General features: G+C 69.4%; 52 protein-coding genes and 1 pseudogene (1 of these 53 cut by a window edge). 32 read left to right on the top strand and 21 right to left on the bottom strand.

Going from position 1 to position 56002, the window contains the following annotated elements:
• On the bottom strand, positions 1 to 400 hold the 5' end (the start) of the coding sequence (locus ACIPC1_RS38735; protein WP_402526088.1) for a hypothetical protein. The gene continues 2204 nt to the left of window position 1, outside the view; 400 of the gene's 2604 nt are visible here — the first part of the coding sequence; it begins with the start codon at positions 398 to 400; its stop codon lies off the left edge, out of view.
• Positions 401 to 671: 271 nt separating this feature from the next.
• On the opposite strand from ACIPC1_RS38735, the gene ACIPC1_RS38730 reads away from it, so the two are divergent.
• The gene (locus ACIPC1_RS38730) at positions 672 to 2021 is read left to right on the top strand and encodes a glycosyltransferase family 4 protein (protein WP_402526086.1); all 1350 of its coding nucleotides are present in this window, start codon (positions 672 to 674) and stop codon (positions 2019 to 2021) included.
• Here the strand turns inward: ACIPC1_RS38730 and ACIPC1_RS38725 are convergent.
• From ACIPC1_RS38725 to ACIPC1_RS38710, 4 genes are all read right to left on the bottom strand, one after another.
• Positions 1937 to 4039 (bottom strand): glycogen debranching N-terminal domain-containing protein, encoded by a 2103-nt coding sequence (locus ACIPC1_RS38725; RefSeq protein ID WP_402526084.1) that lies wholly within the window; start codon positions 4037 to 4039, stop codon positions 1937 to 1939. The genes ACIPC1_RS38730 and ACIPC1_RS38725 overlap by 85 nt on opposite strands.
• A gap of 78 nt (positions 4040 to 4117) precedes the next feature.
• The gene (locus tag ACIPC1_RS38720; RefSeq protein ID WP_402526152.1) at positions 4118 to 4834 is read right to left on the bottom strand and encodes an ABC transporter permease; all 717 of its coding nucleotides are present in this window, start codon (positions 4832 to 4834) and stop codon (positions 4118 to 4120) included.
• Between the two features lie 56 nt (positions 4835 to 4890).
• The gene (locus ACIPC1_RS38715; protein ID WP_402526081.1) at positions 4891 to 5814 is read right to left on the bottom strand and encodes an ABC transporter ATP-binding protein; all 924 of its coding nucleotides are present in this window, start codon (positions 5812 to 5814) and stop codon (positions 4891 to 4893) included.
• A gap of 11 nt (positions 5815 to 5825) precedes the next feature.
• Positions 5826 to 6662, bottom strand: coding sequence for an aminoglycoside N(3)-acetyltransferase (locus ACIPC1_RS38710; RefSeq protein ID WP_402526078.1), 837 nt, complete (start codon positions 6660 to 6662; stop codon positions 5826 to 5828).
• Between the two features lie 160 nt (positions 6663 to 6822).
• On the opposite strand from ACIPC1_RS38710, the gene ACIPC1_RS38705 reads away from it, so the two are divergent.
• Genes ACIPC1_RS38705 through ACIPC1_RS38670 form a run of 8 tightly spaced genes read left to right on the top strand, consistent with a single transcriptional unit; the run spans position 6823 to position 13417 of the window.
• Positions 6823 to 7545 (top strand): helix-turn-helix transcriptional regulator, encoded by a 723-nt coding sequence (locus ACIPC1_RS38705; protein ID WP_402526075.1) that lies wholly within the window; start codon positions 6823 to 6825, stop codon positions 7543 to 7545.
• A complete protein-coding gene (gene sufB, locus ACIPC1_RS38700; protein WP_384389922.1) occupies positions 7542 to 8966 on the top strand; it encodes a Fe-S cluster assembly protein SufB in 1425 nt (474 codons plus the stop codon). Before ACIPC1_RS38705 ends, sufB begins: the two co-directional genes overlap by 4 nt.
• 58 nt (positions 8967 to 9024) lie before the next feature.
• Positions 9025 to 10206: a Fe-S cluster assembly protein SufD gene (gene sufD / locus ACIPC1_RS38695; RefSeq protein ID WP_402526072.1), complete on the top strand. Its 1182-nt coding sequence runs from the start codon at positions 9025 to 9027 to the stop codon at positions 10204 to 10206.
• Positions 10206 to 10547 carry a bifunctional 3-phenylpropionate/cinnamic acid dioxygenase ferredoxin subunit gene (locus tag ACIPC1_RS38690; protein ID WP_384389928.1) on the top strand — a complete coding sequence of 114 codons (342 nt, stop codon included), beginning with the start codon at positions 10206 to 10208 and terminating at the stop codon, positions 10545 to 10547. The genes sufD and ACIPC1_RS38690 overlap by 1 nt, the downstream gene beginning before the upstream one ends.
• Before the next feature lie 7 nt (positions 10548 to 10554).
• Positions 10555 to 11340: a Fe-S cluster assembly ATPase SufC gene (gene sufC / locus ACIPC1_RS38685; RefSeq protein WP_402526069.1), complete on the top strand. Its 786-nt coding sequence runs from the start codon at positions 10555 to 10557 to the stop codon at positions 11338 to 11340.
• Entirely contained in the window at positions 11337 to 12605 is a 1269-nt protein-coding gene (locus ACIPC1_RS38680; RefSeq protein WP_402526067.1) for a cysteine desulfurase, read from the top strand. Before sufC ends, ACIPC1_RS38680 begins: the two co-directional genes overlap by 4 nt.
• Positions 12606 to 12620: 15 nt before the next feature.
• Positions 12621 to 13088, top strand: a complete 468-nt coding sequence (gene sufU, locus ACIPC1_RS38675; protein WP_384389936.1) for a Fe-S cluster assembly sulfur transfer protein SufU — start codon at positions 12621 to 12623, stop codon at positions 13086 to 13088.
• Positions 13085 to 13417: a metal-sulfur cluster assembly factor gene (locus tag ACIPC1_RS38670; RefSeq protein ID WP_055610947.1), complete on the top strand. Its 333-nt coding sequence runs from the start codon at positions 13085 to 13087 to the stop codon at positions 13415 to 13417. The genes sufU and ACIPC1_RS38670 overlap by 4 nt, the downstream gene beginning before the upstream one ends.
• Before the next feature lie 127 nt (positions 13418 to 13544).
• Here the strand turns inward: ACIPC1_RS38670 and ACIPC1_RS38665 are convergent, their stop codons facing one another.
• On the bottom strand, positions 13545 to 14501 hold the full coding sequence (locus ACIPC1_RS38665) for an AbfB domain-containing protein (protein WP_402526063.1): 957 nt from the start codon (positions 14499 to 14501) through the stop codon (positions 13545 to 13547).
• 308 nt (positions 14502 to 14809) lie between these two features.
• Between ACIPC1_RS38665 and ACIPC1_RS38660 the strand changes: the two genes are divergently transcribed.
• The 4 genes from ACIPC1_RS38660 to dapD all read left to right on the top strand — a co-directional run bounded on the left by ACIPC1_RS38660 (position 14810) and on the right by dapD (position 17920).
• A complete protein-coding gene (locus tag ACIPC1_RS38660; RefSeq protein WP_402526061.1) occupies positions 14810 to 15796 on the top strand; it encodes a sulfotransferase family protein in 987 nt (328 codons plus the stop codon).
• A gap of 103 nt (positions 15797 to 15899) precedes the next feature.
• Entirely contained in the window at positions 15900 to 16220 is a 321-nt protein-coding gene (locus tag ACIPC1_RS38655) for a DMT family transporter (protein WP_385737570.1), read from the top strand.
• Positions 16220 to 16789 (top strand): TetR/AcrR family transcriptional regulator, encoded by a 570-nt coding sequence (locus tag ACIPC1_RS38650; RefSeq protein WP_402526059.1) that lies wholly within the window; start codon positions 16220 to 16222, stop codon positions 16787 to 16789. Before ACIPC1_RS38655 ends, ACIPC1_RS38650 begins: the two co-directional genes overlap by 1 nt.
• Positions 16790 to 16930: 141 nt before the next feature.
• Positions 16931 to 17920, top strand: a complete 990-nt coding sequence (gene dapD / locus ACIPC1_RS38645) for a 2,3,4,5-tetrahydropyridine-2,6-dicarboxylate N-succinyltransferase (protein ID WP_402526057.1) — start codon at positions 16931 to 16933, stop codon at positions 17918 to 17920.
• A gap of 59 nt (positions 17921 to 17979) precedes the next feature.
• On the opposite strand, the pseudogene ACIPC1_RS38640 reads toward dapD, so the two are convergent.
• Both ACIPC1_RS38640 and dapA read right to left on the bottom strand, forming a co-directional pair.
• Positions 17980 to 18482: pseudogene (locus ACIPC1_RS38640) on the bottom strand (hypothetical protein).
• A 49-nt stretch (positions 18483 to 18531) separates the two neighbouring features.
• Positions 18532 to 19437, bottom strand: coding sequence for a 4-hydroxy-tetrahydrodipicolinate synthase (dapA, locus tag ACIPC1_RS38635; protein ID WP_402526055.1), 906 nt, complete (start codon positions 19435 to 19437; stop codon positions 18532 to 18534).
• Between the two features lie 172 nt (positions 19438 to 19609).
• Here dapA and ACIPC1_RS38630 point away from each other — a divergent pair, with 172 nt between their 5' ends.
• From ACIPC1_RS38630 to ACIPC1_RS38615, 4 genes are all read left to right on the top strand, one after another.
• On the top strand, positions 19610 to 19744 hold the full coding sequence (locus tag ACIPC1_RS38630) for a hypothetical protein (protein WP_402526053.1): 135 nt from the start codon (positions 19610 to 19612) through the stop codon (positions 19742 to 19744).
• Positions 19741 to 20448, top strand: coding sequence for a hypothetical protein (locus ACIPC1_RS38625; protein WP_402526050.1), 708 nt, complete (start codon positions 19741 to 19743; stop codon positions 20446 to 20448). The genes ACIPC1_RS38630 and ACIPC1_RS38625 overlap by 4 nt, the downstream gene beginning before the upstream one ends.
• A gap of 131 nt (positions 20449 to 20579) precedes the next feature.
• Positions 20580 to 21203 (top strand): ArsR/SmtB family transcription factor, encoded by a 624-nt coding sequence (locus ACIPC1_RS38620; protein ID WP_402526048.1) that lies wholly within the window; start codon positions 20580 to 20582, stop codon positions 21201 to 21203.
• Positions 21204 to 21208: 5 nt separating this feature from the next.
• Positions 21209 to 21946: an SRPBCC domain-containing protein gene (locus ACIPC1_RS38615; protein WP_402526045.1), complete on the top strand. Its 738-nt coding sequence runs from the start codon at positions 21209 to 21211 to the stop codon at positions 21944 to 21946.
• Between the two features lie 62 nt (positions 21947 to 22008).
• Here ACIPC1_RS38615 and ACIPC1_RS38610 read toward each other — a convergent pair whose 3' ends face one another.
• Positions 22009 to 23832 carry an endonuclease/exonuclease/phosphatase family protein gene (locus tag ACIPC1_RS38610; RefSeq protein WP_402526042.1) on the bottom strand — a complete coding sequence of 608 codons (1824 nt, stop codon included), beginning with the start codon at positions 23830 to 23832 and terminating at the stop codon, positions 22009 to 22011.
• Between the two features lie 348 nt (positions 23833 to 24180).
• Between ACIPC1_RS38610 and ACIPC1_RS38605 the strand changes: the two genes are divergently transcribed.
• The 5 genes from ACIPC1_RS38605 to ACIPC1_RS38585 all read left to right on the top strand — a co-directional run bounded on the left by ACIPC1_RS38605 (position 24181) and on the right by ACIPC1_RS38585 (position 31153).
• On the top strand, positions 24181 to 25617 hold the full coding sequence (locus ACIPC1_RS38605) for a hypothetical protein (protein WP_402526040.1): 1437 nt from the start codon (positions 24181 to 24183) through the stop codon (positions 25615 to 25617).
• A gap of 176 nt (positions 25618 to 25793) precedes the next feature.
• Positions 25794 to 27239: an alkaline phosphatase PhoX gene (locus ACIPC1_RS38600; protein ID WP_402526038.1), complete on the top strand. Its 1446-nt coding sequence runs from the start codon at positions 25794 to 25796 to the stop codon at positions 27237 to 27239.
• Positions 27240 to 27719: 480 nt separating this feature from the next.
• A complete protein-coding gene (locus ACIPC1_RS38595) occupies positions 27720 to 29303 on the top strand; it encodes a TROVE domain-containing protein (protein ID WP_402526035.1) in 1584 nt (527 codons plus the stop codon).
• A gap of 80 nt (positions 29304 to 29383) precedes the next feature.
• Complete coding sequence (locus ACIPC1_RS38590; protein WP_402526033.1) at positions 29384 to 30052, top strand: GntR family transcriptional regulator; 669 nt, start codon at positions 29384 to 29386, stop codon at positions 30050 to 30052.
• An 84-nt stretch (positions 30053 to 30136) separates the two neighbouring features.
• Positions 30137 to 31153 carry a 1-aminocyclopropane-1-carboxylate deaminase gene (locus ACIPC1_RS38585; RefSeq protein WP_402526030.1) on the top strand — a complete coding sequence of 339 codons (1017 nt, stop codon included), beginning with the start codon at positions 30137 to 30139 and terminating at the stop codon, positions 31151 to 31153.
• A 31-nt stretch (positions 31154 to 31184) separates the two neighbouring features.
• On the opposite strand, the gene ACIPC1_RS38580 is transcribed toward ACIPC1_RS38585, so the two are convergent.
• Positions 31185 to 32669 carry an MFS transporter gene (locus tag ACIPC1_RS38580; protein ID WP_402526028.1) on the bottom strand — a complete coding sequence of 495 codons (1485 nt, stop codon included), beginning with the start codon at positions 32667 to 32669 and terminating at the stop codon, positions 31185 to 31187.
• 133 nt (positions 32670 to 32802) lie between these two features.
• On the opposite strand from ACIPC1_RS38580, the gene ACIPC1_RS38575 reads away from it, so the two are divergent.
• Entirely contained in the window at positions 32803 to 33369 is a 567-nt protein-coding gene (locus ACIPC1_RS38575; protein ID WP_402526025.1) for a TetR/AcrR family transcriptional regulator, read from the top strand.
• A 251-nt stretch (positions 33370 to 33620) separates the two neighbouring features.
• On the opposite strand, the gene ACIPC1_RS38570 is transcribed toward ACIPC1_RS38575, so the two are convergent.
• The 7 genes from ACIPC1_RS38570 to ACIPC1_RS38540 form a co-directional block, all read right to left on the bottom strand.
• Positions 33621 to 34793, bottom strand: coding sequence for a TerD family protein (locus ACIPC1_RS38570; RefSeq protein ID WP_402526150.1), 1173 nt, complete (start codon positions 34791 to 34793; stop codon positions 33621 to 33623).
• An 85-nt stretch (positions 34794 to 34878) separates the two neighbouring features.
• On the bottom strand, positions 34879 to 35868 hold the full coding sequence (locus ACIPC1_RS38565; protein ID WP_402526023.1) for a zinc-dependent alcohol dehydrogenase family protein: 990 nt from the start codon (positions 35866 to 35868) through the stop codon (positions 34879 to 34881).
• The gene (locus tag ACIPC1_RS38560) at positions 35865 to 36725 is read right to left on the bottom strand and encodes a carbohydrate ABC transporter permease (protein WP_402526021.1); all 861 of its coding nucleotides are present in this window, start codon (positions 36723 to 36725) and stop codon (positions 35865 to 35867) included. Before ACIPC1_RS38560 ends, ACIPC1_RS38565 begins: the two co-directional genes overlap by 4 nt.
• On the bottom strand, positions 36725 to 37663 hold the full coding sequence (locus ACIPC1_RS38555) for a carbohydrate ABC transporter permease (protein WP_402526019.1): 939 nt from the start codon (positions 37661 to 37663) through the stop codon (positions 36725 to 36727). Before ACIPC1_RS38555 ends, ACIPC1_RS38560 begins: the two co-directional genes overlap by 1 nt.
• Positions 37660 to 39030, bottom strand: a complete 1371-nt coding sequence (locus tag ACIPC1_RS38550; RefSeq protein WP_402526017.1) for an ABC transporter substrate-binding protein — start codon at positions 39028 to 39030, stop codon at positions 37660 to 37662. Before ACIPC1_RS38550 ends, ACIPC1_RS38555 begins: the two co-directional genes overlap by 4 nt.
• 125 nt (positions 39031 to 39155) lie before the next feature.
• On the bottom strand, positions 39156 to 39926 hold the full coding sequence (locus tag ACIPC1_RS38545; protein WP_402526015.1) for a DeoR/GlpR family DNA-binding transcription regulator: 771 nt from the start codon (positions 39924 to 39926) through the stop codon (positions 39156 to 39158).
• Positions 39927 to 40228: 302 nt separating this feature from the next.
• Positions 40229 to 41038, bottom strand: a complete 810-nt coding sequence (locus ACIPC1_RS38540; protein WP_402526013.1) for an NAD-dependent epimerase/dehydratase family protein — start codon at positions 41036 to 41038, stop codon at positions 40229 to 40231.
• A gap of 261 nt (positions 41039 to 41299) precedes the next feature.
• Between ACIPC1_RS38540 and ACIPC1_RS38535 the strand changes: the two genes are divergently transcribed.
• Complete coding sequence (locus tag ACIPC1_RS38535) at positions 41300 to 42244, top strand: 5-dehydro-4-deoxyglucarate dehydratase (protein ID WP_402526011.1); 945 nt, start codon at positions 41300 to 41302, stop codon at positions 42242 to 42244.
• A 31-nt stretch (positions 42245 to 42275) separates the two neighbouring features.
• On the top strand, positions 42276 to 43442 hold the full coding sequence (locus ACIPC1_RS38530) for a hypothetical protein (protein ID WP_402526009.1): 1167 nt from the start codon (positions 42276 to 42278) through the stop codon (positions 43440 to 43442).
• Between the two features lie 45 nt (positions 43443 to 43487).
• Here ACIPC1_RS38530 and ACIPC1_RS38525 read toward each other — a convergent pair whose 3' ends face one another.
• Both ACIPC1_RS38525 and ACIPC1_RS38520 read right to left on the bottom strand, forming a co-directional pair.
• The gene (locus tag ACIPC1_RS38525; protein WP_402526006.1) at positions 43488 to 44684 is read right to left on the bottom strand and encodes an MFS transporter; all 1197 of its coding nucleotides are present in this window, start codon (positions 44682 to 44684) and stop codon (positions 43488 to 43490) included.
• A 63-nt stretch (positions 44685 to 44747) separates the two neighbouring features.
• A complete protein-coding gene (locus ACIPC1_RS38520; protein WP_402526004.1) occupies positions 44748 to 45716 on the bottom strand; it encodes an NAD(P)-dependent alcohol dehydrogenase in 969 nt (322 codons plus the stop codon).
• 162 nt (positions 45717 to 45878) lie between these two features.
• On the opposite strand from ACIPC1_RS38520, the gene ACIPC1_RS38515 reads away from it, so the two are divergent.
• From ACIPC1_RS38515 to ACIPC1_RS38500, 4 genes are all read left to right on the top strand, one after another.
• On the top strand, positions 45879 to 46463 hold the full coding sequence (locus tag ACIPC1_RS38515) for a TIGR03086 family metal-binding protein (protein WP_402526002.1): 585 nt from the start codon (positions 45879 to 45881) through the stop codon (positions 46461 to 46463).
• A 107-nt stretch (positions 46464 to 46570) separates the two neighbouring features.
• Positions 46571 to 47323, top strand: coding sequence for an MBL fold metallo-hydrolase (locus tag ACIPC1_RS38510; RefSeq protein WP_402525999.1), 753 nt, complete (start codon positions 46571 to 46573; stop codon positions 47321 to 47323).
• A gap of 118 nt (positions 47324 to 47441) precedes the next feature.
• Positions 47442 to 48236 (top strand): HAD family acid phosphatase, encoded by a 795-nt coding sequence (locus ACIPC1_RS38505; RefSeq protein WP_402525997.1) that lies wholly within the window; start codon positions 47442 to 47444, stop codon positions 48234 to 48236.
• Positions 48237 to 48605: 369 nt separating this feature from the next.
• Positions 48606 to 50057: an NCS2 family permease gene (locus tag ACIPC1_RS38500; RefSeq protein ID WP_402525995.1), complete on the top strand. Its 1452-nt coding sequence runs from the start codon at positions 48606 to 48608 to the stop codon at positions 50055 to 50057.
• Between the two features lie 80 nt (positions 50058 to 50137).
• On the opposite strand, the gene ACIPC1_RS38495 is transcribed toward ACIPC1_RS38500, so the two are convergent.
• Both ACIPC1_RS38495 and ACIPC1_RS38490 read right to left on the bottom strand, forming a co-directional pair.
• Positions 50138 to 51589: a peptidoglycan D,D-transpeptidase FtsI family protein gene (locus tag ACIPC1_RS38495; protein WP_402525993.1), complete on the bottom strand. Its 1452-nt coding sequence runs from the start codon at positions 51587 to 51589 to the stop codon at positions 50138 to 50140.
• Positions 51590 to 51678: 89 nt separating this feature from the next.
• Positions 51679 to 52452, bottom strand: coding sequence for an IclR family transcriptional regulator (locus ACIPC1_RS38490; RefSeq protein WP_365428249.1), 774 nt, complete (start codon positions 52450 to 52452; stop codon positions 51679 to 51681).
• Positions 52453 to 52584: 132 nt separating this feature from the next.
• Here ACIPC1_RS38490 and ACIPC1_RS38485 point away from each other — a divergent pair, with 132 nt between their 5' ends.
• The 3 genes from ACIPC1_RS38485 to ACIPC1_RS38475 all read left to right on the top strand — a co-directional run.
• On the top strand, positions 52585 to 54114 hold the full coding sequence (locus tag ACIPC1_RS38485; protein ID WP_402525990.1) for an aldehyde dehydrogenase (NADP(+)): 1530 nt from the start codon (positions 52585 to 52587) through the stop codon (positions 54112 to 54114).
• A gap of 48 nt (positions 54115 to 54162) precedes the next feature.
• A complete protein-coding gene (locus tag ACIPC1_RS38480; RefSeq protein WP_402526148.1) occupies positions 54163 to 54771 on the top strand; it encodes a DUF1349 domain-containing protein in 609 nt (202 codons plus the stop codon).
• A 113-nt stretch (positions 54772 to 54884) separates the two neighbouring features.
• Positions 54885 to 56002, top strand: a 1118-nt coding sequence (locus tag ACIPC1_RS38475; protein ID WP_402525987.1) for an RNA-guided endonuclease InsQ/TnpB family protein, incomplete at its 3' end; no start/stop codon positions are given.

The raw sequence follows: 56002 nt of genomic DNA, 5'->3' as shown, positions 1-56002 counted from the left end.
TGAGCCGTTCGTAACTGGAGGCGTGCAGCCACCAGACCAGTGAGCGGTGCTGTCGCAGGCGGCCGTCGGCGTAAGCGGCGGCCAGCTGGGTCTTGCCCAGCCCGGCCCGCCCGTGCACCACGCAGACCTGCATTCCGCTGTTGCGCTCCCTTGGCCTCAACGCCTTCGAGACCGCCGTGAGTTCGTCGGTACGACCGGTGAAGTAGCGGGAAAGCGTGGGGAGATTGGGCGGAGGTACGTACATCGTGTCTATGTCCGCGCTGCCAATGGCGGAGTGGCCGGGGCGGTTGCGATGTACGGAGAAGTATCCGGAAATCGCCGAAATACCTCCCAGCGCACCGGCACTTGAGGCCAGGAAGATGAGGGGCGTGCCGTGGGTGTCCTGTGCGAGCACGGACAAAAAAACCGCTCCTGCCCCGGTCAGGGAACTGAGAGCGGTGTTGAGGCGACGCCGGACTGCGGGTGAGCGGTTGCGGTCGCTTAATGCCCGACGTATCGCCCGTATCGCCATCGTGCCCCCCGGTCGCCGCGCGTGTACTACAGTCCATTGTCCTCGCCGGTGACACAGGCAACCAGGCAACCGCACGGAACCAAGCCGCGTCTATCAGTGTCCTCATCCTGTACTAGTCGTTGATTCTGCGTTTCGGGCATCTACGACTCGCGGAGGCGCGGTGGACCAGCAGCACACACGACCCGATGAGGAAGCCGGCAGCGGGCAGAAGCTGCACATCGGGCTGGTCCACTGGTCGTTTCCACCCGTCGTCGGTGGAGTCGAGACCCATCTCTGGGATTACTCCAAGGCGTTGGCGGGCCTGGGTCATCGGGTCACCGTGTTCACCGGATCGGTCGGCGCCCATCAGCCGTGTGACGGCGTAAGAGTGATCCGGAACGAGAGGCTCGATCTGTCGGCCGGGTATGAGGACAACGAACAGACTCTCAAGGAGCTGCGCGAGTGGTTCCACGACGAGCTCACTGCGTCCGGGAACCCCATCAGGCTGGTCCACGGCCACAACCTGCACCACTTCTCCAGCGCCCCCGCACGCGCTCTGAAGGCTCTTCAGAGCGAACTTAACCTCGTACTGCTGCACACGTACCACAGCATTTGGCGCACCGACGCGGATGAGCGGATCGCAAGGGACTGCGCCGTCTGGGACGTCCATCACGCGGTGTCGGACTTCCTCGTCAGTGAGTGCTCCGAGGTGCTGGGAAAGGGGACGAAGCACGCCCGTCCGGAGGTGAAGCGCACCTATCTGGGCGTGGATACGCGCCTGTACAAGCACATTCCGGAGGTCGAGGACGAGCCCGGCCCCTATCCGGTCGTTCTGCTGCCGGCCCGGCTCATCCCCAACAAGGGCGCCACAGTGGCGATCCTGATGCTGAAGGATCTCGTCGAGCGTGCGAGGGGGTGCACGGGAAAGCCGGCCTCGTTGCGTCCCCGGCTGGTCCTCACGGACCCTTTCGACACGGTCGACTTCCACGGTGAGCGCGGTCAGTTCCGCGGCGAGTTGTCCAAACTGGTCGAGGCGTGTGGGCTGACGGAAGGACCGGGGCAGGACGTCGAGTTCAGGCCGGCCGGTATCGAGGACATGCGGAAGCTGTACGAGGAGGCCACCGTCGTGGTGTACCCCTCGCGTTTCAAGGAGCCCATGGGTCTCGCCCCTCTGGAGGCGATGTGCGCGGGCCGTCCCGTGGTAGCCACCGGTGTGGGAGGGCTGGGTGAGGGCGGCAGCACGCTGGTCGCCCTCGAAAAGGGCGAGGAGAAGCTGGCGTCCCGCTTCGCCGACGAGGTGTGGCCCCTGCTCACCGAACCCTCGCTGGCCAGAGAGGTCGGATGCATGGCCCGCGAGCACGTCCGTGACCGCTTCGACCTGGGGAGGGCCTACGTCGAACCGATGCTCGCCGAGTACCGGAACCTCCTGGAGCCGGACCCCGACCCCTACGAGTGCGACACCCGCCATCCCTCCGGCAGTCCCGACACCCTCGCCGCGCCCTCCCTGTCCACTTCCACGGTCAGGCGCTGACCCGCGAGGACCAGGCCACTTACCGTCATCGGCCAGTGCGGTACCGGGCGCACGTGCAGCGTTCGGCTGGTGGTGTCGGGTTTCAGGCCGAGCAGGGCGGACAGCACCGCCACCCCAGAGGCCGCCGACCAGCCCTGCGGGCGGCAGGCGGCCGGGTAGGCGAGCGGCGCGGGGGAGTCTTCGGTGCGGGCGTCGCCCGCGTACAGCTCGGGCATGCGGTACGAGAAGTAGGTGGCGGCGTCCAGCAGGCCGTCCACCAGCCGGCTGGCCTCCTCGTGGCGGCCGGTCGCGCACAGCCCCTGTATGGCGATCGCGGTGTCGTGGGTCCATACCGAACCCCCGTGATAGCTCAGCGGGTTGAAACCGGGCACGGCCGCCGAGCGGCTGCGCAGCCCCCAGCCGGAGTTGAGCTCGTCGTCCGCCAGCCAGGCGGCGACATCGCCGCAGCCCTCGGGATCGAGGATGCCGGTCGACAACAGTTGGCCCATGTTCGACGCCGGGCCGCTCACCGGGGTGAGTCCGTGTCCCACGGCGATGGCCACATAACGTGACGCGGGGCCCTGTCGTGTGGGTATCCAGAAGGAGTCGGCGAAGCGTTTCCGCAGGGATTCCGCCCAGACGAGCAGGCCATGGGCGGCCTCGCGTTGGCCACGGCTGTTCAGCAGCGAGGCGAGCCCCACGGCCGCCTCGTACGCGTATCCCTGTACTTCACAGAGAGCCAGCGGCGGTTCGATGTGCCGGCCCTCGGCGTCGCGCACCGCGTCGTCGCTGTCCTTCCACGACTGGTGGCGCAGCCCGCCGGCGCGCGGGTAGTAGCGCAGCAGACCGTCCTCGTCACGGCCGCTGGACTTCACGACCCAGTCCATGGCGCGCTCGGCGTGGGGCAGCAGGGCGTTCACGTCATCGTCGGACAGACCCCAGTGCCAGGCTTCGACCAGCAGCGTCACGAACAGCGGTGTGGCGTCCACCGATCCGTAGTAGTACGCGGGCAGGAACAGCCCGTGGCCGTGCTGGGCCTCCGCCGGACGCAGTTCGTGCAGGATCCTTCCGGGTGCTTCCTCGCGGTGGTGGTCATGAACTTGCCCCTGCCTGCGTGCCAACGTCCAGAGGGTGCCGCGGGCCAGGTCCGTCCCCAGCGGCAGCATCATCCGCGCCGACCAGATCGAGTCCCGGCCGAAGAGCGTGAGGTACCACGGGCAGCCGGCGGCGATGAACTGGTCCTCGGTTCCGGTGCCGGCGGTGCGCTGAGGGTCGGCGAGGCGCAGCGCACGGAGATCACCGAGCCCACGCCTGACCAGCCCCATCAGCCGCCGGTCGCCGGTGATCACCGGGTCGTTCCAGGGAGCGGGAGCGGTGGGGGCCACGGGGTGTCCCGGAGGCGTCGGCACCGCGCGGCCGGTGACGGCGAGTTCGACCTGCCAGCTCTCTCCTGGTCGCAGTACCACCAGGGGCCAGGTCATGGTTCCCCCTTCGGGGCCCCCGGAGGTCTCGGGCTTGGGGCCGGACGTGACGCTGATCCGGGCACGGCCGCTGGGGGAGCGCCAGGCGAGAGAGGCCCGGGTCGCCACGCAGTGCAGATCCGGGCGGCTGTGTCCGCGCTTGACGTCGGCGATGTCCGCGAGGTCCGACGCGGCGGCCAGCTGTACGTGTAATCGGCGTTCGGCGGTGCCTATGTTGCGCAGGGAAATGGTCTCGCCGCTACCGGCGATCCGGATGCGCTCGACGATCAGCGTCGGGTCGTCGGTCCGGTCCCGTGGGTAGCGGTGGACCGCGGTGAACCTCACCTGGTGCGGGCCGAGGGGCTGGACACCTATGGGTTCGGGTTCGCGCTCGTCCAGGAGCAGGCACAGGGTGTGCAGCAGTCGGCGGTCATGGTCGTAGAAGCCCTCCGCCCGTATGCCTCTCAGCTGCCCGTCACGCGACGATGCGGCGAAGGCCGGGGCGGCGACACAGAAGACGACGTCGTGCAGCAGCGGTTGTAGAGCACGCTGACTCGAAGGACCCAAGGACTCGAACACGGAGCGTCTCTTCCCACTCCGTACGAACGTCACTCCCGCGAGGCGTCAGGACGGCCGGGCGCCGTCCCCCCAGGGGCGTCACTCCCAGCGGAAGAATTTCCCCGCGGCCGCCAGCCCCACGACCGCCCACACCGCCAGGATCCCGAGGTCCCCCCACGGCATTCCCGCGCCGTGCTGCAGCACGTCCCGCAGCCCGTCCGACAGCGCCGAGATCGGCAGCAGGCCGAGGACGTCCTGGGCGGCGGCGGGGAACTTGGCGAGCGGGACGATCACGCCGCCGCCGAGCAGGAGGAGCAGGAAGACCAGGTTCGCGGCGGCCAGGGTGGCCTCCGCCTTCAGGGTGCCGGCCATCAGCAGGCCGAGGCCGGAGAAGGCGGCGGTGCCGAGGATCAGGAGGAGCAGGACGGCGAGGGGGTTGCCGTGGGGTGACCAGCCGAGCGCGAGGGCGATCACCGTCACCAGGATCACCTGGAGGATCTCGGTGACCAGGACCGAGGCCGTCTTCGCCGTCATCAGGCCCCAGCGGGGGAGCGGGGAGGCGGCGAGCCGCTTCAGGACGCCGTAGCGGCGTTCGAAGCCCGTCGCGATCGCCTGGCCCGTGAACGCCGTCGACATCACGGCGAGCGCGAGGATGCCGGGGGTCAGGAAGTCGACCGCCTTGCCGGAACCCGTGTCGACGATGTCCACCGCGCTGAACAGCACCAGCAGGAGCGTGGGGATGACGACCGTGAGGAGGAGCTGCTCGCCGTTGCGGAGCAGCATCTTCGTCTCCAGGACGGCCTGCGCGGCGATCATCCGGGGGAGCGGGGCGGCCCCGGGCTTCGGGGTGTACGTACCGGCGGTGGCGGTGGTCACGAACGCAGCTCCTTGCCGGTCAGTTCCAAAAACACGTCTTCGAGTGTGTGGCGTTCGACGGAGATCCGCTCCGGCATCACGCCGTGCTGGGCGCACCAGGACGTGACCGTCGCGAGCAGTTGCGGGTCGATCCTGCCGCCGAGCCGGTAGGCGCCGGGGGTCAGTTCCGCCGCTGTGCTGTCCACCGGGAGGGCCTTCAGCAGGGACGCCACGTCGAGACCTGGACGGCCGCTGAAGCGCAGGGTGTTCTCCGCGCCGCCGCGGCACAGTTGTTCGGGGGAGCCCTGGGCGATGACCTTGCCCGCGTCGATGATCGCTACGTCGTCCGCGAGCTGCTCGGCCTCGTCCATGTGGTGCGTGGTGAGGATGACCGAGACGCCGTCGGAGCGCAGATCGCGGACGAGGTCCCAGGTGGCGTGGCGGGCCTGCGGGTCGAGCCCCGCCGTCGGTTCGTCGAGGAAGACCAGCTCGGGGCGGCCGACCACGGCCATCGCCAGCGCGAGGCGCTGTTGCTGGCCGCCCGACAGCCGCCGGTAGGTCGTACGGCCGCAGCTGTCGAGGCCGAGCCGTTCGATGAGCGCGTCCACGTCCAGCGGGTGTGCGTGGAGTTTCGCCACGTGGCGGAGCATCTCGTCGGCCCGTGCGCCCGAGTAGACGCCGCCGGACTGGAGCATGACGCCGATCCGTGGGCGCAGTTGCCCGGCCTGGCGGACCGGGTCGAGGCCCAGGACGCGCACCATGCCGGAGTCCGGTCTGCGGTAACCCTCGCAGGTCTCGATCGTGGTGGTCTTACCCGCGCCGTTCGGGCCGAGGACGGCGGTGATACCCGGCTTGGCGACCAGGTCGAGGCCGTCCACCGCGGTCTTCCTGCCGTACCTCTTCACCAAGGCCTGGACCTGGACCACGGGCTCGCTTCGCATGAGGAGCAAGTCTAGGGACGAGTCCGGGGTTCCCGGGCGCGGGGGGCCGCATCGGCGTACGGCTCCCGTGGCCGGTGCAGCGCGAGCCACCGTTCCGCGTACGCCACCGCGTCGGCCACCGGGAACAGCCGGGTGTCGGCCGCGCCCACCCGGCCCCGTACGACGGGACGGTCGCGTTCGAAGTCGGAGCCCAGCTCGTCGAAGCGCTCGGAGGTGATCGACACCTCCGTCACCTCCTCCCAGCCGCCCGCGGCGGGCCGTCCCACCTGGACCAGCGGCGACGGAATCCGGTATTCGGCCAGGTGGAAGGCGGTGCACGCGTCGTACCCCGCGCCCAGCAGCAGCACCCGTGCGTCCAGCGTCTCCAGGCGGGCCAGCGGGCTGCGCTCGCCCAGGCGGCAGTCCGTCGCGTGGCCCTCGGTGATCTCCGCCGCGCGCGGGCCGATCGCCGCGAACGAGGTCTGCGGGTGCGCGCTGCGCCGGGCGCCGGGCCAGGTCCGTACGGTCTCCGGGATCACGCCGACCCCGCCCGAGGGGGTGACGAGGGGGTCGTACGCGGGCATCGTCGCCCGGATGGCGGGCCACCACTCCTCGGGTACCGGCGGACTGCTCCACAGAGCGGGGTCGGACAGGCCGCCGGACTGGGTGGGGACCACCAGGGTCCCGTCCGGACCGAGTGCGTCGAGGAGTCCCTGGACGACCGCGACGGCGCCGCCGCAGACCCAGCCGAGGGAGCTGAGCGAGGAGTGCGCCAGGAGGGTCTCGCCAGGGCGGACGCCCAGCGGGAGCAGCTGTGCGGAGACGGTGTCTCGGGTGACGAGTGGCCCGGTGGGAGGGGGTGTCGGCATGGTTCGGCAGTGTTCCCGAGAGCCCGGTACGTGGCCACCGAATTGATCGATCAAAGATCGTTTCCGCAGGTCAGATTAGGTATACCTAAGTGATGCACGGCACCGTCCACGCCTCGGGTGCGGCTTGCCAGGCTCTGAGGAATTACGCAACAATAGCGTTGTGAAATACGTTGGCGAGGCTCCGCAGGAGGAACTCGCGACCGGTGAGCGGTCAACTCGCAACCGGGTCGCGCGCTCCATCCTGGACCACGGGCCCTCCACCGTGACCGACCTGGCCGGACGGCTGGGACTGACCTCGGCCGCCGTACGCCGTCATCTCGACGCCCTTGTCGCCGACGATGTCGTGGAAGCACGTGAGCAGCGGGTCTACGGAGCGCGTACGCGCGGTCGTCCCGCCAAGGTGTTCGCCCTGACCGACTGCGGCCGGGACGCCTTCGACCAGTCCTACGACAAGCTCGCCGCCGAAGCCCTGCGCTGGATCGCCGAGCGCGAGGGCGGGGATGAGGCGGTCGTCGCCTTCGCCCGCGCCAGGATCGCCGCACAGGCGAGCGCGTACCGCGCCGCCATAGAGTCCGCCGCCCCCGACAAGCGCACCGAAGCGCTGGCCAAGGCCCTGAGCGTGGACGGGTACGCTGCTACGGCGCGTAGCGCACCGGTCGGCGAGCAGCTCTGCCAGCACCACTGCCCGGTCGCTCATGTCGCCGAGCAGTTCCCGCAGCTGTGCGAGGCGGAGACCGAGATCTTCTCGCAGTTGCTCGGCACCCATGTACAGCGGCTGGCGACCATCGCCCACGGCGACGGCGTATGCACGACGTTCATCCCCAAGATTTCCAAGACCGCACCTGACGCATCTGCAAGCACCGCCGGGAGGAACCCCGCATGACGCTCCCCATCGAGGAGACTGCCCACCCCGAGCTCGAGGGTCTGGGTACGTACGAATACGGCTGGGCCGACTCCGACGTGGCCGGTTCCTCCGCCAAGCGAGGGATCAACGACGACGTCGTCCGCGACATCTCCCAGAAGAAGTCCGAGCCGGAGTGGATGACCAAGCTCCGGCTCAAGGGCCTGCGCCTGTTCGAGAAGAAGCCCATGCCGAACTGGGGCTCGGACCTGTCGGGCATCGACTTCGACAACATCAAGTACTTCGTGCGCTCCACGGAGAAGCAGGCGGCGTCCTGGGAGGACCTGCCCGAGGACATCAAGAACACGTACGACAAGCTCGGCATCCCGGAGGCGGAGAAGCAGCGCCTGGTCGCCGGCGTCGCCGCGCAGTACGAGTCCGAGGTCGTCTACCACCAGATCAACGAAGAGCTCGAGGCGCAGGGTGTCATCTTCATGGACACCGACACCGCGCTGAAGGAGCACCCGGAGCTCTTCAAGGAGTACTTCGGCACCGTCATCCCGGTGGGCGACAACAAGTTCGCGTCGCTGAACTCCGCGGTGTGGTCCGGCGGCTCGTTCATCTACGTCCCCAAGGGCGTGCACGTCGAGATCCCGCTCCAGGCCTACTTCCGTATCAACACGGAGAACATGGGCCAGTTCGAGCGGACGCTGATCATCGTCGACGAGGACGCCTACGTCCACTACGTCGAGGGTTGTACGGCCCCGATCTACTCCTCGGACTCCCTGCACTCCGCGGTCGTCGAGATCATCGTGAAGAAGGGCGGCCGCTGCCGCTACACGACCATCCAGAACTGGTCGAACAACGTCTACAACCTGGTCACCAAGCGCGCCGTGGCGTACGAGGGCGCGACCATGGAGTGGATCGACGGCAACATCGGCTCCAAGGTCACCATGAAGTACCCGGCCGTCTACCTGATGGGCGAGCACGCCAAGGGCGAGACCCTGTCCATCGCCTTCGCGGGCGAGGGCCAGCACCAGGACGCCGGCTCCAAGATGGTCCACATGGCGCCGAACACCTCCTCCAACATCGTGTCGAAGTCCGTGGCGCGTGGTGGCGGCCGTACGTCCTACCGCGGGCTCGTCGAGATCGGCGAGGGCGCCCATGGCTCCAAGTCGAACGTGCTGTGCGACGCGTTGCTCGTCGACACGATCTCCCGCTCCGACACGTACCCGTACGTCGACGTCCGCGAGGACGACGTGTCCATGGGGCACGAGGCGACCGTCTCCAAGGTCAGCGACGACCAGCTCTTCTACCTGATGAGCCGGGGCATGACCGAGTTCGAGGCGATGGCGATGATCGTGCGCGGCTTCGTCGAGCCGATCGCCAGGGAACTGCCCATGGAGTACGCGCTTGAGCTCAACCGGCTGATCGAGCTCCAGATGGAAGGCTCGGTCGGCTAACCGCCAACCGCCGCCCCCGTCAAGCCACTTACGCAAGAAAGCGAGCAGACCGACAGCCATGGCTGAGGCTCAGAACATCCCGGTCGGGTCCACTACCGCCGGCCAGATCGCGGTGGCCGCCGAGTCGACCGTCGCCACGCGCATGAGCGCGCCCCCGTCCTTCGACGTGGCGGACTTCCCCGTCCCCCACGGCCGTGAGGAGGAGTGGCGGTTCACGCCGCTGGAGCGGCTGCGCGGGCTGCACGACGGCACCGCGGTCGCGACCGGCGACGGCCTGAAGGTCGACATCGAGGCGCCCGCGGGCGTCACGGTCGAGACCGTCGGCCGTGACGACGCCCGGCTCGGCAAGGCCGGCACCCCGGTCGACCGCGTCGCCGCCCAGGCGTACTCGGCGTTCGAGAAGGCCAGTGTCATCACCGTCCCCAAGGAGACGGTGCTCACCGAGCCGATCCGGATCGCCGTGCACGGTGAGGGCGGAGTCGTCTACGGCCATCAGGTCGTCGAGCTGGGTGCCTTCGCCGAGGCCGTCGTCGTCATCGACCACACCGGCGACGCGGTCCTCGCCGCCAACGTCGACTACGTCCTGGGAGACGGCGCCAAGCTCACCGTCGTCTCCGTCCAGGACTGGGACGACAAGGCCGTGCACGTGGGCCAGCACAACGCGCTGATCGGCCGCGACGCCACCTTCAAGTCCTTCGTGGTCACCTTCGGCGGCGACCTCGTACGCCTCCACCCGCGCGTGACCTACGCCGGCCCCGGCGGCGAGGCCGAGCTCTTCGGCCTGTACTTCACCGACGCGGGCCAGCACCAGGAGCACCGCCTCCTGGTCGACCACAACACCCCGCACTGCAAGTCGAACGTCGCCTACAAGGGCGCGCTCCAGGGCGAGGGTGCCCACGCGGTGTGGATCGGCGACGTTCTCATCGAGGCCGCGGCCGAGGGCACGGACACGTACGAGATGAACCGGAACCTGGTTCTGACCGACGGCGCCCGTGTCGACTCCGTGCCGAACCTGGAGATCGAGACCGGCGAGATCGTCGGCGCCGGGCACGCGAGTGCCACCGGCCGTTTCGACGACGAGCAGCTCTTCTACCTGATGGCCCGCGGTATCCCGGCCGACGACGCCCGCCGTCTGGTGGTCCGCGGCTTCTTCGCCGAGCTGGTCCAGCAGATCGGTGTCGACGACATCGAAGAGCGCCTTCTTGTGAAGATCGACGAGGAGCTGGAGGCGTCGGTCTGATGGCTGCCCCTTCGACGTTCCTGCGCGCCTGCGGGCTGAGCGAGCTGGAGGAGGACACCCCCAAACGGGTGGAACTCGACGGCACGCCGGTCTCGGTCGTGAAGACCGAGGGCGAGGTGTTCGCGATCAACGACATCTGCTCGCACGCGAACGTCTCGCTCTCCGAGGGCGAGGTGGAGGACTGTCAGATCGAGTGCTGGCTGCACGGCTCCAGCTTCGACCTCCGCACCGGCAAGCCGTCCGGCCTTCCCGCGACGCGCCCCGTCCCCGTATACCCCGTACAGATCGAAGGGGGCAGCGTCTTCGTTGACGTACACGCCTCCCTCAACCAGGAGTCCTGAGGAACCCATGGCAACGCTTGAAATCCACGACCTGCACGTCACCGTCGAGGCCGACAACGCCACGAAGGAGATCCTCAAGGGCGTCGACCTGACCGTGAAGCAGGGCGAGACCCACGCCATCATGGGCCCGAACGGCTCCGGCAAGTCGACCCTCGCCTACTCGCTCGCGGGCCACCCCAAGTACACGATCACCGGCGGCACCGTCACCCTCGACGGCGAGGACGTCCTTGCGATGTCCGTCGACGAGCGCGCCCGCGCGGGCCTGTTCCTGGCGATGCAGTACCCGGTCGAGATCCCCGGCGTCTCCGTCTCCAACTTCCTGCGCACCTCGGCCACGGCCGTGCGCGGCGAGGCCCCCAAGCTGCGTACCTGGGTGAAGGAGGTCCGGGAGGCCATGGAGCGCCTCAACATGGACCCGGCCTTCGCCGAGCGCAATGTGAACGAGGGCTTCTCCGGCGGTGAGAAGAAGCGCCACGAGATCCTTCAGCTGGAGCTCCTCAAGCCGAAGATCGCGATCCTCGACGAGACCGACTCCGGCCTGGACGTCGACGCCCTGCGTGTCGTCTCCGAGGGCGTCAACCGGGTCCGTGAGAGCGGCGAGGTGGGCACCCTGCTCATCACCCACTACACGCGCATCCTGCGCTACATCAAGCCCGACTTCGTCCACGTCTTCTCGGCCGGCCGGATCGTCGAGTCCGGCGGCGCCGAACTCGCCGACAAGCTGGAGAACGAGGGCTACGAGGCTTACGCGATCCACGACACGGCCGACGCGAAGGGTGGCGTATCCGCGTGACCCCTTCCCGCAATGGGCTCCCCGGCCTCCTCGACACCGAGGCGATCCGCAAGGACTTCCCCATCCTGGACCGCCAGGTCCACGACGGTAAGAAGCTCGTGTACCTGGACAACGCGGCGACCTCGCAGAAGCCGCGCCAGGTGCTGGACGCCCTGAGCGAGTACTACGAGCGCTCCAACGCCAACGTCCACCGCGGTGTGCATGTGCTCGCCGAGGAGGCCACGGACCTGTACGAGGGTGCGCGCGACAAGGTCGCCACGTTCATCAACGCGCCGAGCCGCAACGAGGTCATCTTCACCAAGAACGCCTCCGAGTCGCTCAACCTCGTGGCCAACATGCTCGGCTGGGCCGATGAGCCCTACCGGGTCGACCACGAGACCGAGATCGTCATCACCGAGATGGAGCACCACTCCAACATCGTGCCCTGGCAGCTGCTCTCGCAGCGCACGGGCGCGAAGCTGAAGTGGTTCGGCCTCACCGACGACGGCCGCCTCGACCTCTCGAACATCAACGAGATCATCACCGAGAAGACGAAGATCGTCTCCTTCGTGCTTGTCTCGAACATCCTGGGCACCGTGAACCCGGTCGAGGCGATCGTGCGCCGAGCCCAGGAGGTCGGGGCTCTGGTCCTGATCGACGCCTCACAGGCCGCACCGCACATGCCGCTGGACGTGCAGGCCCTCCAGGCCGACTTCGTGGCCTTCACCGGCCACAAGATGTGCGGTCCGACGGGCATCGGCGTCCTCTGGGGCCGCCAGGAACTCCTTGAGGACCTGCCGCCCTTCCTGGGCGGCGGCGAGATGATCGAGACCGTGTCGATGCACTCGTCGACCTACGCCCCGGCGCCGCACAAGTTCGAGGCGGGCACCCCGCCGATCGCCCAGGCGGTCGGTCTCGGCGCGGCCATCGACTACCTCTCCGCGATCGGCATGGACAAGGTCCTCGCCCATGAGCACGCGCTCACCGAGTACGCGGTGAAGCGGCTTCTGGAGGTCCCCGACCTGCGGATCATCGGCCCCACCACGGCCGAGGACCGCGGCGCGGCGATCTCGTTCACGCTGGGTGACATCCACCCGCACGATGTGGGCCAGGTTCTCGACGAGCAGGGCATCGCGGTCCGGGTGGGACATCACTGCGCACGCCCTGTCTGCCTGCGGTACGGAATTCCTGCGACCACACGAGCGTCGTTCTATCTGTACTCCACGCCGACCGAGGTCGACGCACTGATCGACGGCCTGGAGCACGTTCGGAACTTCTTCGGCTGAGGAGCTGGCTGAGTCGTGAAGCTTGATTCGATGTACCAGGAAGTCATCCTGGACCACTACAAGCACCCGCACGGGCGGGGCTTGCGGGATGGCGATGCCGAGGTGCACCACGTCAACCCGACGTGCGGCGACGAGATCACGCTGCGCGTGAAATACGAGGGCGAGCGGATCGCGGACATCTCGTACGAGGGCCAGGGCTGTTCGATCAGCCAGGCCTCGGCGTCCGTGCTGAACGAGCTGCTCGTCGGCAAGGACCTGTCCGATGCGCAGAAGGTCCAGGAGACCTTCCTGGAGCTGATGCAGTCCAAGGGCCGGATCGAGCCGGACGACGCGATGGAGGAGGTACTGGAGGACGCGGTCGCGTTCGCCGGTGTCTCCAAGTACCCGGCACGGGTGAAGTGCGCGCTGCTCAGCTGGATGGCGTGGAAGGACGCGACGGCCCAGGCACTGGGCTCGGACGCCGCTGAAAGGAAGACGGCATGAGCGAGACCATCGAGATGAAGCCCGCCTCGGAGGAGGAGGTCCGCGAGGCTCTGTACGACGTCGTCGACCCCGAGCTGGGCATCGATGTCGTCAACCTCGGCCTCATCTACGGCATTCACATCGACGACGCGAACATCGCGACCATCGACATGACCCTGACGTCCGCGGCCTGCCCGCTCACCGACGTCATCGAGGACCAGGCCAAGTCCGCCACGGACGGCCTTGTCAACGAACTGCGCATCAACTGGGTCTGGATGCCGCCGTGGGGCCCGGACAAGATCACGGACGACGGCCGCGATCAGCTTCGGGCGCTCGGGTTCAACGTCTGAGTTGTGCGTGTACGAGTACTGAGTCCCGCTTGTAGGTGTGGCCCCCGGCAGTGCGCCGGGGGCCACAGCTGTCTCCGAGGCTCAGGTTCGCTCGTCAGTCCTCAGGTTGGGTTTCGGGTTTCGGGGCTCAGCCCAAACCCTTCACCAGGCGGAACGCCCAGCCGTCGCGGTCCCGGTGGTCGTCGCGCCGGTGGCCGTCGTCGTACCTCTCCAGGCGGAGCTGGAAGTCGCGGTCGTGCAGGTAGTGGCCCGGGTGGTTGACCGACTCCAGCATGACCGCGCCGGAGGACGACGTCGGCCGGGGGCAGAAGGTGGCGTCCTGCTTGAAGAGGGCGGAGCCGTCGTTGGGCTCGGCGCGCAGGACGAAGTCGCGGTGGCGGAGGTAGCTGCCGTCGGCGGTGACGAAGGAGTAGCAGGAGGCGTCCGCGAGGCCCTCGACCTTTTCGAAGCTGGCGTCCCGCCTGGTCGCCACCGGACTGCTCCCGCTCACCTGGTCGAGGCGGACGGTGCCGTCGTTCACGTGCCAGTAGCGGTCGGGGCGGTCGACGGACTGGACCGACGTCCGCGCGGCGGCGGTCGCGGAGGGCTCGCCGGTCGCGGTGGGCTTCGGCGGTGCGGGGACGGGTTCGGCGGATCCCTGTCCCGAGGGAATCGGCGAGGCGGCACCCTGCGGGGCGGAGGCGGCGGGCACGGGGGAGGACAAGGCGGTCTTGCCGGTCGGTTCCGCGGCGGCGACGCCGGGGATGAACGGGAGGCCCGTGTCGGCGGCGGGTCGGTTCGCCTCGTCCTGTGACGAGGTGTCAGAACCGTTGTCCAGTACGGCGATTGCGGTGGCGGTGGCGATGAGGACCGCTATGGCGAGGCCGCCGGCCAGCCACAGCCGCCGGGTGCCGGGCAGTCGCCCCTCCGGCACGGTCTCATCGGACTCCCATGGCATCGGGACGTCGGCGAAGGGGGGCATTTCCGCCGGGTAGGGAGCGCCGTGCGCTGTGGGGCGCCAGGCGGTGATCTCCGATGAGGGGACGGGTCTCTCCGCGGAGCTGGCGGGCTGGTCGGGCCCGGGCTCCGGCTTCATTTCTGGCATGCAAGTTCCTCCAGCGTCGCTCGTGGCGTACGCGGATTCGTCTTTTGGTCTGAGCCAAGAGCTTCTGGTGGGGGCACGAGAAAGGGGAGGCGCAGGCGCATGGACAGGCGATAGCCATGGACACGATGTGCGCGACTGGTGAAACAGTAGTGGACCAACTGACTCCCGAGTAGCCGTTTGCCCCAGTGGTCCAACGGAATTCGCGGCCCGGCCGCCAGGTACCGAAGGGCCTGCGTCGCCCCGGAGTTCACATGGCATTCTCAGCGGGGTCCCAGCCCGGGCCCACGGCGGCGCGGCAGCCTGGGCTCGTGCCTGCTCCCGAAAGACCCGTCTTCGTCCTCGGCTCTCCCGGTTCGGGAACCACGCGGCTGCACCTGATGCTGCACGCCCATCCACGGATCGCGCTGCCGCCCGAGACGCGTTTCGTGCTGCCCGCCTACGAGAGGCGGCTGGCCTTCGGGGACCTGCGGAAGCAGAGCAACCGGGCCGGGCTCGCACAGTGGATCACCGGGCGTGAGGAGACGCGGTTCCACCAACTCGGCCTGGACGCCCGGCGCGTGGCCGAGCGGATCACCGAAGGGCCGCCGACCCTCGGGTCCGCGCTGGGCATCACGTTCAGGGCGTACGCCGAGGAGCACGGAAAGGTGCGCTGGGGTGACAGGCGGCCCGCGTACGCCCTGCATATGGGGGAGATGCTGCGGTTGTTCCCCGACGCGCAGTTCATCCATCTCGTGCGGGACGGACGGGACTGTGCCGCTTCGCTCCTTGGTAGGCCCTGGTGGCAGCGCGGCTTCCACGAGGCAGTCGCCACCTGGGCGCAGGTCATGGACACCACGCGTACGCAGGCGCGGAAACTGGGGCCCGACAGCTGGCACGAGCTGCGCTTCGAGGACCTCGTGGCCGATCCGGAGAGCCAACTCCGGCGCGTGTGTGAGTACTTGGGGGAGGAGTACGCCCCCGAGATGCGCGAACCCTGTCGGGTCGCCGAGCCGGCCGTGCCCGCCCGGACGACCTGGCGCCGCCGTACGCGCGGTGCCCTGGACAGCTCGCGGGCGGAAAACTGGACCACCCGGCTGACACCGGCTCAGATCACCTTGTGCGACGAGGTGTTGGGCGACCGGCTGACCTCCTACGGCTACGGACTCGCCGGAGCCGTCCGCCCCGACCCCGCCGAACTGCTGCGCTACCGGCGGGTGGAGGTGCTGCGACGGGCCGCCCACGCCAAGCGGCGGATGCTGGACCGGCTGACGCGGGTGCGTGAACAGGGGCTGGTGGCTTGTCAGTTGGTTGGTTGACGAGTACTTCGGAGTTCAGGGCCTGTCGGCAATGGTATTGGGACCGCGGTGAGAACACGGACTTTGCGTACACTCGTACACATCGATGCGTACACTCGTACACATGGGATATGTGATGCTCGCCGGCGCCATCGCCGCGGAGGTGGCCGCCACCACCGCGATGAAGTACAGCGACGGCTTCAGCAAGCTGTGGCCGTCGCTGGTGACCCTCCTCGGATACGTCATCGCCTTCGCGCTGCTCGCGCAGACCCTGAAGACCGTCTCGGTCGGCACGGCCTATGCGATCTGGGCAGGCGTCGGGACCGCCGTCATCGCCGCGATCGGCATGGTGTTCCTCGGTGAGGGGCTCAACGCGGCGAAGCTCACCGGGATCGCGCTGATCATCGGCGGGGTCGTCCTGCTGAACCTCGGCGGGGCGCACTGATGGCCCGGCGCTACGACCCCGAGCGGCGCCAGCGGATCATCGACGCGGCGATCCGGGTCGTGGGGGACATGGGCCTCGCCGGGCTGAGCCATCGCTCCGTCGCCGCCGAGGCAGATGTGCCGCTCGGCTCCACGACGTACCACTTCAAGACCCTCGACGAGCTGATGGTCGCCGCGCTGCGGCAGGCGAACGAGGGCTTCGCCAAGGTGGTCGCCGCGCGCGGCGGTCTGGAGGACCCGCGCACCGACCTGGCCGGGGAGCTCGCGGGCTGGATGGGCGAGTGGCTGGCCGGCGACCGTACCGGCGTGGAGCTGGAGTACGAGCTGTATCTCGCCGCGCTCCGCCGCCCTGCCCTGCGCCCGGTCGCCGCCGAGTGGGCCGAGGACCTCGCGGAGCGGCTGACCCGCCGCACGGACCCGGTGACCGCGCGGGCGTTGGTCGCGGTGCTGGACGGGATCTGTCTGCAGGTGCTGCTGACGGGGGCGGCGTACGACGAGGGGTATGCGCGGGAGGTGCTGGGGCGGGTGATTCCGCGCGGGGTACGCACCGGAGGTGCTGGGGGCCGGTGATTGCGTGAGAGGTATGCGAGGGCGGGTGATTCCGTGAGCCGCGGCGCTCCGGTCATGCTCGGCTCACGGTGACCGCCCGGTAGCTGAGACGCCCCGCACGCTGGTTCGCATCCCCGGCCCCCGGCCGGTTAGGTTTCCCCTATGACCGACACGACTGCACCCCGTACCACCGGCGCCGTTGCCGCCGGGCTTGCCACCGTCGCCGCCGACGGCACTGTCCTGGACACCTGGTTCCCCGCCCCCGAGCTCGCTGCCGAGCCCGGCCCTTCCGGCACCGAGCGGCTGTCCGCCGAGCGTGCCGTGGAGCTGCTCGGCGAGGGCGCCGCGAAGGCCATCGGGCCCGACGCCCGCCGTGGTGTCGAGGTGGTCGCGGTCCGTACGGTCATCGCCTCGCTGAACGAGAAGCCGCTCGACGCGCACGACACCTACCTGCGCCTGCACCTGCTCTCGCACCGCCTCGTCCAGCCGCACGGCCAGAGCCTGGACGGCATCTTCGGCCACCTCGCCAACGTCGCCTGGACCTCGCTCGGCCCGGTCGCCGTGGACGACGTGGAGAAGGTGCGCCTGAACGCCCGGGCGGAGGGCCTCCACCTGGCCGTGACGTCCATCGACAAGTTCCCGCGTATGACGGACTACGTCGCGCCGAAGGGCGTCCGCATCGCCGACGCCGACCGCGTCCGGCTCGGCGCGCACCTCGCCGACGGCACCACCGTCATGCACGAGGGCTTCGTCAACTTCAACGCCGGCACGCTCGGCACCTCCATGGTCGAGGGCCGTATCTCGGCCGGCGTCGTGGTCGGCGACGGCTCCGACATCGGCGGCGGCGCCTCCACCATGGGCACCCTGTCCGGTGGCGGCAACGTCCGTATCACCATCGGCGAGCGCTGCCTGATCGGCGCGGAGGCGGGCGTCGGCATCGCCCTCGGCGACGAGTGCGTCGTCGAGGCCGGGCTGTACGTCACCGCAGGCACCCGCGTGACCATGCCCGACGGCCAGATCGTCAAGGCCCGCGAACTCTCCGGCGCTTCCCACATCCTCTTCCGCCGCAACTCGGTCAGCGGAACGGTCGAGGCGCGCCCGAACAACGCGGTGTGGGGTGGCCTCAACGAGGTCCTCCACAGCCACAACTGACCTGGGCCCCAAGCCCTGGTCGAGTGCCCTCCTGCCTGCGCGGCCGGAGGGCACTTGCCTTATGCGCGCAGCGCCGTCGCGAACTCCGCCAGCACCGCGAAGTCGCCCTCGCGCAGCCCGAGTCGGGGATTGACGTGGTGCAGCAGCGCGGGCCCGGCATGGTGGGCGCCGACGTACGTGTCGTCGGCCGGGCTCTGTTCGTCGTCCACCCAGACGAAGGGGCGGCCGTCCGCGTACGCCACGATCCGCTCAGTCTTCCAGTGCACCCGTCGGGCCGCTCGGCGAACAGGGCACCGGTGAAATCGACGTACGGGAGTTCGGGGAGGCCGATGACCGGGGCGATCCAGCGGTTGGCGGAGTCCATCCACGTGGTGGCCCAGCACAGTTCGTAGCCGAGGCCGAGGAGGACACGGCCGTGCTCGGGGTGCAGCCAGACGCGCAGAGGCCGGCCGGGAGTCAGGGCCACCCGGATCGTCGTATAGCCCTCGGGTCGCCGCTCCCGCTGGGCCGCGTACGGGTTGAGAGGGCCGTCGACGTCGAGGAACAGCAGGGGTCGGCTCACGGGGCCACCGTAGGCGAGAAGGTGGCGACGGATGCCGAAGCGCGGGAGTTCAGCCGGCGCTGACGAACTCCTCGTACGCCGCCAGCAGCCCGTCGACCGCCTCGCGTCCGGCGGGTCGCAGCGGCGGCCGGACCGGACCGGCGGGCAGCCCCAGCGTGTTCAGGACCGCCTTTGCCGTGACCGTGCCGGGCAGACCGGCCGACATCATCAACTCGATGAGCGGGACGGCCCGTTGCTGGAGTCGGGCGGCGTCGGCGGTGACCCCCGCGTCGAACGCGTCCAGGATCGCGCGCAAGGGGCGGGGCGCCACGTTCGCGACCGTACTGATGTATCCGCTGCCGCCGATCGCACGCATCGCGAGGATGTACTCGTCGCAGCCCGTGTAGTACGCCAACTCCGTGCGGGACAGCACCTTCTGGGTGCCCAGGAGGTCGTACGCGCAGTCCTTGACCGCGACGATCCTCGGGTGGTCGGCGAGGCGGATCATGGTGTCCGGCTCGATGCGGGTGCCGGTGCGGCCCGGGATGTCGTACAGCGCGATCGGCAGACCGGAGGCGTCCGCGATCTCCCGGAAGTGCGCCTCGACCGCGTCCTGCGGAGGCCTGCTGTAGTACGGCGTGACCACCAACAGGCCGTCCGCGCCCGCCTTTTCGGCCTCCAGCGCCAGCTCCACGGTGTGCCGGGTGTCGGCGGTACCGACGCCCGCCACGACGCGGGCCCGGTCCCCCACCGCCGCGCGGACCGCCCGTACCAGCGCGGACTTCTCCGCGTCCGTCGTGGTCGGCGACTCACCCGTGGTCCCGGACAGGACCAGGCCGTCGCAGCCCTCGGAGACCAGCCGGTCGGCGAGCAGTTGTGCCCCGTCGAGGTCCAGCGCACCTTCCTCGGTGAAGGGCGTGATCATGGCGCAGAGGGCGCGGCCGAAGGGCGCGGTGCCGTGGGCTGAGGTTGTCATAGGAGTAGTGTCGGCAACCCGATCGTGAAGCTCCACTTAATTCTTCTACGAGGTATTGGCAAGGGGTGCTACGTGGTTGGGGGGTGGCCCGCGCGAGGCCCTAGTGCCAACCTGGGCCCTCATGGGTCACCATGGCGAGGACGGAAATCGACGGCAGATCGCGGGAGGCGTCATGAGGCTCGGCAAGGCACTCGCCACCGGAGTCGCGGAAGAGAAGGTTCACGCGCAGGACGAGGAACTCCGACTTCCTGAGGAAATGCAGGAGTTGGAGGCGTCCGCGCCCGAAGAGGTTCCGGTCGCCCGATGAGGCTGCGGCTCCCCGAGGAACGACCGACGGAGCCGCCGACCGGATACAAGATCGCCCACCCGGTGCTGTCCCAGGACGGCACCCGGGCCGGGTTCACCGGCGTCTCCCTGGGTGGCGCACTGCCGTACGGAGTGCTGGACGAGGCGGGCTGCGTCTACGGGCGGCGCCATCGCGCGCCGCACCGCCGTTGCGACTGCGGTTTCCACTGCGTGCACGAACGGTCCACGGCCGAGGCGCTGTTGTGCACCGCCGAACATCGAGCGGCCGTCCTCCTCGAAGTGTCCGTCCTGGGCGCCTACATCCGCTTCGAACGCGGCTTCCGCTACGCCCGCCAGCGGGTACGGACCGCGACCGTCGGTCCCTGCGCATGCGGTGCGGTGGCCGGCGCGCTGGCCGACGCGGGCTGGGGGCGGCCCGGGTGGCGCGCCCTGTCCGCCGCGTGCGCGGGATGCGTACGTGGTCGTACGTCGCTGTCGCTCGCCACCTTCGCGCGGCTGGCCGGGGACGGGCTGCGGGTCCGGGCCGCCGGTGGCGGTGGTGCGGTGGACGTGGCCGGCGGGCTTGGTACGAGCTCCGGGCTCGGTGCGTCCTCGGGGCTCGGTGTGTCGGAGCTGGTTGCCGAGGCGGCCCTGTTGCAGGCCCGACTCGACTGGTTCCAGAGCCAGTTGGCCCGACTTGACGAGCGAGGGACGCAGTCCGGCTGATCGCCCGCCAGGGTGGGGACGGACGGCTGAGATATGCCCATCGGATCGAACTGGAGTTCGGTACACACCACGCCACCGCCGACAACTCGAACCGTCTGGACAAATAAAGTGTTCGGTGAGACGGTGGAGTCATGTTGGACGTGACCGTGATCGAGGACGCAGAGGCCGCCGCCGTCTCGCTCGACCCGATAAGGGCCAGGCTGCTGGCCGAGCTGGCCGCAGGCCCCGCTTCGGCCGCCATGTTGGCCGGCAAGGTCGGGCTGCCCCGGCAGAAGGTGAACTACCACCTCAAGACGCTGGAGCGGCACGGACTGGTCGAGCTGGCGGGCGAGCGCCGCAAGGGCAATGTCACCGAGCGGCTGATGCGCGCGACCGCCGCGTCGTACGTGATCTCACCGCTCGCGCTCGCCGCCGTGCAGCCCGACCCGGACCGGTTCCGCGACCAGCTGTCCGCCCGCTGGCTGCTCGCGCTCGGCGCCCGGCTCGTACGGGACGTCGGTTCGCTGATCACCGGCGCGGCGAAGGCGCGCAAGCGGCTCGCCACCTACGCGCTCGACGGCGAGGTGACCTTCGGTTCCGCGGCCGACCGAGCCGCGTTCATCGAGGAGCTGACGGCGGGAGTCAGCGGACTGATCCGCAAGTACGACGCCCCCGACGCCGCGGGGGGCCGGAGTCACCGGATCGTCGTCGCGCTCCACCCCACGGTCAAACCCGAGATCCGGACGGCCGAACTGCCCATCAGTACCGAGGAGTGACCACCATGTCCAAGGAATTCGAGAGCGCCCACGAGATCGAGATCGACGCCACGCCGGAGCAGGTGTGGGACGCGATCACCGAGGGCGTCGGAGGCTGGCTGTGGCCGATGGAGGCGCCCGAGCCGCGTGAGGGCGGCAGCGGCCCCTTCGGGTCCACGATCACGACCTGGGATCCGCCGCACCGCTACATCAACCGCGTCGAGGACGTCGACGGCATCTCCGAACAGACCCTCAACCAGCTCGACTACACCATCGAGCCGCGCGAGGGCGGCCGCCGGGCCTGGGTGCGGTATGTGCACAGCGGCATCTTCGTCGACGACTGGGACAACCAGTACGACGGCGCGAACAAGCACAACGCCTTCTACCTGCGCACCCTGGGCGAGTACGTGACGCACTTCGGCGGACGCCCGCTCACCTTCGCCATGTTCGACGGACCCGAGGCGTCCAAGGCGTCTGACGCCTTCACCGCCGTAGGACAGGCGCTCGGTCTCGCGGACGACACCGCCGAGGGCGCGCGGGTGCAGGCCCGTGGGCCCGAGGGGCAGCTCCTGGACGCCGTACTCGACTACCGCGACGCGTACTTCATCGGGCTGCGCACGGACCACGCCCTCATCCGCTTCTTCGGACGCAACCACTGGGGCGCGCCGGTGGGCATCAGCATCCACGACTTCGCGCCCGACGCCGACGGCAAGCGCAACGAAACCGCCTGGCAGGGCTGGCTGGACGGCGTCTTCGGTGCCTGACCCGCGACATGGGACGAGCCCGGCCCCCCGGACGACGGGGCCGGGCTCATCCGTACACAGGGTTACGGCTCGAACCGCAGCACCTGCGGGTCGTGGTCGCTGATCTGGTCGTTGAACTCCGAGTTGATGTGCACGCTGTCGTACGTGAAGTCGTCCTTGCGGATCGACGGGCTGATCAGGATCTGGTCGAGAACCTGGCTGTTGCCCTGGTAGTCGTACGTGTAACGCTCGCTCTTGGGCAGCGACTTGATCGCCGACCACAGCACGCCGTCGTCCTCCAGGAGCTTCGCCGTGTCGGAGAACTCGAAGTCGTTGATGTCACCGAGGGTGATGACGTCCGCGTTCTTCTGAGCCGCGAGGATCTCCTTGACGAAGGTGTTCACCGCGGTCGCCTGGAGGTGCCGCTGGGTCTCCGAACTGCGCGCCGGCGGTTGGTACTGCGCGGTCAGACCCTGGTCGCCGCCCTTGGAGGCGAAGTGGTTGGCGATCACGAAGACGGTCTTGCCGCGGAACACGAACTCGCCCGCGAGCGGCTTGCGGCTGGTCGTCCAGGCCGTGTTGGCCGGGTCGACACGGCCGGGGGAGGCCGTGAGGGCCGCCTTGCCGTTCGCCTTCGTGACGCCGACGGCGGTCGTCGCGTCGCCGCCCGCGCGGTCCGTGAAGGAGACGCGCTCGGGGTTGAAGAGGAACACCTGGCGGATGTTGCCGCCGGGCTCGCCGCCGTCCTTGTTGTTCTCCGGGTCGATGGAGCGCCAGTCGTACGCCGGGCCGCCCGCCGCGACGATCGCGTCGATCAGCTTCTGCACGGTCTGGTTGGCGGCGACCGTGCCGTCGTTCGTCGCGCCGTTGTTGTCCTGGATCTCCTCCAGGGACAGGATGTCGGGCGAGCGCAGGTTGTTCACGATCGCGGACGCGTGGGCCGCGAAGGACGCGTCGCCCGGGTCCAGGTTCTCGACGTTGTACGTCGCCACGGCCAGCTCGCTGCGCGACTGCTTCTGCGTCGTCTCGCGCTCCAGGCCGCCCGGTTCCAGGGTGCCGATCTGGTTGGCGACGAGGGTGTAACCGCCGAAGGAGTTGTAGTCGAGCGGGCCCGCGGTGGTGCCCGTGAGCTCGTCGCCCACGTTCGCGGTCGGGAAGTCGGCGGTCGCGCCGAGCGACTGGATCAGCAGGCGTCCGGTGTTCTGCGAGGTGTACGAGCCGTACACCGAGCCGCCGCGGCGGTTGTCGTTCTCGTGGGGCTTCACCGTGACCCACAGCTCCGCGTACGGGTCGGTCGCGGTGACCACACGGGCGTCGGAGACCCGGATGTTCATGCCCTCAAGGGACTCGTAGTAGTCCAGGGCGTACTTCTTCGGCTTCAGGGTCAGGCCGTTGACCGAGCCGCCCGAGGCCGTGTCGCCGTCGGCGCTGTAGAGAGCCGGGACCGACTTCGCGCTCACGACCGTGGCGGCCGGGACGGTGTTCCCGCCGGAGAGCACGGTCACCACCGGCTTGGTGATCTCCGTGATCGACTGGTTGCCGGACGCGGCGCCGCCGGGGACGTACTCCGAGATCGTGCCCGACACCGTGACCGAGTCGCCGACGGCGACCTTCGGGACGGAGCTGGTGAAGACGAAGACGCCCTCGCTGGTGGCCGGGTTGTCGTCCGCGTTCGGGTCCTGGATCCAGAAACCCCGCGACGAACCGTAGGTGCGCACACCCGTGACGATGCCCGCCACGTCCGTGACCGCCTGGCCCGCGTACGGGGACAGCCGGGTGGTGCCCTGGATGTCGTGAATGTGGATCGTGTCCGCGTGGGCGGGTGTCGTGAGCACCACGGCGGAAACGGTGGAACAGACCGCGGCGACGGTCAGCGCGCCTATGCGCGCGGTTCTCCTGCTCGGCAAGGGAATCCCTCCGGGGACGTACGTGAGCGCCGGGACGAGGGTGAAGCGGTGGGGGAGCGCGGCCCGTGTGAGGTGGTGACGCGCGTAGAAGCAGGTGGGCCGGCGGCCCTCGTACTTCTACGCGCGTCAATCTCGTGCGTGAGCGGGGGAGTTGTCAAGGCTTCCGTGGTGTACGGCGCCCGGCGGGGACATGAACCGGGCGGCTTGGGTCGAAATCCGTCTAGGCTGAGCGGTCGGTGCGGCGCTTGTACTGTCGGTGTCGGTCGTGTCGCAAGCGCTGCCCGCGCAGCCGGCTCGCCCTGCCCGCCCGCACCGTATGTCCTGCTTGCCCGGAGGAGAATCCAGCCGATGTCAGACAGCTCCCCCCTGCCGCCGGTGCGGCTGCACTCCGAAGCCGCACTGGCGCGCGACGCGCTCGCCGCCCCACTGCTCTCCCGCGCCGCCGGGCTCGCCCGCTGGGCCGGTCCGGACACCCGGGTCGGTGCGGGCGGCGAACTCGCCGAGGAACAGCTTCCGGAGGCCGCCGCCGAACTCGGGCTCACCGGCGACGAGGCGGCCGCGTTCGCCAGCGAGGCCTGGCGGGTCGCCGTGGACACCGGGCTCGTCGAGATCGTGGACGAGGAGGAGGGCACGGTCACCGCGGGCGAGGACCTCGCACTGCTCACCTCCGGGGCACCACAGGAGGTCCTCGCGGTGTGGCTCGGCGCGCTGGAAACGGTGCTGGCCGACGCGAGCGTGCCCGACCTCGACGATCTCGTCGGCGCCATGGACGAGGGCGGGGAGATCGACCTCTCCTCCCTGGACTGGGACCCGGAGGCGGAGGCCGAGTTCCTCGACGGGGTGCTCGGCAACCTGTACCTGCTCACCGTGGGCGAGGAGGGTCCCGGCGACGGTCCGGTGCCGCTGCCCGCCCTCGCCGCGTCGATGATCGTCCCCGACGACATGGGGGAGCCGACCAACGACGTCCTGGAACAGGTGTCGGACGCGATGATGCGGCTCGACGACCAGTTCCGGCTCCTCGAACCCATCGGGATCGTCGACTTCCAGCCGGTCGACGAGGCGCTGATGGCGGAGCCCGACGAGGAGTCGGCGGACCCCGAGGCGGCCTTCGACGACACCGATGTCTCGCGGTACGGGATGGTGAAGCTGACGCCCCTCGGGCTGTACGGGATCCGGGCACGACTCCTCGAAGCGGGGCTCGCCGCTCCCGCGGTCGGGGACCTCGCCGACAAGGGGGCCGACGAGCTCCTCGACGGCACCTCCGCCTTCCCGCCCGCCGCGGCACAGGCCGAGACCGAACAGTGGCTCGCCCGGCGTGAACCCCTGCCCTCCGCACGGGAGTTGCTCGCCGCGGCCCGCGGCGCCGACGCCGGAGCCCCGCTGCGCCGCCTGCGCTGTCAGCAGGCGCTCTCCCTCGTCGGCACGGACGCGGAGCCCGCCCTCCGCGAAGTCCTCGACGACGCCGAGCTGGGCGGGCTCGCCCGGGTCTGGTTGAGCGAGCACGGGGCGGCCGACGTGCCCGTTCCGTCCGAGGCGATGGTCTTCTGGCTCACCATCGACACACTGGCCGCGCAGCTCGCGGCCGAAGGCAACTCGGCCGAGTTGCAGGCTCTTGTGGAGGGCCTCGCCCAGCAGCACAGCAGCTTCTTCGCCGCCGCCTGGCGCGTCGAACACCCGGCCACGCCGGACGTGCTGGAGGCGATGGGCAGGCTGCACCCGGACAAGAAGGTGGCCAAGGAGGCTCGTAAGGCGGCGTTCAAGGCGCGGTCGCAGCAAGGGGGTTAGGGGAGGAGGGGGAGGAGGCGGCAGGAAGAAGAGGCGCGGCCGGGCGGATTCACGGAAGGGGGTCCCCCGAAGTCGACGCCCGTTCAACTCCTGTTCAGACGCGGGCGGGACCGTGTGGCCGATACGAGGTCCGACACCCCCACGGCAGTCCCCATCCGACCGTCACAGGAGACACCATGTCGCTCACCCGCAGGGACTTCGCCAGACAGACCGCGATCACCGGCGCCGGTGTCGCACTGGCCGGCAGCGTCGGCGCCCTTGCCACCGCGCCGAACGCCCTCGCCTCCACGGAGACCGAGAGCGAGGCCGAGGGGTCGGCGGACCATTCCGGAGTCGGCTACGGACCGCTGATCCCCGACCCGAAGGGCCTGCTCGCGCTGCCCGCCGGATTCTCCTACCGCGTCATCACCCACAGCGGCAGGACCAGGCTGGAGTCGGGCGAGTTCACGCCGTCCAACCATGACGGCACGTCCACCTTCGACGGCCCGAGCGGCGCCACCCTCCTCGTCAACAACCACGAGCTGGCCGGCCCCCGCGCCCAGTGGCCCCACCCGGTGCCGCTCACCGAGGGCCTGGTCTACGACCCGGCCGCGGCCGGCGGCTGCACGGTGGTGGAGGTGCGCGGCGACAAGGTGGCCGAATGGGTCGGCATCGCGGGCACCGCCACCAACTGCGCGGGCGGCAACACCCCTTGGGACACCTGGCTCACCTGCGAGGAGACCGAGGACAAGGCCGGCACCAACGGCTTCACCAAGGACCACGGCTACGTCTTCGAGGTCGACCCCAAGGACCGCCGCCGCAACAGGAACCCCAAGCCCATCAAGGCGCTCGGCCGCTACGCCCACGAGGCCGTCGTCGTCGACCCCAAGCGCGGCCGCCTCTACCTCACCGAGGACGCCTCGGGCCCCAACGGGCTGCTGTACCGCTGGACCCCGCCGCAGGGTTTCGAGCACGGCCACGGACAGCTCCGCACCCTCGCCGACGACGCGGGCGCTCTACAGGCCTTCAAGTGCTTCGACTCCGGCGGGCAGTTCGTCGACGACCTCTCGCGCGCCACGAAGATCGGCACGGTGTACGGCGTCGACTGGGTCGACGTTCCCGACCGTGACGCCCGGACCGTCTCCGTCCGCAAGCAGTTCACCGGCAGCCAGGTCACCCGCGCCCGCAAGCTCGAAGGCATGTGGTGGGGCGACGGCGGCGTGTACATCGTCTCCTCCTACGCCCGCACCGAGAGCCCCGGTCAGGCGCACGACGGCGCCGTCTGGTTCTACGACCCCAAGCGCCGCACCCTGACCCTGAAGGTCCTGATCGGCGTGAACCCCGACCCCTCCGTCGACGGCGCCCTGGACGGCCCCGACAACATCACCGTCTCCCCGTACGGCGGCCTCGTCATCGCCGAGGACGGCTCGGGCATCCAGCACCTGTTCGGCGCCACCGACAGCGGCCGTACGTACCCGATCGCACGCAACGAACTCAACATCGGCACCGAAGCGGCCCCGGAGTACAGCGAGTTCACCGGCGTCACCTTCTCGCCCGACGGCAGGACACTGTTCGCCAACATCCAGGTGCCGGGAATCATGCTGGCCGTCAAGGGCCCCTGGAAGCGCCAGAAGCGCGGCTAGTTAATTCGCTCGCCCGCCCCGCGGTACGCCTCTTAGAGTGGTGCTTGTCCAGGTGCGAAGGCAGGACCTACTTCCACTGATAATGGGGCGGGCGCGGGTTCGAGTCCCGCCACCGGTACAACTCGCCGGTGTAGCTCAGGGGTTAGAGCACCTACGTCGGTTCCGCCGGCCTTGAACTCTGGACACCACAACTTCATGCACCTCCCGGTGCGCAGGCTGCGGCTACTTCTTTCGAACAGAATCCAGGCCGCCGCCGACTTGATCTCGGGAGGCGCAGCTCATGGTGTGTGCCCGGTGCGAAGGCAACGGTTACTTCTGGGATCGGAAGGTTGCGGGTTCAAATCCCGTCATCGACCTCGGGTCGGTGTAGCTCAATTTGGTAGAGCGTCTGAATAAGTCCGTCGCCGACCTCTGAACTCGGGCACGCTCCATTTGCTGCGCCTCCCTCCGATACACCAATGAATTCGGGGGGAATTCACCATGGCGCGATTCAACACCAAGTCCGCGAAGGCACAGTCCACTTCGCGTGTGACGTCGACGGGGCGCGTGCTCCGTACCTTCCAGGGCGGCCGAGGCAGCGAGCGCGACAAGCACTCCGAGCTTTTCCTGCTCGCCGTGGCCAACTTCGTCTCGCAGCAGACCTTTTACGAGACCGGCGCGGACCGCGACGACCGGTTCGCCGCGCTGCTGCGTGAGCTCGCCGTCGCGGACCCGTCGTGGACGGCCGCCCTGCTCGGCTGGCTGCGCGGCGAGGGCAACCTGCGTACGGCCTCCATCGTGGGCGCCGCCGAGTACGTGAAGGCGCGCCTCGACGCGGGCGCGACGGACGGCCCGGCCAACCGCCAGGTCATCGACTCCGTGCTGCGACGCCCCGACGAGCCCGGCGAGCTGCTCGCCTACTGGACCGCGCGGTATGGCCGCAACGTGCCCAAGCCCGTCAAGCGGGGCATCGCCGACGCCGTACGACGTCTCTACAGTGGCAAGTCGCTGCTGAAGTACGACACCGCGTCCAAGGGTTACCGCTTCGGCGACATCCTCAACCTGGTGCACGCGGCGCCGGACCCCGGCAAGGCGTGGCAGGGCGAGCTGTTCCAGTACGCGCTGGACCGGCGGCACAACCCGGACACTGCCGTGCCGCCCGCGTCCAACAGCGTGCTCATCGCGCACCGTGAGCTGATGGCACTGCCCGTCGCCGAGCGGCGCGCGGTCGTGACCGCGTCCGACGGTGCCGAGCGGCTCGCGGCGGCAGGCATGACCTGGGAGGTGCTGGCCGGCTGGCTTCAGGGGCCGATGGACAAGGCGGCCTGGGAGGCCGTCATTCCGTCGATGGGTGCGATGGCGCTGGTGCGGAACCTGCGGAACTTCGACGAGGCGGGTGTCAGTGACGAGGTGGCGGCTCAGGTCGCCGCCAGGATCAGTGACCCGGCGGAGGTGGCGCGCTCGCGGCAGTTCCCCTTCCGGTATCTCGCCGCGTACCAGCACGCGCCCTCGCTGCGCTGGTCGTACCCGCTGGAGCAGGCGCTCGGTCACTCGCTGGCCAACGTGCCCGCGCTGCCGGGGCGGACGCTCGTCCTCGTCGACCGGTCCGGCTCGATGTTCTACTCGCGGCTGTCGGACCGCTCGGAGCTCAACCGGGCCGACGCCGCGGCGATCTTCGGTACGGCGCTCGCGCTGCGGGCGGCGGACGCGGATCTCGTCGAGTTCGGTACGAGCAGCAAGAGCGTGAAGTTCCGCCGGGGCGAGTCGGTGCTCAAGGTGCTGGAGCGGTTCGGCGACCTCGGCGGCACCAACACGACCGAGGCGGTCAGGCAGCACTACAAGAAGCACGACCGGGTGCTGATCGTCACCGACGAGCAGGCCGCGGCGAGCTACTACGGCGACGCGACCGAGCAGGTCCCGGCGCAGGTACCGGTCTATACGTGGAACCTGGCCGGTTACCAGGCGGGGCACGGTCCGTCCGGGCACGGGAACCGGCACACGTTCGGGGGGCTCTCGGACGCGGCGTTCCGGATGGTGCCGTTGCTGGAGTCGGCGCGTGATGCCGACTGGCCCTGGGTGTCCTGAGTGCGATGGGGTGCGGCCCGTACTTCGGTGCGGGTCGCACCCTTGTGCGGGGAAGGGTCTGACATCTAACATTTCAGTCCATGGAGGCGATACAGCCCGTGCGTCGGACCCTGCTCAGGGACCGTGCGTACGAGGCGATAAGGGACGCCATCGTGGCCGGTGACCTCGCACCGGGCGCGGTGGTGCGGGACGCCGAGCTTGCCGAACTGCTCGGTCTCTCGCGGGCGCCGGTGCGTGACGCCTTCTCCCGGCTGGTCGACGAGGGGCTGCTGGAGTCCAAACCGCAGAGCTATACACGGGTGACCCCTGTGGTGGCCGCCGAGGTACGGGACGCCGCCGTCGTCGTCGGCGCCATGCACGAGCTGGCCACGCGGGCGGCCGTACCCCGGCTTCTCGCGGAGCACATCGGCGCCATGCGGGACTCCAACGTGCGGTTCGCGGACGCCGTACGGGACGGTGACGTGGACGGCGCCCTGCGTGCCGACGACGAGCTGCACGACGTGCTGGTCCGGGTGAGCGGCAATCGTGCCGCCGCCGCCACCATCGCCCGGTACAGCCCGCTGATCCGGCGCCTGGAGCGGCGCCGCTTCGGCGAGGGCGGCAACTGCCGTTCGGCCGGGCTGCATGACGAGTTGATCGACGCGTGTGCCGTCGGCGATGTGGATGAGGCCGTCCGCGTCACCGCGGAGATCTGGCGTGGTCTCGATGGCATGGCCGGCCTTGATACCCGGTCTGATACCTGGTCTTGACGCTTGGTCTTGATACCCGGTCTTGATGCCTGGTTTCGGTACCTGGTCTCGGCTCCTGACCTGACATTTGATCCGGGAGGACTCATGGCCCTTGCTTCGTATGCCCGTTACCCGCTTCTCTTCGGTCCCTCGCCCGTGCATCCGCTGGAGCGGCTTACGAAGCACCTCGGCGGTGCCTCGCTCTGGGCCAAGCGTGAGGACTGCAACTCCGGTGTCGCCTACGGCGGGAACAAGACGCGCAAGCTGGAGTACCTCATCGCCGACGCCCTCGCGCAGGACTGCGACACCCTCGTATCCATCGGCGGGGTGCAGTCCAACCACACCCGTCAGGTCGCGGCCTGTGCCGCGCGGGCCGGGCTCAAGTGCGTGTTGGTGCAGGAGAGTTGGGTGGAGTGGCCCGACTCCGTGTACGACAAGGTCGGCAACATCCTCATCAGCCGGCTCGCCGGCGCGGACGTGCGGCTGGTGCGGGCCGGGTTCGGGATCGGGTTCAAGGAGAGCTGGGAGCAGGCGCTGGCTGAGGTGGTGGAGGCGGGCGGCAAGCCGTACGCCATCCCGGCGGGAGCCTCCGATCATCCGCTGGGCGGGCTGGGATTCGCCGGGTGGGCCTACGAAGTCGCCGAACAGGAACGGGAGTTGGGCGCCTTCTTCGACACTGTCGTGGTGTGTTCGGTGACCGGGTCGACCCAGGCGGGCATGGTCGCCGGGTTCGCCGCTCTGGAGGAGGCGGGCGGGCGGCCACGGCGCGTCATCGGCATCGACGCGTCCGCGGCGCCCGCCCGCACCCGTGAGCAGATCGCCCGGATCGCCCACGGGACGGGTCAACTCATCGGTGTGGAGAAGGAGTTGACCCAGGCGGACGTCGAGCTGGACGAGCGGTATCACGCGGGCACGTACGGGATTCCGGACGAGGCCACACTGGACGCGATGCGGCTTGCGGCACGGACGGAGGGGATGGTCACCGATCCCGTGTACGAGGGCAAGTCGATGGCCGGGATGGTGGATCTGGTGGCCCGGGGGGAGATCGGACGGGACTCGACCGTGCTGTACGCCCACCTGGGCGGGCAGCCCGCCCTGAATGCCTACAGCGCGCTGTTCTGAGGATGCCCGTGCGGTGTCTCTGCGAGAGTGCTCAGGGTGTGCTGCTCCGTGCAGGTCGCTTGGTTCCCGTGATGGCCAGCGCCGTGACCAGCAGTGCCGCCACCGCGATCAGCGAGCCGACGCCGAACGCCCGGGCCGCGCCTTCGGTGAGAATCGCGGACGGGGAGCCGGTCGCGTGCCGGGTCGCCGTGCCGAAGACCGTGACCAGCACGGAGAGTCCGAGGGTGCCGCCGAGCCACTGGAGGGTTTGCAGCAGGCCGGATGCGGCGCCCGCGTCGCGCGGTTCGATGTGCGCGAGGATCGTCGCGTTGAGCGGCATGAAGCTCATGCCGACGCCCATGCCCATCAGGATGAGCGGGCCGAGCAGGCCGGTGACATAGCCGTCGCCGGGGTCGATGCGCCAGAGCCAGCCGCCCGAGGCGACGAGCAGCGCCATGCCGGTGATCAGCAGGGGCTTGGCGCCATAGCGCTGGAGGAGTCGCGGGACGAAGCGCAGAATCCCGAAGACGCCCAGGGAGAGCGGCAGGAAGGAGATCCCGGCGCGCAACGGGCCGTATCCCAGGACTTGTTGGGTGAACAGCGTGAGGAAGTAGAAGGCGCCGAACATCCCCGCGGGCAGCAGTAGTACGGCCGCGTAGCCGCCGGCCCGGTTACGGTCGCGGAAGAGGCGCAGCGGCATGATCGGCTGGCCCGCCCGGGACTCGACGAGCGCGAAGCCCACGAGCAGTGCGGCCGCCGTCGTGAAGCCGAGCAGGGCCTGCGTGTCGGTCCAGCCGTCCTCCGAGACGCGGATGAACGCGTAGACGAGAGAGGCCGATCCCGCGGTGCCGGTGAGTGCGCCCGCCGCGTCGAACCTCCCTGCGTGGCGCGGGGTTTCGGCCACGAAGCGGGGCAGGGCGAGGGCCACCGCGATCCCGATGGGTACGTTGATCAGCAGGGCCCAGCGCCAGGACGCCCAGGAGGTGAGCATGCCGCCGAGGACCAGGCCGATGGAGGCGCCGATGCTTGCCATCGAGGTGTAGATGCCGAGCGCGTGGTGGCGGCGGGGGCCCTCCGGGAAGTTCGTGGTGATCAGGGCGAGGGTGCTGGGGGCGGTGAGTGCGGCGCCCACTCCTTGCAGTGCGCGGGCCGCCAGTAACCAGCCGCTCTCGGTGGCGAGTCCGCCGAGCAGCGAGGCGAACGCGAAGAGCAGGACGCCGGAGGTGAGGGTGCGGCGGCGGCCGGCGATGTCGCCGACCCGGCCGCCGAGGAGCAGGAGGCCGCCGAAGGTGAGTGTGTAGGCGTTGAGGACCCAGGAGAGGCCCGTGGGGGTGAAGTCGAGATCCTGTTGGACGTCGGGCAGAGCTACGTTGACGACCGTGGAGTCGACGCCGACCATCAGGTAGGCGGTGACTATGACCAGGAGGGTGGCGCCGAGCCTGGGCCTGGGCGGCCGGCGTGGCGTGGCATCGGGCGCCGCCTCGGGTGCGGTTCCGGGTGGGTCTGCGCTGGTGGGTCGGGTGGACGGGGTGGACATGGGATGCTCCCTGTCTGGTGTCCCCGGGTGGGTCTCTGGGCAGCACGGACTGCCCGCGGAGTAAGCGGGGACTATCTCCGTTTAACTCTCGGTAAGATACGGAGAGAGTCCCCGGTTGGCAAGGAGTATCTGAATGACACAGGTCAAGCCGATGCGGGCGGATGCGCGGCGGAACTACGAGCGGTTGCTCGAAGAGGCGGCGGTCGCCTTCGGCGAGCACGGGGAGGGTGCCTCGCTCGACGACATCGCCAAGAAGGCCGGGGTCGGGTCCGGGACGCTCTACCGGCACTTTCCGACGCGGCAGGCGCTGTTGGAGGCCGTCTACGTCGACAGGATCGACGCGATCGCGGCTCGCGCGGACGAGATCGCGTCGCGACTGCCGCCCGGCGAGGCGCTGGTGGAGTGGCTGAACGAGCTGAGCGTGTCCATGATCGAGGTCCGCGGGCTCAAGGCGTTGCTCGGCGCGGCTGTCGCGGACGGGAGTTCCGCCGTGCTCGCGGCGTGCGGGACCTCGGTGAAGGGGGCGGCCACGCGGCTCGTCGAGGGGGCCCAGCGGGAAGGGACTCTGCGGGCGGACGTGTTGCCGATCGAGCTGCTGCGGCTGGCCCATGGGGTGGCTACGGCGTCGGAGCTGGCGAATGGCGAGGGGAAGCACATCCGGCGGTATCTGGCGCTGCTCACGGAAGGGCTGCGGCCGTAGCGCGTCTCGCCCACGGGGGTGGGTCGGTCCTGCGGCCGTAGTTCGTCTCGCCCAAGGGGGGTGCGTGGGTCGGGGGCGCGCCGGTACATCCGCCCGCATCCGAACGGATCAACCGGGGTTGATCGGTGAACCTGTGCTCTCGATCCGTTCGGATGCGGGCATTTGATGTACCGGCACGCCCCCTTCCGTGGTCTTGCGGCTGCCGGTGCGTCCCGGCTGCGGGTTGGCCGTGGGCGGTGTCGGCCCTGGTCTCAGAGGGACTGGGCTGCCGGCTTGACCATGCCGCGGACTGTGCGGGACTTGACGAAGTCGCCCAGGGCGGTCATTTCCCACTCGCCGGAGAACTGCTTGATGAGCTTGGCCATGATGACGCCGGTCTGGGCTTCGGCGCTGGTGAGGTCGAAGCGGACCAGTTCCTCGCCGGAGGCGGCGTCGATGAGGCGGCAGTAGGCCTTGGCGACCTCGGTGAACTTCTGGCCGGAGAAGGAGTTGACCGTGAAGACCAGGCCCGTGACCTCCTGCGGGAGACGGCCCAGGTCCACGACGATCACCTCGTCGTCTCCGCCGCCCTCGCCCGTGAGGTTGTCGCCGGAGTGCTTGATCGCGCCGTTCACGATGGAGAGCTTGCCGAAGTAGCAGCTGTCGATGTGGTTGCGCTGCGGGCCGTAGGCGATGACCGAGGCGTCCAGGTCGATGTCCTTGCCGCGGAACGCGGGCTCCCAGCCGAGGCCCATCTTGACCTGGGAGAGCAGCGGGCGGCCGCCCTTGACCAGGGAGACGGTCTGGTTCTTCTGGAGGCTCACCCGGCCCTTGTCCAGGTTGATCTTGCCGGAGGCGGGAGGGGCGGGGGTGGGCGCGGGGGGCGCTGACGGGGGCGGCGGGGGCGTCACCTGCCGTGCTGCGGCGGGGGCTGTCGGCTGGGCAGGGGCCGGGTCCTCCACCGAGACGCCGAAGTCCGTGGCGATGCCCGCCAGGCCGTTCGCGTAGCCCTGGCCCACCGCTCGGGCCTTCCACGCGCCGTTGCGGAGGTAGACCTCGACGATCACCAGGGCTGTTTCCGTGCCCAGTTGGGGCGGGGTGAACGACGCCAGTACGGAGTTGTCGTCCGCGTTGCGGATGGTGGCCGTGGGTTCGATGCCCTGGAAGGTCTGGCCCGCCGCGTCCGGGCTCGCCGTGACGACGATCTTCTCGATGCCCGGCGGGACCGCGGTCGTGTCGACCGTGATCGTGTCAGGAGCCGTGCCGCCGCCCGAGCGGTACGTCACTCCCGGGCCCGTGGGCTGGTTGAAGAAGATGAAGTCGTCGTCGGAGCGCACCTTGCCGTCGGCGGTGAGCAGCAGGCTCGACACGTCGAGCCGCACCGGGGCGGCGACGTCCACCGTCACGCGGGCGACGGGGAGAGGGATGTTCGAGCCGGGGGTCATAGCTGTCATGACTGGGGTAACGAGCGGGGGCGCTTTACCGTTCCCTTACCAAGCGGAGAATTGGCCAAGGCGCCCCCATTCGTCCCTACGGCACCACGACGATCTTCCTTCCCACGCCCGATGCGAACTGCTCCAGCGCCTGGGGGTACTGGTCCAGGGGCAGGCGGTCGCTGATGAAGATGTCGGGGTCCAGGACACCGGTCGCGAACAGTTCCGCAGCCCGCTCGAAGCTGTGCAGCACTGCCATGGAGCCGGTGATGGTGATTTCCTGGTTGTAGATGCGGTACGGGTCGATCGTGACCCTCGTCGCGTAGTCGGCCACTCCGAACTGGAGGAAGGTGCCGGCCTTCGCGACGCGCTCCAGGCCGTCCTGGATCGCCGCGGCGTTGCCGGTCGCGTCGATGACCAGGTCCCAGCCCTGTGGGCGGTCCAGCTCGTCGGCGTTCGTGGCCGAGGAGGAGACGCCCAGTTGCTGGGCCGTCGCCAAGCGCTGCTGGTTGAGGTCCACCACGTCCACGCTTGCCGCGCCCGTGCGCTTCGCCAGCTCCAGCATCATCAGGCCCATCGTCCCGGAGCCGTAGATCAGGACGTGGGCGCCCAGGCGGGACTGTAGGACGTCGTAGCCGCGTACCGCGCAGGACAGCGGCTCGACGAGGGCCGCGTCCTGGGTGCGGACATGCTCGGGGAGCTTGACGCAGTTGGCCACGGGGGCCACGGCGAACTGGGCGGCTCCGCCGGCTGTGGTGACGCCGATCGCGGCCCAGCGTTCGCAGAGGTTGTTGTGGCCCGTACGGCAGTAGCGGCACTCGTAGCAGTAGAGGGAGGGGTCCACGGCCACCCGGTCGCCGACCGAGAGTTCCGTGACCTGGGTGCCGACGCCGACCACCGCGCCCGCGAACTCGTGACCCGGCACGATCGGCAGCTTGGGCGCGAACTCGCCCTGGAGGATGTGCAGATCGGTGCCGCAGAGGCCGCAGGCGGCGACCTCGACGACGACCTCTCGGGGGCCCGGCGTCGGATCCGGGACCTCCGACACCACGGCGCGGCCGACGGACTCGATGACTGCGGCCTTCATTTCACGGCTCCCAACGACAGACCCTGGACCAGTTTGTCCTGGGCGGCGAACCCCGCGGCGAGCACCGGCAGGGAGATGACGAGCGACGCGGCGCACACCTTCGCCAGGAACAGGCCCTGGCTGGTGATGAAGCCGGTCAGGAAGACGGGTGCCGTCTCGGCCACCACGCCGGTGAGGACCCTTGCGAAGAGGAGTTCGTTCCAGCTGAAGATGAAGCAGATCAGGGACGTGGCGGCGATGCCGGGCAGTGCGATGGGGGCCACCACCCGTGCCAGGATCGTCGGCAGCTTCGCGCCGTCGATCTGGGCCGCTTCGATCACCTCCACCGGGATCTCGGCGAGGAAGGACTGCATCATCCACACCGCGATCGGCAGGTTCATGGACGTGTAGAGGATGACCAGGAGCCAGATGTTGTCCAGCATTCCGGTGTTCTTGGCGAACAGGTAGATCGGGAGGAGGCCCGCCACGACCGGCAGCATCTTCGTCGACAGGAAGAAGAACAGGACATCCGTCCACTTCTTCACGGGGCGGATGGAGAGCGCGTACGCCGCCGGGAAGGCGAGGAGCAGGACGAAGAGGGTGGAGACCAGTGACGCCGTGGCTGAGTTGAGGAGCGCGGGCCAGGGGCTTGCGCCGCCACCCGTGCCGAAGAACTCGCGGTAGCCGTCGAGGGTGAGGGCCGCCCCGAAGGACGGGGGGTTGGTCGCCGCGTCCGTCTCGGAGTGGAAGGACGTCAGGGCCATCCACGCGATGGGGAGGAAGAAGACGATTCCCAGGAGCCAGGCGACCAGGCCCAGGCCCGCTCCCCGCTTGCGGCGAGGGGGAACCGTACGTGCGGGTGTCGCTGTAGTGGCCATCAGCGGGACCCCTCCTCGCGGAACAGGGACGAGACCACGCGCAGCGCGAAGGTCGCGATGATGATCGATCCGATGACGACCAGCACGCCGGCGGCGGAGGCCAGGCCGTTCTCGTGGGCCTGGTAGAAGCTCTGGTAGACGGTGTAGGGGAGGTTCGCCGTGCCCAGGCCGCCCGAGGTGATGGTGAAGACCGCGTCGAAGTTCTGGACGATGTAGATCGAGCCCAGGAGGGCGCCCAGTTCGAGGTAGCGGCGCAGGTGGGGGAGCGTGAGGTAGCGGAAGACCTGCCAGCCGTTGGCGCCGTCCACCTTGGCGGCCTCGATCTGCTGGTGGTCGCGGCTCTGCAGTCCCGCGAGCAGGATCAGCATCATGAAGGGCGTCCACTGCCAGACGAGGGACGCCTCGACGGCCAGCAGCGGAGTGTTGGAGATCCAGTCCGGCTGTGGGCCGCCCACATAGTGCAGCAAGCCGTTGAAGAGGCCGTACTCCGGGTTGTAGAGCACATGTTTCCAGAGCAGGGCCGCGGCGACCGGGACCACCAGGAACGGTGCGATGAGGAGTGTGCGGACCAGACCCCGGCCGCGGAACTTGCGGTCCAGGAGCAGGGCCAGAGCCAGGCCGAGGACCAGGCTGACCAGGACCACGGTCGCGGTCAGCAGGATCGTCGTCCAGACCGAGTGGCGCAGGTCGGCGTCGGACAGTACGTCCGTGTAGTTGCCGAAGCCCGTGAACTGGCGCGCGTTCGGGTAGAGGGAGTTCCAGTCGAAGAAGGAGATGACCACCGTGGCCACGAAGGGGAGCTGGGTCACGACGACCATGAAGATCAGAGCGGGGAGGAGAGGGGCGCGAGTGGCCCAGGCGCGCATCCGGTCGGACGGCGGTTTGCGGGTGGCGGGCGCCGAAGCGGCGGCCAGGGGGGCTGTTGTCGTGGCGGTCATCGTCCCTCGTACTCCTTCGAGATCTCTTCGGCGAGACTCTGGGACTTCTTCAGGGCCGACTCGACGGACTGGCGTCCGGCGATGGCCGCGCTGATCTCCTGGGAGACCTTGGTGCCGAGATCGGTGAACTCGGGGATGCCGACGAACTGGATGCCGGGCGCGGGGCGCGGCTGCACTCCGGGGTCGGTGGGCTTGGCGCCCTCGATGGCCTCCTTGGTCATCTCCTGGAAGGCGCCGGCCTCCTTGAGGTAGTCGGCGTTCGTGTACGTCGAGGCGCGCTTGCCTGCCGGGACGTTGGACCAGCCGATCTCGTCGCCGACCAGCTGCTCGTACTCCTTGCTTGACGCCCAGGAGACGAACTTCCAGGCCTTGTCCGGGTTCCTGGACGCGTCCTGGATGCCCCAGGCCCAGGTGTAGAGCCAGCCGGAGGAGTCGGTCTTCTCCACGGGCGCGGGTACGTAGCCGATCTTGCCCTTGACCGGGGAGTCCGCCGCCTCCAGTGAACCCGCGGCGGAGGTGGCGTCGTACCACATGGCCGTCTTGCTCTGGGTCATGTTGTTGAGGCACTCGGCGAAGCCGGACTGGGGAGCGCCCGATTCACCGTGTTCGCGGACGAGGTCCACGTAGAACTTCGTGGCCGCCTCCCACTCGGGGGAGTCGAGCCGGGCGTTCCAGTCCTTGTCGAACCAGGTGCCGCCGAAGGTGTTCACGACGGTGGTGAGCGGGGCCATCACCTCGCCCCAGCCGGGCAGGCCGCGCAGGCAGATGCCCTTCATGCCCGACTCGGCGCCGTCGGCCTGGGCCGCGAGGTCCGCGACCTGCTCCCAGGTGGGATGGGCCGGCATCGTGAGGCCCTTCTCCGCGAACACGTCCTTGCGGTACATCAGGAAGGACGACTCGCCGTAGAACGGCTGCCCGTAGAGCTTGCCGTCCTCGGCCGTGAGGGACTCCCGCATCGGGGCGAGGATGTCCTGCTCGTCGAAGGCGCTGTCCTTCTGCACGTACGAGTCCATCTCGTGCAGCCAGCCGTTCTTGGCGTAGATCGGGATCTCGTAGTTGCTGAGCGTGGCGACGTCGTACTGGCCCGCCTGGTTGGCGAAGTCCTGGCTGATCTTGTCGCGGACGTCGTTCTCCGGCAGCACGGTGAAGTTCACCTTGATGCCGGTCTCTTTGGTGAAGTGGGCGGCGGTGAGCTTCTGAAGCTCGACCATCTGCGGGTTGTTCACCATCAGTACGTTGATGGAGTTCCCGCCGGAGCCCGCCCCGCCCGCTCCGGTCCAGCAGCCGGAGAGCAGCGGGGTGAGCAGCGTCCCTGCGGCGGCCGCGGCGAGCAGTGCGCGCGGCCTCCGTCGGCTCGGGGTTCGCATGGATCACTCCTGGACTAGACGTATGGGGAGATAAGGGGTGCGGTAGGTGTGCTGTATCCGGGGGTTTGGTGAGTGGGGTTTTCAGACTCGGTGAACGGGGGTGGGTTTGTTTCTCGGACTCGATCTCAGGCTCGGATGACCTGCGGGCCCTGTAGTGAGTACCGGTGGGCCTCGGAGCTCGGAAGCAGCGTGCTCGTGACGATCGCCTCCAGGGAACTGACGTCGGCGAACCGGCAGAAGCTGACTGCGCCGAACTTGGTGTGCACGCCCGCGAAGACCGTGCGCCGGGAGGCCCGTATCGCCTGGGCCTTGACCTCGCTGACCGCCGGGTCGGGAGTGGTGAGGCCGTGTTCGCGGGAGATGCCGTTGGCGCCGATGAACGCCAGGTCGATGACGAAACCGGCGAGCATCTTCGTCGTCCAGTGGTCCACGGTCGCCAGTGTGCCGGGGCGGACCCGGCCGCCGAGCAGCAGGACGCTCGTGTTGTCGGCCTCGGCGAGCGCGCCCGCGGTGGCCAGGGATGCGGTGACCACCGTCAGCTGCCGGTCCCTGGGCAGCGCCTCCGCGATGAGCTGCGGAGTGAACCCCTCGTCGACGAAGACCGTCTCGGCGTCCCCGAGCAGCTCGGCCGCGGCGGCCGCGATCCGGCGCTTCTCGGGCACCTGGCTCGTGGTGCGGAAGGCGAGCGTCGTCTCGAAGCCGGCGCTCTCCACGGGATAGGCACCGCCGTGGGTGCGGCGTACCAGGCCGTGGTCCTCAAGCGTGCGCAGATCCCGCCGTACGGTCTCCTTCGCGACGCCCAGTTCGGTGGCGAGTGCGGTGACGTCGACCGAGCCCGCGCGGCGGGCGGCCCGGACGATCTCGCGCTGCCGCTCCTCCGCCGTCATGGCTGCCATGGCCGTCACCCGCTCCCTTGCCCGGTGTACGCGACCGCTCCCGGTGTGTGCGCGACGCCGCGCACTGCCCGTTCGGGCCCGGTGGATCCTTGTAGGGAAGTTCTACAACGGGTATCGGCCACTGACCAGGTCTGTTGCATGCCCGATGGTGCCCGGCTGGGCCCGTTTCACGTCACGGGTGCCCGCGGCGGACCTGGGGCGGAGCGGAGGGGGAGGTGGGATCGGGCAGGGCTGGTGCCCGAATACGGGGGCGGGCGGGCCCGTTCGGTGCCCGCCCGCCGTTATGCGCCGCCGCTGTGGCCTCAGTACGGCCAGATGGGGGGGTGCGTGGTGAAGTGGCCGCCCAGGTGGGCGTGGTCCGGGTTGTCCGGGTCGAGTTCGCCCAGCTCGGCGATGAGCTTCGCGGCGTACGGCTCGGAGTCGTCCTGGGGCTCGTAACCCAGGGCGCGGGCGGTCGAGAGGTCCCACCACAGGCGGGTGTTGGCGGAGGAGCCGTAGACGACGGTGTGCCGTACGTCCTCGGCGGTCAGAGTCGCGTGGAAGAGGCGGGCGCCGTCCTCCGGGCTCATCCAGACCGAGAGCATGCGCACGTTCGCCGGCTCCGCGAAGCAGGAGCCGATGCGGACCGAGACCGTCTCCTGGCCGTGCTTGTCCCAGTAGAACTGGGCCAGGTCCTCGCCGAAGGACTTCGACAGGCCGTAGAAGGTGTCCGGGCGGCGCGGTGTGTCGATGGGGATGAGCGGGTCGTCGCCCTGGGGGCGCGGGGTATAGCCCACCGCATGGTTGGAGGAGGCGAAGACGATGCGGGGTACGCCTTCCTCGCGGGCCGCCTCGTACAGGTTGTACGTTCCCTCGATGTTCGCCTTGAGGATCTTGTCGAAGGAGGCTTCCAGGGAGATGCCCGCGAGGTGGATGATCGCGTCGACACCCCGTACCGCCTCGCGCAGAGCCGCCCGGTCGGAGAGGTCGGCGGTGATCGCGTCCGGCTCGCCCTCGATGGGGAGCAGGTCGAGGAGGCGCAGCTCGTAGCCGTACTTCGGGAGCAGCCCTCGCATCAGGGTGCCGAGGCCGCCGGCGGCGCCGGTGAGCAGAACGGTGCGGGGAGCGGGCATCCTCGGGTCTCCTTGAATCGGCAGCCGTAGGTCATGCGCATGTGTGTACGGCATTCACATCCGTGGACACGCTAAGGATTGCCGACGGCTCACGTCAAGTCTTACGCGGAGGCGGGAAATCCGCCTCTGTGTTGCGAGTTTGCGCGCTTGACCGGCCCCAAGGTCGCGGCTTAGCGTGGACGCGTTCAGAAATATGGACGTGGATCAGAAACATGCACCGAGAGACGGGCACGGCGAACGTGCACCGCTTAGGGAGAGTCCGTGACGCCAGCCCCCCTTGCCGCTCGGCTCAGCATCCCCAGCGGGCCGCTGTTCTTCCCTGTCACCGCGTACGGCGCTGACGGCGGCGTCGACCTCGACGTCTACCGGGAGCATGTGCGGCGCGGAGTCGAGGCCGGTGCCGCCGCCGTGTTCGCCTGCTGCGGCACCGGGGAGTTCCACGCACTCTCGCCCGAGGAGTTCGGGGCGTGCGTGGCGGCGGCTGTCGAGGCGGCGGACGGACGCGTGCCGGTCGTCGCGGGCGCCGGGTACGGGCCGGCGCTCGCCGTGCGGTTCGCGCGGCTCGCGGAAGCGGCCGGGGCCGACGGGCTGCTCGCCATGCCGCCCTATCTCGTGGTGGCCGGGCAGGAGGGACTGCTGCGGCACTACCAGGAGCTGACGGCGGCGACCTCGCTGCCGGTGATCGTCTACCAGCGGGACAACGCCGTGTTCACGCCGGAGACCGTGGTGGAGCTGGCCCGCACGGAGGGCATCATCGGGTTCAAGGACGGGCTCGGGGACCTGGACCTGATCCAGCGGATCGTCAGTGCGGTGCGCAGCGAGGTCCCGGGCGAGGAGTTCCTCTACTTCAACGGGCTGCCCACGGCCGAGCTGACCGGGCTCGCCTACCGGGGCGTGGGTATCACCCTGTACTCGTCAGCCGTGTTCTGCTTCGCTCCCGAGGTCGCCCTGGCCTTCCACAAAGCGTTCAACACCGGTGACGACGAGGCCGTGAACCGGCTGATCGACGGCTTCTACCGGCCGTTCGTCGACCTGCGGGCGCAGGGGCGCGGCTACGCCGTCTCGCTCGTCAAGGCCGGGGTACGGCTGCGGGGGCTGGACGTGGGCGAGGTGCGGCCGCCGTTGCACGAGCCGAGCGAGGACCATGTGAAGCAGCTCGCCCAGCTGATCGAGCGCGGGTACGGGCTGATCGAGGAGGGTGTGTGACCGTGCCGGTACGGATTCCTGGGGAGAACAAATGAAGTCGTCCGCGTTCGTCTATCCCTGGGATGTCAACGGAGACCCGGAGGCCGCCGGCCGGATCGCCGGGCTCGGCGTGCAGCAGGTCACACTCGCCTCCGCATACCACTCCACGCGCGCGCTGACCCCACGCCACCCCCGGCACCGGATCGTCACCGCCTCGCACGCCGCCGTGCTCTACCCCGTCGACGAACGGTGGGAGGGGCGCAGGCTCTGGCCGTACACGGCAGGCGACTGGGCGCCGGGTGACGCGTACGGGGCGGCCGCCGACGCGCTCGCCGGGGCCGGACTCGACGTGCACACCTGGGTGGTGCTCGCGCACAACTCCCGTATGGGGGAGGAGTTTCCGGAGACCTCCGTGGTCAACGCCTACGGGGACCGCTATCCGTGGGCTCCGTGCATCGCGCAGCCTGAGACGCGCGCATACCTGGTCACGCTGGCCGCCGAGGCGGCGGTGCGGCCCGGGGCCGGCGGTACGGAGCTGGAGTCCCTCGGCTGGTACGGGCTCGCGCATCTGCACGCCCACGACAAGATGGCGGGGGTGGCACTCGGGGACGCCGGGCAGTACCTGATGTCGTTGTGCTTCTGTCCCTCCTGTCGTGACGGCTACGCCCAACAGGGGCTGGATCCGGAGGAGTTGGCGGTCTCGGTACGGCGTGCTCTGGAGCCCGTGTGGCGGGGTGAGGCGCCCGCCGGGGGCTGGGAGGCCGTGGAGAAGCTGCTCGGGAGCGAACTCGCGACGGCCACGCGCGGGTGGCGGGACTCCGTCGCCCGTTCGCTGCAGACGGAGGCCGTCACCGCGGTGCGCTCGGCCGCCCCCGAGGGGTTCCGGATCCTGCTGCACGCGGACCCGGTCTCCTACCACTGCGGCGCGAACGCCGGGGTCGATCCCGGGCACATCCTGTCCGTCGCCGACGGTGTGGTCGTGCCCTGCGCCGGAGGGCCCGGGCTGCTGACTCCCTTTGCCGACAGGGGTGTTGAGGGGAGCGTGCTGGCGGCCAACTTCACCGTGGTGAGCGGGATGGGCGGCCGCCCGGCGGAGCTCGGTGCGGACGTGGCGCGTGCGGTCGAACTGGGGGCCACCGAAGTACGGCTGTATCACGCGGGGTTGGCGTCCGAGGAGGACCTGTCGCTCGTGACTCAGGCGCTGACGCGGCTCGGCTGAGGCTCGTGACTCAGACGCTCGCGCGGCTCGGCTGAGGCTCGTGACTCAGGTGTTCGCGCGGCTCGGCTGAGGTCGCAGCAGGGGCAGCACCGTCACGAGTCGCGCGAGGCCGAGGACCGCCAACAGCACCTGGTGGTCGACGAGTTCGACCAGGCCCGCGCCCACCGCGAGGCCCACCGCGTTCGGGGCGAACATCAGGGTGTTGGCGGTTGCCGTCGTACGGCCCAGAAGGGCGGCCGGAGTCTCACGCTGGACTGCGGTGAGCGCCGCGATCAGCACGCAGGGGAGGCCGATGCCGACCGCCGCGGCCGAGGCGAGCGCCACCGCGTCGTACGGGAGCGCGCGAGCCGTCACGGCCAGGGCGCTGAGCGCGATGCCGTACCCCGCGAACCGGCGCTCGCCCAGGCGGCGCAGGAGGGGACCCGCGGCCAGGCCGATCGCCACCGACCCGGCGCCCTGGACGGCGTACAACACACCTACGTACGTGGGCGGGTGGCCGAGGCCCTCGGCGACCGCGTAGACCGTCGCGCCGTTGAGGCCCGCGAAGAGCATGGTCGTGCCGGCCGTCAGGACGAGGGGCCGTAGCCGGGCGTGGGACCACAGGAAGCGGGCACCTTCGGCCGTCTGCGTACGCCAGCCGGTCGGGGCCTGGGGCGGCTTCGTCTCGCTTACGCGCAGCAGTGCGCACAGGCCCGCGGCCAGTACGAACGTGAGCGCGTCCAGGAGTGCGACCCGCGCCCCGCCGTACACCGCGTACAGTGCCGCGCCGGCCAGTGGGGCCAGTAGTTTCATCCCCTCGTTGGCCGTCATGCGCAGGCCGTTGAAGTCGCCGAGGAGGGATTTGTCGACGGCCGAGGCGATCAGGGCCGACTCCGCCGCGTCATGGACGACGCCCGTGGCGCCGTAGACCAGGAGCACCCCGAAGAGGATCCACAGGCGGGCCGGCGCGTCCACGGCGAAGAGGGTCGGCAGCAGCGCGGCGAGCAGCAGGTTCATGCCGATGAGAAGCGGCCGGCGGCGGGTGCGGTCCGCGAGGGTGCCCAGCGCGGGGCCGATGAGTGTGGGGGCCCAGAGGGCGAAGACGCAGAGGGCCGCCAGGCCGTCCGAACCGGTCAGGTCCTTGACCCAGATGCCGGACACCAGCCACAGCGCCGACGAGCCGAAGCCGGAGACCACGACCGCGCTCAGATACAAACCCGCGTTGCGGTCCCGCAGGACGCGCGTGACTGTCCATGTCTCCATGGCTCGTCAGCGTGGCCCTAAGGACCTGCCTCAGGGATCCGGCAGATGCCTTATAAGGCGCCGTCAGATGATGACGACGAGTTTGCCTCGCGGGTGGCCCTTCTCCAGGTGTCGGACCGCGTCCGCGGCCTCGGCGAGCGGGTAGGTGCGGTCGATGGCCGGAGTGATCTTTCCCTGCTCGGCGAGGTCCTTGAGGGTCAGCAGGTCCTCGTGGCGGGGGAGGGAGATGAGGTTGCGGAGGTTCTGGCCGATGAAGGGGGAGAGCAGGGAGGCCCGGATCTCGCGGCCCATCCCGCCGAAGAAGGCGCTCCCGCCCTCGCCGCCGACCATGACGAGGGTGCCGCGAGGGGCCAGGACGCGGCGCAGCAGGGGCACGGGGCGCAGGCCCGCGCAGTCGACGATGACGTCGTAGCGGTGGGGTCCGGCGGTGACGTCCTCCTGGGTGTGGTCGAGGACGTGGGTGGCGCCCAGGGATCGTACGAACTCCGTGTTGGTGGGGCCGCAGACGCCGGTCACCACCGCGCCGTACATCGTGGCGAGTTGGACGGCGAAGGAACCGACGCCGCCCGAGGCGCCGATGACGAGGACCTGGTCGCCCGGCTGCGGGCGTGCCGTCCCCTTCAGGGCCTGGAGGGCGGTCATGCCGGAGACGGGGAGGGCGGCGGCCTGTTCGAAGGTGAGGCGGGGAGGCTTGAGGGCGAGCCTGCGGGCCTTGGCGCGCGCGAACTCGGCGAACGAGCCCTCGCAGTTGCCGAAGACCTCGTCGCCCGGCTTGAACTCGGTCACCTTCGCGCCGACCGCCTCGACCCGACCGGCGCCGTCCCAGCCCCGGACGGGGTTCCTGGGCTTGCGGAGTCCAAGGGCGACGCGGGCCACCAGCGGCCTGCCCGTCATGAGGTGCCACACGCTAGGGTCGACGCCGGCGGCGCGCACCTCGACAAGCACCTCGTCGTCACGGGGGACCGGCCGGTCGACGTCGCGCGCCTCCAGCAGGTCTGCGGTTCCGTAGGCATCCTGGACGATCGCTCTCACGGTGGCTCTCCTTCTCGCGGACCTCTGGCATCGAGCATCCCGGCGGCTCGAAGGTGTGACCAGCCTCCGGAGGGCGGCCATGGAGGCGGGACCGATGAGTTTTCGTACGTTCGTCGGTCTACCCCAGGAGTGGAGACGCGTACGAACTCTGAGGAGAAGCGGATGACTGGCGGGATTCTTGACCTCGGGCCGCAGGCCCGGATCGTGGCGCACCTCGCGGCGGGGGTGACGGACGAGCAGTTGGCGGGCGTGACCCCATGTCCGGAACACGCGGTGCACAACATGCTGGGGCACCTGGCCGGGCTTGCCGCCGCCTTCCGGGACGCCGCGCGCAAGGACCTGGGGGCCACCACGGACACCAACCCGAACGCTGCCGTGCCGGACATCGAGCCCGGCTGGCGCGAGGCGCTGCCCAAGGTGATGGACGAACTCGCCGAGGCCTGGCGCGACCCGGCCGCCTGGACCGGGGAGACCAGGGCGGGTGGTGTGTCCCTGCCGGGCGCGGTCGGGGGCATGGTCGCCACCAACGAACTGGTCGTGCACGGCTGGGATCTCGCGCGGGCCACCGGCCAGGTGTACGAGCCCGACCCCGCAGCCCTTCAGGTGTCGTACGAACTCCTCCTCGCCTCGGCCGAGGGCCCGGACCACGGCGCCATCTTCGGCCCCGTGGTGCCGGTGCCAGACGACGCTCCGCTGCTCGACCGGGCGATCGGGCTGAGCGGGCGGGATCCGGGCTGGAAGCCGTAGCGCTCCGATGAAGCCGTAGCGCGCCGCTGAACCCATAGAGCTCCGATGAAGCCGTTGCGCCCCAATAAAGAGACGCCCGCGGGACGGCGGTTTCGTACGCTCCACGCGTGTCCCTCACCCTCACCGTCCTCGGCACGGCCTCCCCGCACCCGGGCCCCGGCCGCCCCTGTTCCGGCTATCTGCTGTGCGGAGGGGAGGCCGAGGTGTGGGTCGACGCCGGGCCCGGGACCTTCGCCGAGTTGCAGAGGCATACGGACCCGGCAGGGCTGTCGGCGATCTGGATCTCGCATCTGCACGCCGACCACTGCGCCGATCTGCTCTCCGCCTTTTACGGGCTCGCGTACGGCGGACTGACCCCCGCCGCGCCCCTTCCCGTGTACGCGCCGCGTGACCTCGGGCAGCGGCTCGCAGGGTTCTTCGGGCAGGGCGATTCCGGGTTCCTGAGCGGGATCTTCGACTTCCGGACCCTGTACGACGGCCACGAGGCGCGGGTGGGAGAGCTGCGGCTCCTCAGTCGTGCCGTCGTGCACGACACCGAGGCGTACGGGCTGCGGGCCGAGTACGCGGGGCGTGTGCTGGCGTACTCCGGGGACAGTGGGCCCTGCGCTCAGCTCACCGAACTCGCCCAGGGGGCCGACCTGTTTCTCTGCGAGGCCGACATCGACCGGCATCACGAAGGCGAGCGCGTCCATCTGACTCCGGAGGACGCGGGCGCGGTCGCGCGTGCGGCGGGAGTGCGGGAACTGCTCGTCACCCACGTCGGGCCCACGCTCACGCCGGCGGACGCGACGGCCCGCGCGGCCAGTGCCTTCGGCGGTCGTACCGTCCAGGCCCGCGAAGGCGACGTCAAGGTCGTCTGAGCATCCAGGCCGACTGAAACCGGCCAGGGGAGGCGTGGCTTAAAGATTGTCTATGGACTTCGTAAGTATCGGGCAACGAGCCTCGCGTTCGGGCGGGTTACGCGCGTAGAAACCTGTCATGCATAAGCCACTGCGTATAGCGGCCGTCGCCGCCACCTGTGCCGTCGCCGGTGCCGCCCTGTACGGCACGGGTGTCGCCACCGCCGACCAGTCGACGGCGAACAGCACCAAGGAGCCCCACAACATCGGGCTGCTGGTGGGGGAGATCGACACCTACTACGGCACCACCCTCGACAGCAACGGCGTGTACCAGGCGTCCGAGAGCAGTCCGTACGCCAAGGACCTGGCGCACATCGAGTCCGACGCGAAGAAGTACATCAACAAGGTCGCCGACAAGGCCGGACACAAAGGCGAGAAGCCCGCGGTCGTCTTCGACATCGACGACACGCTGCTGCTCTCCCTCGACTACGAGAAGAAGACCAACTACACGTACAACTCGGCCACGTGGGCCGACTACGTGGCCAAGGCCGATCGTCCGGCCGTCTTCGGCACCCCCGAACTCGTTGCGTACGCCGAGTCCAAAGGTGTCGAGGTCTTCTACAACTCGGGCCTGAAGGAGTCGCAGCGGGCCGCCGCGGTCGCGAACCTGAAGAAGGTCGGCGTCGACATCAACCTCGATGCCGACCACATGTTCCTCAAGGACGCGACCAACCCGCCGTCCTACCTGAGCGCCTGCGCCACCGCCGCCGCCTGGACCTGCACGACCGTGCAGTACAAGTCCGGCACGCGCAAGCACATCGAGTCCCTCGGATACGACGTCGTCGCCAACTTCGGCGACCAGTACTCCGACCTCGAAGGGGGCTACGCCGACAAGACGTACAAGCTCCCCAACCCGACGTACCACGTGAGCTAGGTCCCGCGCAGGAGCCTTGAAGGGTGAGCCCCCGCCGATCGTCATCGGCGGGGGCTCCTCTGACTGGCCGAGGGGGGCTCAGGCCAGCAGATCAATGTGGTCACTGGTAGAGACGTACGGAACGAGGATCTGGTTGTGCGCGGCCGATGAAGTCGCGTGCGTATACGGCCACTTGGGGCCCCAGGCTGAAGTGGTGTGCCCGTGGGGCGAGTCGCGTGAGCTTACTCATCACTCGTACAGGATTTCGAACAGCGTATGGCGGGCCGAACCTGATTCCGTAACACGGGGAAAACCTGAAAGCGGTTCAACACGGGAACAATCCAGCCATCATCCGCACACCCCGGCACGCAGGTAACGAGGAGTCTCGCCATGTCCGATCAGCAGAAGGTGGCCGACCGGCCAAGTGCCCCGCCGCCCCCGGCGAACGGCGTCGACCACTTCTTCAAGATCTCCGCCAGGGGCTCCACCTTCGGCCGGGAGATTCGCGGTGGCTTCGCCACGTTCTTCACGATGGCCTACATCCTTGTCCTGAACCCGATCATCCTGGACAGTGCCAAGGACAAGTTCGGCCACCAGCTCGACGCCGTCCAACTGACCACCGCCACCGCCCTGGTGGCCGCGGTCATGACGATCATCATGGGTATCGGCGGCAACCTCCCGCTCGCGCTCGCCGCGGGCCTCGGCCTCAACGCCGTCGTCGCCTTCCAGATCGCCCCGCTGATGAGCTGGGACGACGCGATGGGCCTGATCGTCCTCGAAGGCCTGCTGATCTGCGTGTTGGTGGTGACAGGGCTGCGGGAAGCCGTCATGCAGGCCATTCCGCAGCCGATGAAGCAGGCGATCAGCGTCGGTATCGGCCTGTTCATCGCCTTCATCGGCTTCATCGACGCCGGGTTCGCCACCCGCATCCCCGACATCGCCCAGACCACCGTGCCGGTGCAGCTCGGCGCCACGGGCGCGCTCGCCGGCTGGCCCGTTCTCGTCTTCTGTCTCGGCGTGCTGCTGACCATCGGGCTGCTCGCGCGCAAGGTCAAGGGCGCGATCCTGATCAGCATCGTGACCATGACGATCGTGGCGATCATCATCAACTCCGTCGCGGACATCAAGAGTTGGGGCCTGACCACACCGAAGGTCCCCGACGACATCGTGGCCTCACCGGACTTCGGACTGCTCGGTCACTTCAGCCTCTTCGGCGCCTTCGGCGAGACCAGCGCGATCACCGTCGTGCTGCTGGTCTTCACGCTGATCCTTTCCGACTTCTTCGACACCATGGGCACGGTCGTCGGCATCAGCGCCGAGGCGGGCCTGCTCGACGAGGAGGGCAAGGTGCCGGGCCTCGGCCGGGTGCTGCTCATCGACGGGGCGGCCGCGGTCGCCGGCGGCGCGGCCTCGGCGTCCTCCGCGACCTCGTACATCGAGTCGGCGGCGGGCGTCGGCGAGGGCTCCCGTACCGGCTTCTCGAATTTGATCACCGGCGCGCTCTTCGCGATCGCGCTCTTCCTGACCCCGCTGCTCACCATCGTGCCGCTACAGGCCGCGGCGCCCGCGCTCGTCGCGGTCGGGTTCCTGATGATGACCCAGGTCAAGCACATCGACTGGGACAAGTACGAGATCGCGATCCCCGCGTTCCTGACCATCGCCGTGATGCCGTTCACGTACTCGATCACCAACGGCATCGGCGCGGGCTTCCTCGCCTACGTGCTGATCAAGACGGTCCTCGGCAGGGCGAAGGAGGTGCACTGGCTGCTGTGGGGCGCGTCCGCGCTGTTCCTGGTGTACTTCGCGATCGACCCGATCGAGCAGCTGTTCGGCGTGAAGTGACGCGTATGTCCGGCGTGAAGTAACACGAAGGGCCGTCCTCCAGGGGTGCGAGGGCGGCCCTTCCGTCGTGTCGGCGGTGCTCAGTCCTTCAGCGCCGCCTGCATCATCGCCTTCGCCACCGGCGCCGCAAGGCCGTTGCCGCTGACCTCGGAGCGAGCCGCGTCCGACTGCTCGACGAGGACCGCGACGGCGACCTCCTTGTCGCTGGAGTCGGACTTCGCGTACGAGGTGAACCACGCGTACGGCGTCTGGCTGTTGTTCTCGCCGTGCTGGGCCGTACCGGTCTTGCCGCCGACCGTCGCGCCGGAGATCTGCGCGTTCGTGCCCGTGCCGTCCTCGACGACCGTCTGCATCGCGGACTGGAGCTGCTGGGCCGTGGAGGAACTGACGACCTCCTTGGTCTCCGTGCTGTCGTCGTAGTCCTTCAGCACATTGCCGTCGGAGTCACTGGTCTGCGAGACCATGTGCGGCGACACCAGCTTTCCGTCATTGGCAATAGCAGCCGACACCATGGCCATCTGGAGCGGCGTCGCGGTCACATCGAACTGGCCGATGCCCGTGAGCGCGGTGGACGACTCGTCCATGCCGGAGGGATACACGCTGGTGTACGCCCGCACCGGTACATCCTGCGACTTGTCGTTGAAGCCGAACTTCTCGGCCTGCGCCTTGAGCTTGTCCTGGCCCAGGTCGACGGCCATCTTCGCGAAGACGTTGTTGCAGGAGTACTGCAGCGCCACCCGGATCGAGGCGTTCGCGCAGGGCGCGGACGCGTTCTCGTTCGCCAGGTCGGTGTTCGTGTTCGGCAGCCTGTACGGGTTCGGGCTGTCCGTCTTCGCGTCGACGTCCGGGTACAGCCCGTCCTCCAGCGCGGCCGCCGCGACCACCAGCTTGAAGGTCGAGCCCGGTGGCAGCGGCTGGCGCAGCGCCCGGTTCGTCATCGGCTTGTCGGGGTCCTTGGTCAGCGTCGTCCAGGCGTCCGAATCGCCCGCGCTGAGCTGCGAGGGGTCGTACGACGGGGTGGAGACCACCGCGAGGATCTTCCCGGTCGCCGGATCGATCGCGACCGCCGCGCCCTTCTTCTCACCGAGCGCCTCGTACGCCGCCTTCTGCACATCCGGGTCGATCGTCGTGATCACGTCACCCGGGTCGGCGCGCTTGTCGGTGAGCGTGTCCAGCGGGGTCTTCAGCTGGTTGTCCGTGCCGTCGAGCAGGTCCTGGTAGATGCCCTCCAGCTGCGTCGCCCCGTACACCTGCGAGCTGTAGCCGGTGACCGCCGCGTACAGACTGCCGTCCGTGTACGTGCGCTTGTACTTGAGGTCGCTGCCCTTCGTCTGCGCGGAACCGGTGATCGCGTCTCCGGCCACGATGATGTTCCCGAGCGGGTTCGCGTACTGCTCTATCGCGTTGCGCCGGTTGTCCTTGTCGTCCGCGAGCGCCTGGCCTTCGTAGAACTGCACCCAGGTCGCCCTCACCAGCAGAGCGAGCACGAGCAGCAGCGTGAAGACGGCGGAGCGCCTGATCGTCTTGTTCATCCCGCTCAGAAAGACGAGCGGGCGGGAGGGAAACGTTCCCTTCCGCCCGCATTTCTCATAGACCGTTCATGAAGCCAGGTGGGCCTCAGTCACAGCCTTCGCGTGGCCAGCGTCAGGCGGTCGCGGGCGTCGAACAGCGCGTCCTTGACCAGCTGCTCGTGCGCCGGGGTCAGGCGCGCCACGGGCACCGAGCAGCTGATCGCGTCGCGGGCGGGCGTCCGGTAGGGGATGGCCACGCCGAAGCAGCGCAGGCCCAGCGTGTTCTCCTCGCGGTCCACGGCGAAGCCCTGCTCACGGACCTGGTGCAGCTCCTCGATGAGCTTCTCCCGGTCGGTGATCGTGTGCTCGGTCAGCGCCGGCAGCGTCTCGGGGAGCAGCTTGCGGACCTGCTCGTCGGTGTGGGTGGCGAGCAGCGCCTTGCCGAGCGAGGTCGAGTGCGCGGGGAGGCGGCGGCCGACCCGGGTGAAGGGGCGGAGGTAGTGCTGCGACTGGCGGGTGGCCAGGTACACGACGTTCGTGCCGTCCAGGCGGGCCAGGTGGATGGTCTCCGTCGTGTCGTCGGAGAGGCGGTCCAGGGTCGGGCGGGCCGCGGCGACCACCTCGTCGCCGTCGATGTACGAGGTGCCGACCAGCAGAGCCCGTACGCCGATGCCGTACCGCGTGCCCGTCGCGTCCGTCTCGACCCAGCCGAGCTCGACGAGCGTGCGCAGCAGCATGTACAGGCTGGACTTCGGATAGCCGACGGCTTCCTGCACGGAGGCGAGCGAGTGCATACCGGGCCGGCCGGCGAAGTACTCGAGCAATTCCACGGTCCGTACCGCGGACTTCACCTGCGCCCCGCCGCCTGTCTCGACTGCCGACATCGCCCTTGACCCCTTCGTTCGACGGGAAATAGTCTCCAACAGCATATTCACCACCAGAGACAGCGTTCAGCATATCGAACGCCCCTGGTGAGTGACACAGAACTGCGGCATCACATCTTGGAGGGACCCGCGGTGGCAGCAGCACCAGTCTGGAGTGTCGACCCCCGAACCGGGAAGCAGCGGGAACAGGTTGCGGTGGAGGCCACAGCCCAGGAGGTCGACGAAGCCGTCCGCGCCGCGCACGCCGCGCGCCCGGCCCTCGCCGACCGGACGGTGCGCGCGGCCTTCCTGCGCACCGCGGCCGACCTGCTCGAAGGCTCCAAGGAGCACCTCGTCGAGGCCGCGGACGCGGAGAGCGCGCTCGGCCCCGTCCGGCTCACCGGTGAACTCGCCCGCACCTGCTACCAGTTGCGGGCCTTCGCGACAATCGTCGACGAGGGCGCCTTCCTCGACGTCGTGATCAACCACCCCGACGACACCGCGACCCCGCCGATCCCGGACCTGCGCCGCTACAAGGTGCCGCTGGGCGTCGTCGCCGTCTACTCCGCCTCGAACTTCCCCTTCGCCTTCTCGGTCGCCGGCGGCGACACCGCGAGCGCGCTGGCGGCGGGCTGCCCGGTCGTCGTCAAGGCCCACCCGGACCACCCGGGACTCTCCGAACTGGTCGCGGCCAACCTGCGCCGGGCCGCCGCCCAGCACGACATCCCCGCGGGAGTGGTGGGCCTGGTCCACGGCTTCGAGGCGGGCGTCGAGCTGGTCAGGCACCCGCTGGTCTCGGCGGCCGGCTTCACCGGCTCGGTACGCGGCGGACGTGCCCTCTTCGACGCGGCGGCCGCACGCCCCGTGCCGATCCCCTTCCACGGCGAGCTGGGGTCCCTGAACCCCGTCATCGTCACCGAGGCCGCCGCGGCCGAGCGCGCCGAGGCGATCGGCGCCGGGCTCGCCGGCTCGATGACGCTGGGCGTCGGCCAGTTCTGTGTGAAGCCGGGCCTGGTCCTCGCCCCGGCGGGCGCGGCCGGCGACCGCTTCGTCAAGTCGCTCACGGACGCCGTCAGTGACACCGACGCGGGCGTCCTGCTCGACCACCGCATGCGCGACAACTTCATCGCCGGGGTCGCCGAGCGCGCCGAACTCCCCGACGTGGAGGCCCCGGTGACCCCGGGAGCGGGCAGCGAGCACACGGTGAGCCCCGGCTTCCTGACCGTGCCCGCGAGCAGGCTCACCACCGAGGGCGAGCACGACCTGCTCCTGGAGGAGTGCTTCGGCCCGCTCACCGTGATCGCCCGCTACGAGGACGACGCCGAGGCCAGCGCGGTCCTCTCCCGCCTCCCCGGCAACCTCACCGCCACCGTGCAGCTCTCCACCGAGGAGGCGGCGGGCGAGGGGCGCGGCGCCGAGATCCTCGCCGAGCTGACCCCCCTCGCGGGCCGCGTCCTGGTCAACGGCTGGCCGACCGGCGTCGCGGTCGCCCCCGCCCAGCACCACGGCGGCCCCTACCCCGCGACGACCTCCACCTCAACCTCCGTCGGCGGTACGGCCATTGAGCGCTGGCTGCGTCCTGTGGCGTACCAGAACACGCCTGAAGCGCTGCTGCCGGCCGAACTCCGGGACGACAACCCGCTGCGGCTGCCGCGTCGTTACGACGGCCGACTGGAACGCTGAGTGGGAGCCGCCCGGGACATGCCGGGCGTGACCTGGAAGACTCGGCGGATGGACGTCGAACTCCCCGAACTCCCGTTCCGGCTTCGCACGTACGGGCCTGACGGTCACTGGTCGTACGAGGACGGGGTGCTCGCCGGCTGGGCGGGCGCCCGGCAGGATCGCTTCGTGCCGCCCACCGGGGAGGGCCTGGACGCCGCCTCCGACGCGCCCCGGCTGCTCGGTGAGCCGGAGGGCGACTTCCAGTTGATCGCCAGGGTCACGGTCGGCTTCGCGGGCTCCTTCGACGCGGGTGTCCTCTATGTCCATGTGGGGGAGCGGGCCTGGGCGAAGCTCTGCCTGGAGTACTCCCCGGATGTCGCCACCGTCTGCACGGTGGTCACCCGGGGGCACTCCGACGACGCCAACTCCTTCACCGTCGACGGCAGTTCGGTCTGGCTCCGGGTCAGCCGCACCGACCGGGCCTTCGCCTTCCACGCCTCCCGTGACGGGGTCCGCTGGACTTTCGTCCGTCTCTTCACCCTCGGTGACGAGAAGGAGACCTCGGCGGCGCTGGTCGGCTTCATGACCCAATCCCCTTTGGGGGAGGGGTGCGTGGTGACGTACGACGGGATCGAGTTCCGGGCGAACTGGCCGCGGGACTTGAGGGACGGTAGCTGAACGCCGAGACGGGCGGTATTTTCAGTCATCCGTTCAGTGTGCGGGTCACCTGTTCGGATGAAGGGTGCGGTTCGTCGCGCCGAGACGCGGATCGCTCGCTAGCGTTGTGGATCGTGAAGCTGGTGGTGCGAGTCAAGCTCCTGCCAACGCCTGGTCGGGCGTTGGCACTTGAGGCGACCCTGCGTACCTGCAACGAAGCGGCGAACTGGCTGTCCGGCCAGGCGTTCGCTCTCCGGGCGACCTCCCGCCAGGCACTGCAGGGCTTCGCTTACGCCGATCTACGGGCGCGGGGACTGTCGGCGCAGCCCGCGCTGCACGTCCTGCGCAAGGTGGCAGACGCCTACACCGCGCTGAAGGCGAACCTACGGGCCGGAAACCTGGGCAAGCCGGGATCGAAGCGACACACGAAGGCCACGGGCAAGCCGATCGCCTTTCGCTCGGATGCGGCCCAGCCTTTCGACGACCGCTGTCTGTCGTGGCAGACGGACGTTTCCACCGTGTCGATCTGGACGACCGCCGGTCGGCTGAAGGGCGTCGCGTTCACCGGTCAGGCTGACCAGCTTGAGGTGCTGCGCAGCTACCGGCAGGGTGAGTCCGACCTGGTGCGCTGCAACGGGCAGTGGTATCTGATCGCGACCTGTGACGTCCCCGAGCTTGAATTGAACAGCGTTCCGGTTGGGTTCGTCGGGGTGGATCTGGGGATTGTGAACATCGCCACCACCTCCACCGGCACCAGGCACAGCGGACGGCGCCTGAACCGGCGTCGCGAACACGACCGGAAGCTGCGCGGCAAGTTGCAGCAGAAAGGCACCAAGTCGGCCAGGCGGCGGGCGAAAAAGCATGCGGGCAAGGAAGCGCGCCGCGCCCGCGACATCAACCACAAGATCAGTAAGTGCCTCGTGGCGGAGGCTCAACGCACCGGTCGCGGTATCGCCCTGGAAGACTTGGGCGGCATCCGCGAGCGGGCACGGCTCAAGAAGCCCCAACGTGTCACGCTGCACTCGTGGGCATTCGGACAGCTCGGCGAGTTCATTGCCTACAAGGCGAAGCGAGCTGGGGTGTCGGTGGTGTACGTCGATCCGGCCTACACCAGTCGGGAATGCTCCCATTGTCATCACATCGACAAGCGCAACCGGGGCGGATTCAACTGGTCGTCGCAACACTTTGATCTCGGAGGTGTGCGACGTGGCCACGGCGGACTGGAGTTTGAAGACCAGCGATGTTCCGGAGG

The organism is Streptomyces sp. NPDC087263 (assembly GCF_044744645.1).
In the GTDB taxonomy this organism is placed as follows: Bacteria; Actinomycetota; Actinomycetes; order Streptomycetales; family Streptomycetaceae; genus Streptomyces.
Note: the sequence above shows the minus strand (reverse complement) of the source record. Positions and strands in the feature narration are given on the sequence as shown.

Bases quoted from the DNA above. Each gene is read 5' to 3' on its own strand.
- ACIPC1_RS38720 (WP_402526152.1), bottom strand. From the start codon at position 4,834: ATGATCGCCGCGCAGGCCGTCCTGGAGACGAAGATGCTGCTCCGCAAC.
- ACIPC1_RS38715 (WP_402526081.1), bottom strand. From the start codon at position 5,814: ATGCGAAGCGAGCCCGTGGTCCAGGTCCAGGCCTTGGTGAAGAGGTAC.
- ACIPC1_RS38710 (WP_402526078.1), bottom strand. From the start codon at position 6,662: ATGCCGACACCCCCTCCCACCGGGCCACTCGTCACCCGAGACACCGTC.
- sufB (WP_384389922.1), top strand. From the start codon at position 7,542: ATGACGCTCCCCATCGAGGAGACTGCCCACCCCGAGCTCGAGGGTCTG.
- sufD (WP_402526072.1), top strand. From the start codon at position 9,025: ATGGCTGAGGCTCAGAACATCCCGGTCGGGTCCACTACCGCCGGCCAG.
- ACIPC1_RS38690 (WP_384389928.1), top strand. From the start codon at position 10,206: ATGGCTGCCCCTTCGACGTTCCTGCGCGCCTGCGGGCTGAGCGAGCTG.
- sufC (WP_402526069.1), top strand. From the start codon at position 10,555: ATGGCAACGCTTGAAATCCACGACCTGCACGTCACCGTCGAGGCCGAC.
- ACIPC1_RS38670 (WP_055610947.1), top strand. From the start codon at position 13,085: ATGAGCGAGACCATCGAGATGAAGCCCGCCTCGGAGGAGGAGGTCCGC.
- ACIPC1_RS38665 (WP_402526063.1), bottom strand. From the start codon at position 14,501: ATGCCAGAAATGAAGCCGGAGCCCGGGCCCGACCAGCCCGCCAGCTCC.
- ACIPC1_RS38655 (WP_385737570.1), top strand. From the start codon at position 15,900: ATGGGATATGTGATGCTCGCCGGCGCCATCGCCGCGGAGGTGGCCGCC.
- ACIPC1_RS38650 (WP_402526059.1), top strand. From the start codon at position 16,220: ATGGCCCGGCGCTACGACCCCGAGCGGCGCCAGCGGATCATCGACGCG.
- dapD (WP_402526057.1), top strand. From the start codon at position 16,931: ATGACCGACACGACTGCACCCCGTACCACCGGCGCCGTTGCCGCCGGG.
- dapA (WP_402526055.1), bottom strand. From the start codon at position 19,437: ATGACAACCTCAGCCCACGGCACCGCGCCCTTCGGCCGCGCCCTCTGC.
- ACIPC1_RS38630 (WP_402526053.1), top strand. From the start codon at position 19,610: ATGAGGCTCGGCAAGGCACTCGCCACCGGAGTCGCGGAAGAGAAGGTT.
- ACIPC1_RS38625 (WP_402526050.1), top strand. From the start codon at position 19,741: ATGAGGCTGCGGCTCCCCGAGGAACGACCGACGGAGCCGCCGACCGGA.
- ACIPC1_RS38620 (WP_402526048.1), top strand. From the start codon at position 20,580: ATGTTGGACGTGACCGTGATCGAGGACGCAGAGGCCGCCGCCGTCTCG.
- ACIPC1_RS38615 (WP_402526045.1), top strand. From the start codon at position 21,209: ATGTCCAAGGAATTCGAGAGCGCCCACGAGATCGAGATCGACGCCACG.
- ACIPC1_RS38605 (WP_402526040.1), top strand. From the start codon at position 24,181: ATGTCAGACAGCTCCCCCCTGCCGCCGGTGCGGCTGCACTCCGAAGCC.
- ACIPC1_RS38600 (WP_402526038.1), top strand. From the start codon at position 25,794: ATGTCGCTCACCCGCAGGGACTTCGCCAGACAGACCGCGATCACCGGC.
- ACIPC1_RS38595 (WP_402526035.1), top strand. From the start codon at position 27,720: ATGGCGCGATTCAACACCAAGTCCGCGAAGGCACAGTCCACTTCGCGT.
- ACIPC1_RS38590 (WP_402526033.1), top strand. From the start codon at position 29,384: ATGGAGGCGATACAGCCCGTGCGTCGGACCCTGCTCAGGGACCGTGCG.
- ACIPC1_RS38585 (WP_402526030.1), top strand. From the start codon at position 30,137: ATGGCCCTTGCTTCGTATGCCCGTTACCCGCTTCTCTTCGGTCCCTCG.
- ACIPC1_RS38580 (WP_402526028.1), bottom strand. From the start codon at position 32,669: ATGTCCACCCCGTCCACCCGACCCACCAGCGCAGACCCACCCGGAACC.
- ACIPC1_RS38575 (WP_402526025.1), top strand. From the start codon at position 32,803: ATGACACAGGTCAAGCCGATGCGGGCGGATGCGCGGCGGAACTACGAG.
- ACIPC1_RS38570 (WP_402526150.1), bottom strand. From the start codon at position 34,793: ATGACCCCCGGCTCGAACATCCCTCTCCCCGTCGCCCGCGTGACGGTG.
- ACIPC1_RS38565 (WP_402526023.1), bottom strand. From the start codon at position 35,868: ATGAAGGCCGCAGTCATCGAGTCCGTCGGCCGCGCCGTGGTGTCGGAG.
- ACIPC1_RS38560 (WP_402526021.1), bottom strand. From the start codon at position 36,725: ATGGCCACTACAGCGACACCCGCACGTACGGTTCCCCCTCGCCGCAAG.
- ACIPC1_RS38555 (WP_402526019.1), bottom strand. From the start codon at position 37,663: ATGACCGCCACGACAACAGCCCCCCTGGCCGCCGCTTCGGCGCCCGCC.
- ACIPC1_RS38550 (WP_402526017.1), bottom strand. From the start codon at position 39,030: ATGCGAACCCCGAGCCGACGGAGGCCGCGCGCACTGCTCGCCGCGGCC.
- ACIPC1_RS38545 (WP_402526015.1), bottom strand. From the start codon at position 39,926: ATGGCAGCCATGACGGCGGAGGAGCGGCAGCGCGAGATCGTCCGGGCC.
- ACIPC1_RS38540 (WP_402526013.1), bottom strand. From the start codon at position 41,038: ATGCCCGCTCCCCGCACCGTTCTGCTCACCGGCGCCGCCGGCGGCCTC.
- ACIPC1_RS38530 (WP_402526009.1), top strand. From the start codon at position 42,276: ATGAAGTCGTCCGCGTTCGTCTATCCCTGGGATGTCAACGGAGACCCG.
- ACIPC1_RS38525 (WP_402526006.1), bottom strand. From the start codon at position 44,684: ATGGAGACATGGACAGTCACGCGCGTCCTGCGGGACCGCAACGCGGGT.
- ACIPC1_RS38515 (WP_402526002.1), top strand. From the start codon at position 45,879: ATGACTGGCGGGATTCTTGACCTCGGGCCGCAGGCCCGGATCGTGGCG.
- ACIPC1_RS38505 (WP_402525997.1), top strand. From the start codon at position 47,442: ATGCATAAGCCACTGCGTATAGCGGCCGTCGCCGCCACCTGTGCCGTC.
- ACIPC1_RS38500 (WP_402525995.1), top strand. From the start codon at position 48,606: ATGTCCGATCAGCAGAAGGTGGCCGACCGGCCAAGTGCCCCGCCGCCC.
- ACIPC1_RS38495 (WP_402525993.1), bottom strand. From the start codon at position 51,589: ATGAACAAGACGATCAGGCGCTCCGCCGTCTTCACGCTGCTGCTCGTG.
- ACIPC1_RS38490 (WP_365428249.1), bottom strand. From the start codon at position 52,452: ATGTCGGCAGTCGAGACAGGCGGCGGGGCGCAGGTGAAGTCCGCGGTA.
- ACIPC1_RS38480 (WP_402526148.1), top strand. From the start codon at position 54,163: ATGGACGTCGAACTCCCCGAACTCCCGTTCCGGCTTCGCACGTACGGG.